General features: G+C 71.0%; 52 protein-coding genes and 2 pseudogenes (1 of these 54 cut by a window edge). 33 read left to right on the top strand and 21 right to left on the bottom strand.

Annotated elements, in window-relative coordinates:
- Positions 1-649 (top strand): annotated as a pseudogene (locus tag ABFX54_RS30800) (hypothetical protein); the annotation flags it as partial.
- A gap of 305 nt (positions 650-954) precedes the next feature.
- Here the strand turns inward: ABFX54_RS30800 and ABFX54_RS30805 are convergent.
- Positions 955-1,710 (bottom strand): CAP domain-containing protein, encoded by a 756-nt coding sequence (locus tag ABFX54_RS30805; protein ID WP_346110073.1) that lies wholly within the window; start codon positions 1,708-1,710, stop codon positions 955-957.
- Positions 1,711-2,016: 306 nt separating this feature from the next.
- On the opposite strand from ABFX54_RS30805, the gene rplM reads away from it, so the two are divergent.
- From rplM to glmM, 3 genes are read left to right on the top strand one after another with little or no spacing between them, the layout of a single operon-like run.
- Positions 2,017-2,460 carry a 50S ribosomal protein L13 gene (rplM, locus tag ABFX54_RS30810; protein ID WP_106236123.1) on the top strand — a complete coding sequence of 148 codons (444 nt, stop codon included), beginning with the start codon at positions 2,017-2,019 and terminating at the stop codon, positions 2,458-2,460.
- A gap of 26 nt (positions 2,461-2,486) precedes the next feature.
- Complete coding sequence (rpsI, locus tag ABFX54_RS30815) at positions 2,487-3,011, top strand: 30S ribosomal protein S9 (protein ID WP_346110074.1); 525 nt, start codon at positions 2,487-2,489, stop codon at positions 3,009-3,011.
- 1 nt (position 3,012) lies between these two features.
- A complete protein-coding gene (gene glmM / locus ABFX54_RS30820; RefSeq protein ID WP_346110075.1) occupies positions 3,013-4,368 on the top strand; it encodes a phosphoglucosamine mutase in 1,356 nt (451 codons plus the stop codon).
- A gap of 61 nt (positions 4,369-4,429) precedes the next feature.
- Here the strand turns inward: glmM and ABFX54_RS30825 are convergent, their stop codons facing one another.
- The 6 genes from ABFX54_RS30825 to coaA all read right to left on the bottom strand — a co-directional run bounded on the left by ABFX54_RS30825 (position 4,430) and on the right by coaA (position 9,854).
- Positions 4,430-5,146, bottom strand: a complete 717-nt coding sequence (locus tag ABFX54_RS30825) for an ABC transporter permease subunit (protein WP_346110076.1) — start codon at positions 5,144-5,146, stop codon at positions 4,430-4,432.
- Positions 5,146-6,060 carry an ABC transporter ATP-binding protein gene (locus tag ABFX54_RS30830; RefSeq protein WP_346110077.1) on the bottom strand — a complete coding sequence of 305 codons (915 nt, stop codon included), beginning with the start codon at positions 6,058-6,060 and terminating at the stop codon, positions 5,146-5,148. The genes ABFX54_RS30825 and ABFX54_RS30830 overlap by 1 nt, the downstream gene beginning before the upstream one ends.
- Positions 6,057-6,914 carry an ABC transporter permease gene (locus ABFX54_RS30835; RefSeq protein WP_346110078.1) on the bottom strand — a complete coding sequence of 286 codons (858 nt, stop codon included), beginning with the start codon at positions 6,912-6,914 and terminating at the stop codon, positions 6,057-6,059. Before ABFX54_RS30835 ends, ABFX54_RS30830 begins: the two co-directional genes overlap by 4 nt.
- Entirely contained in the window at positions 6,907-7,815 is a 909-nt protein-coding gene (locus tag ABFX54_RS30840) for an ABC transporter ATP-binding protein (protein WP_346110079.1), read from the bottom strand. The genes ABFX54_RS30835 and ABFX54_RS30840 overlap by 8 nt, the downstream gene beginning before the upstream one ends.
- 40 nt (positions 7,816-7,855) lie before the next feature.
- Positions 7,856-8,782: a DUF389 domain-containing protein gene (locus ABFX54_RS30845; RefSeq protein WP_346110080.1), complete on the bottom strand. Its 927-nt coding sequence runs from the start codon at positions 8,780-8,782 to the stop codon at positions 7,856-7,858.
- A 169-nt stretch (positions 8,783-8,951) separates the two neighbouring features.
- Positions 8,952-9,854 (bottom strand): type I pantothenate kinase, encoded by a 903-nt coding sequence (gene coaA, locus ABFX54_RS30850; protein ID WP_346110130.1) that lies wholly within the window; start codon positions 9,852-9,854, stop codon positions 8,952-8,954.
- 194 nt (positions 9,855-10,048) lie between these two features.
- Between coaA and ABFX54_RS30855 the strand changes: the two genes are divergently transcribed.
- From ABFX54_RS30855 to tsaD, 11 genes and pseudogenes are all read left to right on the top strand, one after another.
- Positions 10,049-11,455 carry an alkaline phosphatase PhoX gene (locus tag ABFX54_RS30855; RefSeq protein WP_346110081.1) on the top strand — a complete coding sequence of 469 codons (1,407 nt, stop codon included), beginning with the start codon at positions 10,049-10,051 and terminating at the stop codon, positions 11,453-11,455.
- Between the two features lie 13 nt (positions 11,456-11,468).
- A complete protein-coding gene (locus ABFX54_RS30860) occupies positions 11,469-11,819 on the top strand; it encodes a holo-ACP synthase (protein WP_346110082.1) in 351 nt (116 codons plus the stop codon).
- Positions 11,820-11,823: 4 nt separating this feature from the next.
- Complete coding sequence (locus ABFX54_RS30865) at positions 11,824-13,275, top strand: NAD(P)H-hydrate dehydratase (RefSeq protein ID WP_346110083.1); 1,452 nt, start codon at positions 11,824-11,826, stop codon at positions 13,273-13,275.
- Positions 13,276-13,400: 125 nt separating this feature from the next.
- Positions 13,401-14,534, top strand: a complete 1,134-nt coding sequence (gene alr / locus ABFX54_RS30870) for an alanine racemase (RefSeq protein ID WP_346110084.1) — start codon at positions 13,401-13,403, stop codon at positions 14,532-14,534.
- A 45-nt stretch (positions 14,535-14,579) separates the two neighbouring features.
- Positions 14,580-15,629: an alpha/beta fold hydrolase gene (locus ABFX54_RS30875; protein WP_346110085.1), complete on the top strand. Its 1,050-nt coding sequence runs from the start codon at positions 14,580-14,582 to the stop codon at positions 15,627-15,629.
- 37 nt (positions 15,630-15,666) lie between these two features.
- Positions 15,667-16,140: a tRNA (adenosine(37)-N6)-threonylcarbamoyltransferase complex ATPase subunit type 1 TsaE gene (gene tsaE / locus ABFX54_RS30880; protein ID WP_346110086.1), complete on the top strand. Its 474-nt coding sequence runs from the start codon at positions 15,667-15,669 to the stop codon at positions 16,138-16,140.
- A 168-nt stretch (positions 16,141-16,308) separates the two neighbouring features.
- Positions 16,309-17,001: a hypothetical protein gene (locus ABFX54_RS30885; protein WP_346110087.1), complete on the top strand. Its 693-nt coding sequence runs from the start codon at positions 16,309-16,311 to the stop codon at positions 16,999-17,001.
- A gap of 3 nt (positions 17,002-17,004) precedes the next feature.
- The gene (locus tag ABFX54_RS30890; RefSeq protein WP_346110088.1) at positions 17,005-17,544 is read left to right on the top strand and encodes a class F sortase; all 540 of its coding nucleotides are present in this window, start codon (positions 17,005-17,007) and stop codon (positions 17,542-17,544) included.
- A 67-nt stretch (positions 17,545-17,611) separates the two neighbouring features.
- A pseudogene (gene tsaB / locus ABFX54_RS30895) lies at positions 17,612-18,259 on the top strand (tRNA (adenosine(37)-N6)-threonylcarbamoyltransferase complex dimerization subunit type 1 TsaB).
- A gap of 11 nt (positions 18,260-18,270) precedes the next feature.
- Positions 18,271-18,702: a ribosomal protein S18-alanine N-acetyltransferase gene (rimI, locus tag ABFX54_RS30900; protein WP_346110131.1), complete on the top strand. Its 432-nt coding sequence runs from the start codon at positions 18,271-18,273 to the stop codon at positions 18,700-18,702.
- A complete protein-coding gene (tsaD, locus tag ABFX54_RS30905; protein ID WP_346110089.1) occupies positions 18,695-19,726 on the top strand; it encodes a tRNA (adenosine(37)-N6)-threonylcarbamoyltransferase complex transferase subunit TsaD in 1,032 nt (343 codons plus the stop codon). The genes rimI and tsaD overlap by 8 nt, the downstream gene beginning before the upstream one ends.
- Before the next feature lie 87 nt (positions 19,727-19,813).
- Here tsaD and ABFX54_RS30910 read toward each other — a convergent pair whose 3' ends face one another.
- Entirely contained in the window at positions 19,814-21,655 is a 1,842-nt protein-coding gene (locus ABFX54_RS30910; RefSeq protein ID WP_346110090.1) for a hypothetical protein, read from the bottom strand.
- Positions 21,656-21,848: 193 nt separating this feature from the next.
- Complete coding sequence (locus ABFX54_RS30915) at positions 21,849-23,135, bottom strand: class I SAM-dependent methyltransferase (RefSeq protein WP_428834593.1); 1,287 nt, start codon at positions 23,133-23,135, stop codon at positions 21,849-21,851.
- 281 nt (positions 23,136-23,416) lie between these two features.
- Between ABFX54_RS30915 and groES the strand changes: the two genes are divergently transcribed.
- The 4 genes from groES (at position 23,417) to ABFX54_RS30935 (ending at position 28,071) form a co-directional block, all read left to right on the top strand.
- Positions 23,417-23,728, top strand: coding sequence for a co-chaperone GroES (gene groES / locus ABFX54_RS30920; RefSeq protein ID WP_043623565.1), 312 nt, complete (start codon positions 23,417-23,419; stop codon positions 23,726-23,728).
- A 71-nt stretch (positions 23,729-23,799) separates the two neighbouring features.
- A complete protein-coding gene (gene groL, locus ABFX54_RS30925; protein ID WP_346110092.1) occupies positions 23,800-25,419 on the top strand; it encodes a chaperonin GroEL in 1,620 nt (539 codons plus the stop codon).
- 216 nt (positions 25,420-25,635) lie between these two features.
- Positions 25,636-26,349 carry a DUF7711 family protein gene (locus ABFX54_RS30930; RefSeq protein WP_346110093.1) on the top strand — a complete coding sequence of 238 codons (714 nt, stop codon included), beginning with the start codon at positions 25,636-25,638 and terminating at the stop codon, positions 26,347-26,349.
- A gap of 1,086 nt (positions 26,350-27,435) precedes the next feature.
- Positions 27,436-28,071, top strand: a complete 636-nt coding sequence (locus ABFX54_RS30935) for a sigma-70 family RNA polymerase sigma factor (RefSeq protein WP_090930520.1) — start codon at positions 27,436-27,438, stop codon at positions 28,069-28,071.
- Between the two features lie 109 nt (positions 28,072-28,180).
- Here the strand turns inward: ABFX54_RS30935 and ABFX54_RS30940 are convergent, their stop codons facing one another.
- Together ABFX54_RS30940 and ABFX54_RS30945 are read right to left on the bottom strand one after the other, a co-directional pair.
- Positions 28,181-28,558 (bottom strand): DUF5319 domain-containing protein, encoded by a 378-nt coding sequence (locus ABFX54_RS30940; protein ID WP_080043188.1) that lies wholly within the window; start codon positions 28,556-28,558, stop codon positions 28,181-28,183.
- Between the two features lie 39 nt (positions 28,559-28,597).
- Positions 28,598-29,593, bottom strand: coding sequence for a helix-turn-helix transcriptional regulator (locus ABFX54_RS30945; RefSeq protein ID WP_346110094.1), 996 nt, complete (start codon positions 29,591-29,593; stop codon positions 28,598-28,600).
- A 584-nt stretch (positions 29,594-30,177) separates the two neighbouring features.
- Here ABFX54_RS30945 and guaB point away from each other — a divergent pair.
- The 3 genes from guaB to ABFX54_RS30960 all read left to right on the top strand — a co-directional run bounded on the left by guaB (position 30,178) and on the right by ABFX54_RS30960 (position 33,121).
- Entirely contained in the window at positions 30,178-31,659 is a 1,482-nt protein-coding gene (gene guaB, locus ABFX54_RS30950; protein WP_346110095.1) for an IMP dehydrogenase, read from the top strand.
- Between the two features lie 3 nt (positions 31,660-31,662).
- Positions 31,663-32,784: a GuaB3 family IMP dehydrogenase-related protein gene (locus ABFX54_RS30955; RefSeq protein WP_346110096.1), complete on the top strand. Its 1,122-nt coding sequence runs from the start codon at positions 31,663-31,665 to the stop codon at positions 32,782-32,784.
- Between the two features lie 82 nt (positions 32,785-32,866).
- Positions 32,867-33,121 (top strand): hypothetical protein, encoded by a 255-nt coding sequence (locus tag ABFX54_RS30960; RefSeq protein ID WP_346110097.1) that lies wholly within the window; start codon positions 32,867-32,869, stop codon positions 33,119-33,121.
- A gap of 5 nt (positions 33,122-33,126) precedes the next feature.
- Here the strand turns inward: ABFX54_RS30960 and ABFX54_RS30965 are convergent, their stop codons facing one another.
- Positions 33,127-33,708 (bottom strand): dihydrofolate reductase family protein, encoded by a 582-nt coding sequence (locus tag ABFX54_RS30965; RefSeq protein ID WP_346110098.1) that lies wholly within the window; start codon positions 33,706-33,708, stop codon positions 33,127-33,129.
- Positions 33,709-33,781: 73 nt separating this feature from the next.
- On the opposite strand from ABFX54_RS30965, the gene ABFX54_RS30970 reads away from it, so the two are divergent.
- The gene (locus tag ABFX54_RS30970; RefSeq protein WP_346110099.1) at positions 33,782-34,354 is read left to right on the top strand and encodes a TetR/AcrR family transcriptional regulator; all 573 of its coding nucleotides are present in this window, start codon (positions 33,782-33,784) and stop codon (positions 34,352-34,354) included.
- Between the two features lie 9 nt (positions 34,355-34,363).
- Positions 34,364-35,140 (top strand): phosphotransferase family protein, encoded by a 777-nt coding sequence (locus ABFX54_RS30975; RefSeq protein ID WP_346110100.1) that lies wholly within the window; start codon positions 34,364-34,366, stop codon positions 35,138-35,140.
- A gap of 24 nt (positions 35,141-35,164) precedes the next feature.
- Here the strand turns inward: ABFX54_RS30975 and ABFX54_RS30980 are convergent, their stop codons facing one another.
- The 4 genes from ABFX54_RS30980 to ABFX54_RS30995 are packed head-to-tail and all read right to left on the bottom strand — an operon-like array spanning position 35,165 to position 38,947.
- Entirely contained in the window at positions 35,165-35,989 is an 825-nt protein-coding gene (locus ABFX54_RS30980) for a class II fructose-bisphosphate aldolase (RefSeq protein WP_346110101.1), read from the bottom strand.
- A gap of 10 nt (positions 35,990-35,999) precedes the next feature.
- Entirely contained in the window at positions 36,000-36,944 is a 945-nt protein-coding gene (locus ABFX54_RS30985) for a 1-phosphofructokinase family hexose kinase (protein WP_346110102.1), read from the bottom strand.
- Positions 36,945-38,078 (bottom strand): N-acetylglucosamine-6-phosphate deacetylase, encoded by a 1,134-nt coding sequence (gene nagA, locus ABFX54_RS30990; protein WP_346110103.1) that lies wholly within the window; start codon positions 38,076-38,078, stop codon positions 36,945-36,947. It abuts the gene before it with no gap.
- Complete coding sequence (locus ABFX54_RS30995; RefSeq protein WP_346110104.1) at positions 38,075-38,947, bottom strand: SIS domain-containing protein; 873 nt, start codon at positions 38,945-38,947, stop codon at positions 38,075-38,077. Before ABFX54_RS30995 ends, nagA begins: the two co-directional genes overlap by 4 nt.
- A 130-nt stretch (positions 38,948-39,077) precedes the next feature.
- Between ABFX54_RS30995 and ABFX54_RS31000 the strand changes: the two genes are divergently transcribed.
- Together ABFX54_RS31000 and ABFX54_RS31005 are read left to right on the top strand one after the other, a co-directional pair.
- Entirely contained in the window at positions 39,078-39,848 is a 771-nt protein-coding gene (locus tag ABFX54_RS31000) for a DeoR/GlpR family DNA-binding transcription regulator (protein WP_346110105.1), read from the top strand.
- Positions 39,849-39,966: 118 nt separating this feature from the next.
- Positions 39,967-41,703: a glycerol-3-phosphate dehydrogenase/oxidase gene (locus ABFX54_RS31005; protein ID WP_346110106.1), complete on the top strand. Its 1,737-nt coding sequence runs from the start codon at positions 39,967-39,969 to the stop codon at positions 41,701-41,703.
- 90 nt (positions 41,704-41,793) lie between these two features.
- Here the strand turns inward: ABFX54_RS31005 and ABFX54_RS31010 are convergent, their stop codons facing one another.
- From ABFX54_RS31010 to ABFX54_RS31020, 3 genes are all read right to left on the bottom strand, one after another.
- Positions 41,794-43,044 carry a S8 family serine peptidase gene (locus tag ABFX54_RS31010; protein ID WP_346110107.1) on the bottom strand — a complete coding sequence of 417 codons (1,251 nt, stop codon included), beginning with the start codon at positions 43,042-43,044 and terminating at the stop codon, positions 41,794-41,796.
- A gap of 156 nt (positions 43,045-43,200) precedes the next feature.
- Positions 43,201-45,324 carry a beta-propeller domain-containing protein gene (locus ABFX54_RS31015; RefSeq protein WP_346110108.1) on the bottom strand — a complete coding sequence of 708 codons (2,124 nt, stop codon included), beginning with the start codon at positions 45,322-45,324 and terminating at the stop codon, positions 43,201-43,203.
- Between the two features lie 31 nt (positions 45,325-45,355).
- Complete coding sequence (locus tag ABFX54_RS31020) at positions 45,356-47,533, bottom strand: protein kinase domain-containing protein (RefSeq protein WP_346110109.1); 2,178 nt, start codon at positions 47,531-47,533, stop codon at positions 45,356-45,358.
- Between the two features lie 124 nt (positions 47,534-47,657).
- On the opposite strand from ABFX54_RS31020, the gene ABFX54_RS31025 reads away from it, so the two are divergent.
- Genes ABFX54_RS31025 through ABFX54_RS31035 form a run of 3 tightly spaced genes read left to right on the top strand, consistent with a single transcriptional unit; the run spans position 47,658 to position 50,526 of the window.
- Positions 47,658-49,163, top strand: a complete 1,506-nt coding sequence (locus ABFX54_RS31025) for a succinic semialdehyde dehydrogenase (RefSeq protein ID WP_346110110.1) — start codon at positions 47,658-47,660, stop codon at positions 49,161-49,163.
- Between the two features lie 32 nt (positions 49,164-49,195).
- Positions 49,196-49,789, top strand: coding sequence for a TetR/AcrR family transcriptional regulator (locus tag ABFX54_RS31030; protein WP_346110111.1), 594 nt, complete (start codon positions 49,196-49,198; stop codon positions 49,787-49,789).
- Positions 49,786-50,526, top strand: a complete 741-nt coding sequence (locus ABFX54_RS31035) for an MBL fold metallo-hydrolase (protein ID WP_346110112.1) — start codon at positions 49,786-49,788, stop codon at positions 50,524-50,526. Before ABFX54_RS31030 ends, ABFX54_RS31035 begins: the two co-directional genes overlap by 4 nt.
- Before the next feature lie 50 nt (positions 50,527-50,576).
- Here ABFX54_RS31035 and ABFX54_RS31040 read toward each other — a convergent pair whose 3' ends face one another.
- Positions 50,577-51,320 (bottom strand): N-acetyltransferase, encoded by a 744-nt coding sequence (locus ABFX54_RS31040; RefSeq protein ID WP_346110113.1) that lies wholly within the window; start codon positions 51,318-51,320, stop codon positions 50,577-50,579.
- 107 nt (positions 51,321-51,427) lie between these two features.
- On the opposite strand from ABFX54_RS31040, the gene ABFX54_RS31045 reads away from it, so the two are divergent.
- Both ABFX54_RS31045 and ABFX54_RS31050 read left to right on the top strand, forming a co-directional pair.
- A complete protein-coding gene (locus tag ABFX54_RS31045; RefSeq protein WP_346110114.1) occupies positions 51,428-52,921 on the top strand; it encodes a DUF885 family protein in 1,494 nt (497 codons plus the stop codon).
- Between the two features lie 51 nt (positions 52,922-52,972).
- Positions 52,973-53,884, top strand: coding sequence for an SDR family NAD(P)-dependent oxidoreductase (locus tag ABFX54_RS31050; RefSeq protein WP_346110115.1), 912 nt, complete (start codon positions 52,973-52,975; stop codon positions 53,882-53,884).
- Positions 53,885-53,899: 15 nt separating this feature from the next.
- Here the strand turns inward: ABFX54_RS31050 and ABFX54_RS31055 are convergent, their stop codons facing one another.
- Entirely contained in the window at positions 53,900-54,820 is a 921-nt protein-coding gene (locus ABFX54_RS31055) for a DUF2207 domain-containing protein (protein ID WP_346110116.1), read from the bottom strand.
- Positions 54,821-54,938: 118 nt separating this feature from the next.
- Between ABFX54_RS31055 and guaA the strand changes: the two genes are divergently transcribed.
- Both guaA and ABFX54_RS31065 read left to right on the top strand, forming a co-directional pair.
- Positions 54,939-56,486 (top strand): glutamine-hydrolyzing GMP synthase, encoded by a 1,548-nt coding sequence (gene guaA / locus ABFX54_RS31060; protein ID WP_346110117.1) that lies wholly within the window; start codon positions 54,939-54,941, stop codon positions 56,484-56,486.
- Positions 56,487-56,687: 201 nt separating this feature from the next.
- Positions 56,688-56,719: the 5' portion of a PP2C family protein-serine/threonine phosphatase gene (locus tag ABFX54_RS31065; RefSeq protein ID WP_346110118.1), read on the top strand. It continues 1,147 nt past the right edge of the window; only the first 32 of its 1,179 coding nucleotides appear in the window; its start codon is at positions 56,688-56,690; its stop codon lies off the right edge, out of view.

A 56,719-nucleotide genomic window follows, 5' to 3' on the forward strand; every position in this document is an offset into this window, starting at 1 on the left:
GGCACCCCCTGGCCCCGCAGGCCCCGCCGGGCCGGGGGTTGACGCCGACCGCGCGGCTGTCGCCCCCGAGCGGGTCGCCGCCGCCGAACGCGCCGCCTCCGGCCCGGCGTCCACCGGAACGGCCCCCGCCGGGAGGGCCGCCACCTGGCTGGTCTCCGCCCGGCCGGTCGTCTCCCGGACGGCCGCCCCCTGCGGGACCGCCGCCGAAGAAGCCGCCCGCGGGGTCGCCTCCGCCGGGGCCGCCAGGACTGCCGGGGCCGCCAGGACTGCCGGGGCCTCCCGCACCGTGCGAGCCGCCGGAGGGACCGCCACGTGCGCGCCTGCCACGGCTGGGAAGGCCTTCGGACGGGCCGCCGCCACCCCCGAGGCCTCCGCCGAGGCCTCCGCCGGGGCCGCCAGAGGCGCCAACAGGACCGCCGGGACCGCCGGGACCGCCGCCAAGGCCACCGCCAAGACCACCGCCAAGGCCACCACCGGCGCCGCCGCCTCCGGGACCGCCGCCCCCCGGGCCGCCGATCATGAAGGCGCCACTCGTGGGCCCGCCACCGCTGGAACCGCCGTTGAAGTCACCGATGAGGCCGCCGTTCGCGGGTCCACCACCGTTGGGACCGCCGTTCGCGGGCGCGCCATGGGCGCCGCCGTTGCGTGATCCGCCGTTCAGGGGTCCGCTGTCGAAGGGGTCGCTGTTCAGGGGCCTGCCACCCGAAGCTCCGCCAGCCGCGTGCGCGCCGCTCGCGGGCGCGCCGCCTCGGGGCGCGCCTCCCATCCCGTAGGGGGCGCCACCGGCGGGGCCGGGGCCGAAAGGGGCGAAGGGGGCATCGCCCGTGCCGTTCTCGCGTTCCCTATCGCCGTTGGAAACCATGCGGCGACACTACCGTGATGTTTGTCATCAGATGCCGCTGAACAGATCCTGGCCTCAAGGCGGGGAGGAATCGAACCCCCGCCGGGGCGATGTCATTGGGTGCCGAAGTCCTGGGTCCACCAGGGGCCGCCGGGGCCCGACGCGACGCCCACGCCGATGGCCCGCAGGCGGCAGTCGAGAATGTTCTTGCGGTGGTCGGGGCTGTCCAGCCAGCCGCGTACGGCCTCGTCGGCGGTGCCGTAGCCGGCGCCGATGTTCTCGGCGGCGCCCCAGCGGTATCCGGCGCGCTCCATCCGGTCCCACGGCGAGGCGCCGTCGGGGGAGTTGTGCGAGAGCTGCCCCGTGCGGGCCATCTCCAGCGAGTGCGCCCGCGCGGAGCGGGTGAGCCCGCCGTCCACCCTCAGCGGCGCGCAACCGCGCCTGGACCTGGCCGAGTTCGTCAGGGAGACCACGCGCGAGGCGACGCCCGCCAGCACCTGGACGCCGCCGTCCTCGCCGCCGAGCACCCGCGTACGGTCCTCCGAGGCGAAGCCCGGGATCTGGTCCTTCGACGACCTGGTCGGCCGGGGCGTCGGGGCGCCGCTGGGCAGTTTCCTGGTCGTGACGCCCCTGGGGATGCTTTCGAGCTGCTGCGCCTTCCTCGCCGCCGTCGGCGCGGGGTTGGCGGTCGCGGCCGCGGGCGGCGCGGTCTCGTCGAGGTAGACGTGGCGGGCCGGGTCGGGGTCGGTGGTCAGCCGGCCGATCAGTACGCCGGTGAAGAGCACGGCCATGAGGCAGGCCAGCACACCCAGGTGACTCCGGCGCCGATGGCCGCGCTGGGTTTGCCGGGTGCGAGAGTTCTGCCACATACCGCCGCCAACGATAGGGATGTCTGGTCCTGGGAAAGAAGGGGTCCCAGGGAAACGAAATCGAACCGTTCTGCGGTCAGGTAGACTCGCACAGGGTTACCGGTCTTTTGACCTGCGCGCCTCAGGGCGGGTAGCTTAGGTTCGTTGTGTGCATAGGTCCAGCGCGACCAATGCGCGGCGCGTCCGGCGTCATCTCCCGTGTTGCGGAGACGGAAGGTCCGGGCCGTCGTGTGCCCGCACCGACCGACCAATGTAGCTGTCACATCCGACAGCGCCGAAGACGCGAGCATAAAGAAGGCTACGACCGTGCGCACGTACTCACCGAAGCCCGCCGACGTCCAGCGTCAGTGGTACGTCATCGACGCGACCGATGTCGTGCTGGGCCGGCTGGCCAGCCACGTCGCGACCCTGCTCCGCGGCAAGCACAAGCCGATCTTCGCGAATCATGTCGACACCGGTGACTTCGTCATCGTCATCAACGCCGACAAGATCGCGCTGAGCGGCAACAAGCGTGAGCAGAAGAAGGCGTACCGCCACTCGGGCTACCCGGGCGGTCTGCGTTCCGTCAGCTATGGCGAGCTCATGGACAAGCGGCCCGACAAGGCAGTGGAGAAGGCCGTCAAGGGCATGCTGCCGAAGAACTCCCTCGGCCGGAAGATGGCCAAGAAGCTGAAGGTCTACGCGGGTTCTGAGCACCCGCACCAGGCCCAGCAGCCGGTGCCGTTCGAGATCACCCAGATCGCCCAGTAGTAGTTCGAAAGAGTTAGAGGAGAACCGTGGCTGAGCCCACTGGTGTCGAGACGGTCGTAGAGACGGCCGAGGTGGAGGACTTCTCCGGCGAGGAGTTCCCGTCCGAGTACACCACCGAATCCACCGCCAGCGCTGACGCGCCCGTGCGCAAGCCCGTCACGACGGGCAACTCGTACGGCACCGGCCGCCGCAAGGAGGCGATCGCCCGCGTGCGCATCGTCCCCGGCACCGGCAAGTGGACGATCAACGGTCGTTCGCTGGACGCCTACTTCCCGAACAAGGTCCACCAGCAGATCGTCAACGAGCCCTTCGTGGTGCTCGGCGCCGAAGAGGCGTTCGACGTCATCGCGCGCATCGACGGCGGCGGCGTGACCGGCCAGGCCGGCGCGCTGCGCATGGGCCTGTCCCGCGCCCTGGCGATCCTGGACGTCGAGGTCAACCGCCCGCCGCTGAAGAAGGCCGGCTTCCTCACCCGTGACGCCCGCGCCACGGAGCGGAAGAAGTACGGCCTCAAGAAGGCCCGCAAGGCTCCGCAGTACAGCAAGCGCTAAGTTGGCGCGCCTTTTCGGCACCGACGGGGTACGTGGGGTCGCGGGCCGCGACCTCACGGCGGAGCTCGCCATGGACTTGTCCGTGGCGGCCGCTCACGTCCTCGGCGATGCAGGCGCGTTCTCCGCCACCGGATCCGGTAAACACCGGCCGGTGGCGGTCGTGGGCCGGGACCCGCGTGCCTCGGGAGAGTTTCTCGAGGCCGCCGTGGTCGCCGGCCTCGCGGCGTCTGGTGTGGATGTGCTGCGCCTCGGCGTGCTGCCCACCCCGGCCGTCGCCCACCTCACCGCCGCGCTCGGCGCCGATCTCGGCGTCATGCTGTCGGCGTCGCACAACCCGGCGCCCGACAACGGCATCAAGTTCCTGGCGCGCGGCGGCTTCAAGCTGTCCGACGCGGTCGAGGACGAGATCGAGCGGCGGCTGGGCGAGGAGTGGAGTTTCCCCGTCGGCTCCGGCGTCGGGCGCGTGCGTGACGCGTACGGTGAGGCCGACCGCTACATCTCCCACGTGCTGACCACGATGACCGCGGCCCTCGACGGCCTGAACGTCGTGGTCGACTGCGCTCACGGGGCCGCCCACATGGTGGCGCCCGAGGCTTTGGTGCGCGCGGGAGCGCGGGTCGAGGCCATCGGCGCCAGGCCCGACGGGCTCAACATCAACGACGGCCACGGCTCGACCCACCTGGACAAGCTCCGTCAGGTGGTCATCTCGCGCGGGGCCGACCTCGGCGTGGCCTACGACGGCGACGCCGACCGCTGCCTCGCGGTCGACCACACCGGCGCCGTCGTCGACGGCGACCACATCATGGCCGTCCTGGCCGCCGCCATGCACGGCGAGGGCCTGCTGGCCAAGGACACCGTGGTCGCGACCGTGATGTCCAACCTGGGCTTCAAGCTGGCGATGCGCGATGCGGGGATCACCGTGGTGGAGACCTCGGTGGGTGACCGCTACGTGCTGGAGCGGATGAAGTCCGACGGCTTCAACCTGGGCGGCGAGCAGTCGGGGCACGTCATCATGCTCGACCACGCCACCACCGGTGACGGCCTGCTCACCTCCCTGCACCTGCTGGGCGTGGTGGCCAAGTCGGGCGTGCCGCTGAAGGAACTGGCCTCGGTGATGACGCCGCTGCCGCAGATCCTGATCAACGTCAAGGACGTCGACCGGGGCAAGGCCGCGGTGCCCGAGCTCGTCGCGGCCGTCGCGGAGGCGGAGGCGGAGCTGGGCGAGGCCGGCCGGGTGCTGATCAGGCCGAGCGGGACCGAGCCGATGATCAGGGTCATGGTCGAGGCCGCGTCGGAGGAGCACGCCACGCGGGTGGCGGGCCGCCTGGCCGACGTGGTCCGTACGGCCTGCGTCTGACGAACGACCGTCCATCGGGCGCCTCGGCGCGCCCGATGGACGATCATTCAGAGCGGGAGGCTCACTCGTCGCCGGTCAGGGAGAACGCGCGCAGCCGCTGCCCGGCCCACAGGACCGCGCCGACGGTGACGATGATCAGCGCCGGGATGGCGAAGCTCAGCGAGACGTCCGCCTGGAAGAACGGCGAGTCGGAGAGCTGCGCCGCGATCGACTGCCCCCAGTGCTGGATCGACCAGGTACGCGCGCCGGCCAGCAGGTTGCCCACCAGGCTCTCCCAGACCAGCGCGTAGATGATGCCGATCGTGACCGCGTGCCGGGTGACCACGCCGAGCAGCAGGAAGACGGCGGCGTACGCGATGCCGGCCACAAGTGAGCCCAGGGCGAACCCGGGCGCGATGCCGTCCTCGTTGCCGACCAGGATCCAGGCCGCCACGTACGTCGGCACCGCCGCGAACACGGCCAGCAGCGACGCGGCGACCAGGAACTTCGTCCGCGCGATGACCGGGCGGGAGATCGGCTTGGACATCAGGTGGATGATCGTGCCGTCGTCGATCTCCGGCGCGATGACGCCCGTGCCCGCGATGAGGCCCAGCAGCGGCAGCATGGTACCGATCGCGAAGTTCTTCATCAGCAGCACGGTCGTGGCCTGGTCGTCGGCGCTGAACAGGCGCAGCAGCACAGCCAGGCCGATCAGGGCCGCCGGCAGCAGCAGGAGCAGGATGATCCGCCGCCGGCCCAGCAGGGCGCGGTAGGTGATGCCCGCTACGACGGTGTTCATCAGCTGCTCCTGTTGATCAGATAGGAGAAGACGCTCTCCAGGTCCTCGTCCGCCGGGGAGACCTGGTGCAGGCGCACGCCCTCGGCCTTGGCGACCTGGGGCAGCAGGCGGGCGAAGCGGCGGAACTCGGTGGCCTGGACCTCCAGCCCGTCGGGGCGCAGCGTGATGCCGCCGGTCGAGTCGTCGCGGACCAGGGCCGCGGCCAGCCGCCTGTCGTCGCTGGAGCGGATCATGAACAGGTGGGGCCGGTCGGTCATCAGCCGCCGGATCTCGCGGAAGTTGCCCGACGCCGCGTGCCGGCCCGCGACCAGCACCTCGATGTGCTGGGCGACCCGCTCGACCTCCTCCAGGATGTGGGAGCTGAACAGGATCGTCTTGCCGCCCGTGCCCATCGTGCGGATCAGGTCCATGAGGTGCAGGCGCTGGCGCGGGTCCATGCCGTTGAACGGCTCGTCGAGCAGGAGCACATCCGGGTCGTGGACGAGGGCGGCGGCGACCTTGACGCGCTGGCGCATGCCCTTGGAGTACGTCTCCACGCGCCGGTCCTTCGGCTCCTCCATCTCGACCGTGGCCAGGGCCTTGCGGGCGGCCTCGATCGGGTCGGGCAGGTTGTGCAGGCGGGCGGCCGAGAGGACGAACTGCCAGCCGGTCAGGAAGCCGTACACGCCCTCTCTTTCAGGAACTAGGCCGATGTTTCGGTAAATGTGGTGGTTCTTCCAGACCCTGGTGCCGTCCAGCGTGACCGAGCCGCCCGACGGGGCCAGGAAGCCGGCCATCATGTGCAGGAGCGTCGACTTGCCCGCGCCGTTCGGCCCGAGCAGCCCCGTGACGCCGGGTCCGATGGTCATCGTGACGTCGTTGACCGCCACGACGTTGCCGTACCAGCGGGAAACCTGCGAGAGCTCGATCTTCATCGCGCGGCCGCCTTCCTGTAGCGCAGCGCCAGGGCGAGCAGGCCGACGGCGATCAGCACCACGAGGAGCAACGCCGAGGCGGGCCCGTTGGGGTAGTCGCCCTCGATGGAGTGCGGCGGGGTGCCGAACAGCCAGCTCTGGACGGAGTCGACCAGCCAGAACGGGTTCGCCAGCCAGGCCCACTTGGCCGTCTCCACGTTGCCGGTCTCGGCGAAGGTGGCGTAGATCACCGGCACCGACGCCGACGACAGCAGGTAGACCGTGATCACCGAGGCCACGCCGAGCCCGCGCCGCGGCGTGAACGAGGCCAGGGCCAGCCCGAACGCCGACAGCAGCAGGGCCAGCACGAGCGCCATCAGCATCGCGCCCAGGTATTCGCCGGTGGCCGGCGGGCCGGGCATGTCGACCACCAGCTCGCCCACGTAGGCCAGCGTGAGCGGCGCCGCGATCAGCGCGAACACCGCCACGGTCATCGCCGCGACCTTCGCGCCGACGTACTCGGTGATCGAGACCGGCCGCGACAGGTAGAGCGGCAGCACGCGGTAGCGCAGGTCGGGCGCGACGACCGCGGGGGCCTGCGCGGCCAGGAAGATCGCCACCACGGCCTGCATGACGACCGCGAAGCCGCTGTAGGGGATGCCGCGCTGCTGGGCCAGGGCCATGATCGCGATGCTCACGATCGCGGGGATGAACATGATGCCGACCAGCGCGAACGGCACGATCTTGCTGCGCGCGGGACGGCCGAGACCGAAGACGCCGCGCAGGCTGTGCACGGTCAGCGCCCTGGTCGAGTAGCCGCGGCCGAGCCGGGGGCCGTCGTAGTGGCGATATCCGATGTCGTAGATCTCAGACATGTGCGACCTCGTCCCTGAAGACGTCCTCGATGCGGTGGCGTCCCTGTTCGAGGCGGATGAGACACAGGCCCAGCTCGGCGGTGGCGTCGCGGATGGCGTCGTACGACTCGGGCTTGGTCACCTTGACCACCAGCAGGCGTCCCTGCCGCGAGACGGTCTGGCCACCGGCGGACAGGTGGGCGGCCAGATCGTCGAGACCCTCGTCCACCTCGACCTCGACGGTCTGCGTGACCTGTGTGAACTCCCCGATCGCGGACGAGCGCAGCAGCCGCCCCGCGTCGATGACGATCACATGGTCGCAGATGCGTTCGAGCTCGCCCAGCAGGTGGGAGGTGACCAGCACGCTGATGCCGAACTCGGTGCCGATGCGCCTGATCAGCGTCAGCATCTCGTCGCGCCCGCGCGGGTCGAGCCCGTTGGTGGGCTCGTCGAGGAAGATCAGCTTCGGGTCGTGGACGAGCGCCTGGGCCAGCTTGACCCGCTGCTTCATGCCGGTGGAGTAGGTGCCGACGGGCCGGTAACGCTCTTCGGCCAGCCCGACGTGCCGCAGCACGTCGGCGGCGCGTTCGCGGGCGGCCGTACGGGGCAGCCCGGACATCCGGGCGAAATGGACGACTAATTCGGTGGCGGAGACGTCGGGGGGCAGGCATTCGTGCTCGGGCATGTAACCGACGAGCCTGCGGATGTCGGCGCCGCGCGCGGTGACGTCGAGATCGAGCACGCGCGCGCCGCCGCCGGACGGCGGCAGCAGGCCCAGCAGGATCTTGATCAGCGTCGACTTGCCGGCGCCGTTCGCCCCGACCAGACCGGTGACCCCGGGGCCCACGGTGACCGTGAGCTGGTCGACCGCGGTGACGGCGGGGAAGCGTTTGGTCAGCCCCTCGGTGGCGAGGATGTGCATGAGCCGGACACTACCGGGGCGCTCACGCGCCGCGCCTCAGTCAGACGGATGAACGACGTCCTACTTGAGGCCAGAATTTCCGCTGGACCAGGAGGGTGAGAGTGCCCGCGATGATCATCCCGGCGAGGTTGAGCGCGAGCTGGGCGACCGAGCCCGCCACCTCGCTCCAGTCGCCCAGAGCCGAGGCGACCGCCACGTAGCCGGCCGCGGGGACCGTGGTGACCGAGATGAACACGCCGATCAGGGCAGACGACTTGCCCGCCGTGATCGACAGCACCCCCGCCGAGCCGGCCAGCAGCGCGACGATGAACGACCAGCGGTCGGGCTTGACGATGAACTGGAACTCCGCGCTGGTGTCGAGGTCGCCGGGGACGATCCAGCCCAGCCGGTACGAGACGAGCGCGCACGCGTACGTGATCGCCATCGCCACCCCGAACCCGACGACCAGCGTCCTGAGCGCGTTGACGACCAGGTGGCCGTTGCGGTGCAGCAGGCCGAAGCAGATGGCCGCGACCGCGCCGAACTCGGGCCCGAGCACCATCGCGCCGACAATGAGGATGATGGAGTCCTGCAGCACCGCGATGCCGGAGAGCTGGGTGGCGATGGCCAGGAAGGCCAGGTAGGCCCAGGTGATGCGGGAATCGGCGTAGACCTTCTGCGACAACTGCTCCCAGATCACCGCGTCGTCCGGCTCGCCCGGCGCCTCGTGGACGGCGTCGCGCGCGGCCTCCGACAGCGACAGCTCGATCTGCTCGGCCGCGATGGAGCCCTCGGTCTCCAGCCATTTCAGCCGGCCGAGCACCTCGTTGGCCGACTCTCTGGCCGCGTCGCAGAGTACGACGTCGCCCCGCGGGTCGCGGGCCGCGCCCGGCAGGACGACGATGTTGGTGACGCCGGAGCAGTCTTCCAACACCGCCGTCGCCTCGTCGGTGCGCGCGGTGGGGACGATCAGTCGCAGATGCAGCACGTGACCATTGTCGTCGATCGGACGTTGACGATGTGTTGACGCGGATACGCGAGGCTTTTTCGCATGATCGCGTTCATATGTCACGACCATGGTGAGGAGTGCTGGTTCGCGGACATCGACGACCAGGAGTGTGCGGGCAGGTTCGGGCGTTACCTGTTCGAGGAGGTCTTCATGTCTGGCGGAGGCGTACCCGCCGTACCGAGTGGTCGGCGCCCTTCTTGAGGACGAGGTCCGCGCGGCCCCTGGTGGGGGCGATGTTCTCGATCAGGTTGCGCTCGTTGATGTCGCGCCAGACGTTGACCGCGAAGGCCGTGGCCTCCTCGTGCGACATCTCCGCGATGTGCCGGAAGTACGACTTCGGGTCTTCGAAGGCCGTACGGCGCAGTTTGTGGAAGCGGTCGACGTACCAGGTGCGGATGTCCTCGACCTTGGCGTCCACGTAGATGGAGAAGTCGAAGTAGTCGTTGACCGCGAGGGACGTGGGCGGGGCCGGTTGGAGGACGTTGAGCCCCTCGATGATCAAGATGTCAGGATTTTTCACGGTCTGTTTGGCGCCGGGGACGATGTCGTACTCAAGGTGGCTGTAGACGGGTGCGTGCACCTCGGCCACGCCCGCCTTCACCTCCGCCACGAACCTGACCAGGGCCCGCCGGTCGTAGCTCTCCGGGAAGCCCTTGCGATGCATGATCTTCCTGGATTCGAGCATCGCGTTGGGGTAGAGGAAGCTGTCGGTGGTGATCAGCTCCACGCGCGGGTGCTCGGGCCAGCGGGCGAGGAGGGTGTGCAGCAGGCGGGCGGTGGTCGACTTGCCGACCGCGACGCTGCCCGCGATGCCCAGGATGTAGGGGACGCGATGCTCGGGATGGCCGAGGAACGCGCTCAGCACGCTGCTGCGCTGCTTGGACCCGGTGAAGTGCAGGTTGAGCAGCCGGGTCAGGGGGAGGTAGATGTCGGTGACCTCGGTGAGGTCGATGGGGTCGTCGAGGCCGCGTAGTTCTTCCAGCTCGTCTGCGGTGAGAGTCAAGGGCGTGTTCTTGCGGAGCTCACTCCACTGCTCCCTGCTCAGGTCCACGTAGCCGTTGTTCACCTAGGCAGCGTAGCGATGCGGGACGAACCGGATCATGGGCGGGGGGTCACCCCTCGATCCACAGCCTGTGGACGAAGACGTGGGATTACCGCGACCGCGATCGGGGAAAGAGAACTGGTCTTGCCGAAGCCGTGCTGAAACGGATCGCGGGCGGCTACTGTCCGGACGGGAGGTTATCCGTGGACCGTCGTCGCTTCATCTCCAACGTCGTCGCCGGCATCGCCGGGCCCTTCGCCGGGGTCGCCTGCGCCGGAGCCAAGGGCGGGGCCGAGCCCGTGCCCGGCTACGGCCCGCTGCGCCCCGTCAAGGACCTGCGTGACGGCAAGGTGCGGCTGCACCTGCCCGACGGCTTCAAATACCGCTCCTTCAGCGTGGCCGGCGACAAGTTCGACGACGGGTCCACCGTGCCGGGCAGGCACGACGGCATGGCGGCCTTCTCCGGCCCCAAGGGCAGCGCCGTGCTGATCCGCAACCACGAGGTCAACGGGCCCGTGGGCGCGTTCGGCGACAAGGACAAGGCGTACGACCCGATGGCCGGCGGCGGCACCTCGACGCTGCGGGTCACCCGCTACGGCGAGGTGATCGAGAGCCGGCCCTCGCTCACCGGCACCATGATGAACTGCTCGGGCGGCCCCATGGCCTGGCGCGCCTGGGTGACCTGCGAGGAGACCGTCAACGGGCCCGACGTGGGCGACGACTTCTCCGGCGGCGACAACTCCAAGCTGACCCGCAAGCACGGCTACCTCTTCGAGGTGCCGATCGGGCGCGCCGCCAGCGCCAGGCCGATCAGGGCCGCCGGGCGCTTCCCGCACGAGTCGGCCGCCTTCGACCCCTCCTCCGGCGCCATCTACCTGACCGAGGACAACTTCGGCTTCCCGTCCGGTTTCTACCGCTACCTGCCGCCCAAGCATCCGATCCTGGCGGGACGGCTGCTCGACGGCGGCCGGCTGCAGATGCTCGCCGTCAAGGGCGCGGAGCGCAAGGACCTGTCCGAGGGGCAGGAGCCCGGTGCCACGTACGCGGCCACGTGGGTGGACATCGACGACCCCGACCCCGACTTCAAGGGCAGGCCGGACAACGACGTGGCCGTCCAGGCCGTGGGCAAGCAGGGCAGGGCCAAAGGGGCGGCGATCTTCTCCCGGCTGGAGGGGGCGGTCCACCACCAGGGGACGATCTACTTCGTCTCCACCCAGGGCGGGGCCACCGCGCCGGGCGACACCGCGCCCGACGGGTTCGGCGACGGGCGAGGGCAGGTGTGGGCGTACGAGACGTGGAGCGGCCGGCTCAAGCTCGCCTACGAATCGCCCCGCGCGTCGGTGCTCGACCTGCCCGACAACGTCACCGCCAGCAGGCGCGGCACGCTGGTGCTGTGCGAGGACGGCGACGGCGACAACTACCTGCGCGGCCTCAGCAAGGCGGGGCAGATCTTCGACTTCTGCCGGCTGCAGCCGATCGCCGACGACGCGGGCGCCGAGTTCGCCGGCTCCACCTTCGGCCCCGGCGGTCACACTCTTTACGTCAACGTGCAGGCCAGGCAGGGTATGTCGATCGCGATCTGGGGTCCGTGGGAGCGCGGGCCGTTCTGAGTAGGCTGGGACGATGATCCTGGGAATCGGCGTGGACGTCGTCGACATCGCCCGCTTCGAGGCCGCGCTCGATCGTACGCCGCAGCTCAGGGACCGGCTGTTCACCGAGGTCGAGCGGCCGCTGGCGGTGCACTCCCTGGCCGCCAGGTTCGCCGCCAAGGAGGCGGTGGCCAAGGCGCTCGGCGCGCCGAAGGGGCTTGGTCATCTGGAGGCCGAGGTTCACTGTGATGAGCTGGGCAAGCCCGAGTTGCGGGTCTCGGGGAAGGTGGCCGAGGTGGCGTACGAGCTGGGGGTCAAGCGGTGGCACGTCTCACTCAGCCACGACGCGGGCGTGGCCATCGCGTACGTGATCGCCGAAGGGTGAAAACATGAAGACCGCCTACACCGCTGACCAGATCCGAGGCGCTGAGCACGCGCTCATGGCGCTGTTGCCCGAGGGGACGTTGATGCAGCGGGCCGCCACCGGGCTCGCCGCCGTCTGTGCCGACCTGCTCGGGCGGGTCTACGGGAGACGGGTCGTGCTGCTCGTCGGCAGCGGTGACAACGGCGGCGACGCGCTCTACGCGGGTGAGCGGCTGGCCAGGCGGGGCGCGTGGGTGGGCGCCGTGCTTGCCGGGTCCAAGACGCACGAGGCGGGGTTGCGGGCGCTGCTCGACGCGGGCGGGCGGGTCGTCGAGGCGCAGGAGCTCGGGCGGGCCGAGCTGATCATCGACGGTCTCGTGGGGATCGGCGCCTCAGGGGCGCTGCGGGAGCCGTACGCGCGCCTGGCCGAGGCGGCGAACGCGGCCTCCGGCCGGATCGTGGCCGTCGACGTGCCCAGCGGGGTGGACGCGAGCACCGGGCAGGTGGCGGGCGCGGCGGTCAGGGCCAAGGTGACCGTGACCATGGGGGCGTACAAGACGGGGCTGCTGGTCGATCCTGGCGCCTCCTTCGCGGGGGACGTCCGGCTGGTGGACATCGGGCTGGGCGAGCACGTGCCCGATCCCGACGTCGCCGCGCTGAGCGGCGGCGACGTGGACATCCTCATGCCCAGGCCGGGCGCTGAGTCGGACAAATACCGCAGGGGGGTGCTGGGGGTGGCGGCGGGCAGCGACCAGTTCACCGGCGCCGCCGTGCTGGCCGTGGGGGGCGCGCTGCGGGCGGGCGCCGGCATGGTGCGTTACGCCGGTCGCGAAGGGCCCGTCGCGCAGGTGCGCGCCCATTGGCCTGAGGCCGTGGTGACGCCGCTCGACGAGCCGACCATCGATCACGTCGGGCGGGTGCAGGCATGGGTGCTCGGTCCCGGGCTCGGCACCGACGACTGGGCGCACGAGCTGGCGGCCAGGGTGCTCGGCTCCGGCGTGCCCGTACTGGTCGACGCCGACGCCCTGACGCTGGTGGCGCGCGACCCCGGGCTGCTGCGCCGTGACGCGCCCGTGCTGCTCACGCCGCACGCGGGTGAGCTGGCCAGGCTGATCAGGGCCGAGCGCGACGACATCGAGGCGGCCAGGCTCGCGCACGTCCGCAGGGCCGCGGCCGAGCTGGGCGTGACCGTGCTGCTCAAGGGCTCGACCACCGTGGTGGCCGAGGACGCGCGGCCGGTACGGGTCAACGTCACCGGCACCTCCTGGCTGGCCACCGGCGGCACCGGCGACGTGCTGGCCGGCATCTCGGGCGCGCTGCTCGCCCAGGGGCTGAGCTGCTACGACGCCGCCTCGTGCGGCGCGTTCCTGCACGGCGTGGCCGGCCGGCTGGCCGCCGACGGCGCGCCCCTCGCGGCGGCCGACGTGGCCACGGCGGTTCCCGCGGCGATCCGCGCCGTGACCGGCGCGGCCTCATGACGGGAATGAGGGCCGCGACCAGCGCGGTCTCGTGACAGGGCTGAGGGCCGTGACCAGCGCCGTCTCGAAGAGGCCGGCGGTGAGAACGGCGCCCGAGCACGTGCGCGAGCTGCCACACTAGAAGGATGTACTCTCCGCCCGCCACGCCCGCCGAGGCACGGGTCGACCTGGCCGCCATCAGGCACAACGTGACCCTGATCAAGGAAGCCGCCGGCGGCGCCGAGCTCATGGCCGCGGTCAAGGCCGACTCCTACGGGCACGGCCTGGTGCCGGTCTCCGAGGCTGCGCTGCGCGCCGGGGTGAGCCGGCTCGGCACCGCGTTCATCAGGGAGGCGCTCGCCCTGCGCGAGGCCGGCGTGACCGCGCCGGTGCTGTCCTGGCTGATCACCCCGGACGAGCCGCTCGACGAGGCGCTGACCCACGACGTCGAGCTGTCGGCCTCCGACGTGCGACTGCTCGACGAGATCGCCGCCGCCGCCCGCCGCACTGGCCGCACCGCGACGCTGCACCTGGAGGCCGACACCGGCATGAGCAGGGGCGGCTCGCCACCGGCCGCCTGGCCGGCGCTGCTGGCCAGGGCGCTGGAGCTGCGCGCCGAGGGCGTCGTCGAGATCGCCGGCCTCTGGTCCCACCTCGCCTGCGCCGACATCCCCGGCCATCCGTCGATCGCCAGGCAGCTGGAGGCGTTCGAGACGGCGCTGAAGCTGGCCGAGCAGGCCGGCGCCGGCGGCTCCCACGTGATCAGGCACATCGCCAACTCGGCCGCGACGATGACGCTGCCCGAGGCCCGCTACGACATGGTCAGGAGCGGCATCGCGATGTACGGCCTGAGCCCCGTCCCCGAGCTGGGCGACTTCGGCCTCAGGCAGGCGATGACGCTCGTGGCCAGGGTCGGGCTGGCCAAGCGGGTCACTGAAGACTCCGGCGTCTCCTACGGCCACCTCTACACCACCGACCGCGAGACCACGCTCGGCGTCGTCCCGCTCGGGTACGCCGACGGCATACTCCGGCACGCGACGGGGCGGGCCGAGGTGCTGGCGGGCGGGCGCCGCAGGCCGATCGCCGGCCGGGTGTGCATGGACCAGTTCATGATCGACATGGGCGACCACCCGCTGGCGGCGGGTGACGAGGTCGTGCTGTTCGGGCCGGGCGACGACGGCGAGCCGACCGCTCAGGAGTGGGCGGATTCCCTCGGCACGATCACGCATGAGATCGTGACCAGGATCGGTGCGCGGGTGCCCAGGGTCTATCGAGGGTGACGGCGGGCACATCGCGGCTGCCATGAGCGGAGAAGGATCGGGGACATGACGACGACAACACGGCGCAGGGTGGGAATCGCCGGCGCGCTCGTCGGTGCGGCATCCGCCGGTGTCGCGGCGGCGGCGCTGGCCAAGCGTTACGCGGTCGGCCGCATCAGGCTGCGCCCCGACACCGAGGCGAGCGAGCCGTTCGGCGAGCTGCGCGGCAGGGAGCGCACCCTCGTCACCTCCGACGGCAAGGCGCTGCACATCGTGATCGACGGCCCCGACGACGCGCCGCTGACGGTCGTGTTCTGCCACGGCTACTGCCTCAACCTCGAATCCTGGCACTACCAGCGCAAGGACCTGCGGGAAAACTACCGGATCGTCCTGTGGGACCAGCGCTCCCACGGGCGCTCCCAGCGGGCCGGCGCCGACGACAGCACGATCGACCGCCTGGGCGAGGACCTCGCCGAGGTGATCGAGCAGTTCGTGCCCGGCCCGTGCGTGCTGGTCGGCCACTCCATGGGCGGCATGACGATCATGGCGCTGGCCGACCGCCACCCCGGCCTGTTCGGCGACAAGATCCGCGCGGTGTCGCTCATCTCGACCTCGGCCGGCAAGCTCGCCGAGCTCACGCTGGGCCTGCCCGCGATCCTGTCCAAGGTCGTGCACAAGGTGGCCCCCACCACCGTGTCGATGCTGGGCAAGCGGGGCGCCCTGGCCGACAGGGCCCGCCACGCGGGCAGCGACATCGCGTTCCTGATCACCCGGTTCGTCGGCTTCGGCGACTCCAAGAACGTCAGCCCGACCGTGGTCGACTTCGCCGAGTCGATGATCAGGGCGACCCCGACCGAGGTGGTCGCCGACTTCTACCCGGCGCTGATGAACCACGACAAGCTCTCCGCCCTCGACGTGCTCGATCCGGTGCCCACCGCGATCCTGGTCGGCGACCGCGACTGGCTGACCCCGCCCGACCACAGCAAGGCGATGGCCGCCGCGCTGCCCAGGGCCCAGCTCACCGAGGTGCCCGACACCTCGCACCTGATCCAGTTGGAGCGGCCGGGCGTCGTCAACGACGCGCTGCGCGACCTGCTGAAGCGGGTGGAGCTGTGACGCGCCTGATCGCGCCTGGTGCGAAGGAGGCAGAGCGGTGACACGACTGGCCACACCGGAAGACATGCGCGCCTACGGCGCCCGCCTGGCCGCCAGGCTGCGCCCGGGAGACCTGCTCGTCCTGTCCGGCCCGCTCGGCGCCGGCAAGACCACGCTCGTGCAGGGCATCGCCGAAGGGCTGAAAGTACGCGGCCCGATCACCTCGCCCACCTTCGTGATCGCCAGGGTGCATCCCTCGCTGCGCCAGGGCCCGCCACTCGTCCACGTGGACGCCTACCGGCTCGGCGGTGACCTGGAGGTCGACGATCTCGACCTGGACGCCTCGCTGGAAGACTCGGTCACCGTCGTCGAGTGGGGCGAGGGCCTGGTCGAAGGGCTGGCCGAAGACCGGCTGGAGATCCACATCGACCGCGAGGCGGGCGACGAGGCGGGCGACGAGGCCCGCATCGTGACCCTGCGCGGCGTGGGCTCCCGGTGGAGCGACACGCCGTCTGATCCGCCAGAAGAGTAAAACGACGGTCAAAGCCCGGTATGGCTGGCACCCTTGACGTACCGGGCCGATGATTTAAATCATGATCGTTGGTCAGGGATTCGCCCAGAATTTCTGGGTATCAGGAGGGGCGACATCCACAATTTTGGTGGATGCTGGGTTGTAAGACGGCAAAGTGGGGTGCGGCCGGTGCTCAGGGTCAGGCGTGTCGCGTACGCGGGAGCCATCGTCGTGGTCGGTCTGACCGGCTGCACGGCCTCGGCCGATTCCGATCCAACAGCCACACCGAGCGCCACGCCCAGCGGCACGGCCACCACCACCGTCTCACCCACGACCACCGCGACCGCCACCCCGCGCACGACCACCACCAGGCCGACCATCAACGTCCAGCTCAACCCCGACCGCGTCACCGCCGGCGAGACGTCCAGGGTGTGGATCCTGGCCAACTGCCCGGTCCCGACCGGTGGCCCCGCCCACACCGGCACGGCCACCTCCAGGGCGTTCGTCAACGGCGTCACGCTCAACCCGGTCCCGGCGGCCTCGGCCAGCCCCACCCCGACCGGCACGACCGCCGGCTCCCCGTGGGTGCGCGGCGAGGCGCAGGTCTCGGGAACGATCCGGCGCGGCAGCTACCGCGTGGACGTCAAGTGCGACGGCACCAACGACATCGGCAGGGCCACGCTCAGGGTGGCCGCGGCCGAGTCCGAGCCCGAGCCGACCCGTACGGTGCCCACCAGGGCGCCACGGGCCGGCGGCGGCGGCACGTACGCCCAGGACGCCTCGGAAGAGTCCTCCATCCCGCTCGGCCCGGCCGGCGCGCTGATCGCCCTGGCCCTGGCCGGAGGCATCGGCTTCGCGGTCAAGCGGCGCAACCGGGCCTGACCCATGGCCCGAGCAGGACGGGTGGTGCTCGCGGGCGCCGTCACGGGCCTGGTGCTGGTCATGTTCGGCAAGAACATGGAGACCGGCACGACCAAGCCCGCCGCCGCCGTCGTACCCAAGAGCATCGACATCCCCTCGATCGAGGTGGAGGCCCAGCTGATGAAGCTCGGCCTGCAGAAGAACGGCGAGGTCGAGCTGCCGCCGTACGAGAAGCCGAAGGTGGCCGGCTGGTACACCGGCAGCGCGGTGCCCGGCGAGAAGGGCCCCTCGGTGATCATCGGCCACGTCGACACCAAGACCGCCCCCGCCGTCTTCTACAAGCTCAGGCAGTTACGCAAGGGCCAGACCGTCAAGGTCGAACGCAGCGACGGCAAGGTCGTGTCGTACAAGGTGGACTCGATCGAGCAGGTGCACAAGGACAGCTTCCCCAGCGATCGGGTCTACCTGGAGGACGGGCTGAAGCTGGTCACCTGCGGCGGCAAGTTCGACTACGCCACGGGCGAATATCTCGACAACATCATCGTGTACGCCTCCCAGGTCTGAGCGCCGGACAGGCGTGAAACCGCGTACCGGCCAGGCACGGCCCCGGCGGCGGGTAGGCTAAACAGTCGTGCTGGTCCTGGCCTTTGATACCGCAACCCCCGCCGTCACCGCCGCGCTCCACGACGGGGAGCGCGTGCTCGCCGAGTCGACCACGATCGACGCCCGGCGCCACGGCGAGTTGCTCGTGCCCACCATCGAGTCCGTGCTGAGCGAGGCGGGCGCGCGGCTGCGCGAGGTGAGCGCCGTCGTGGCCGGCAGCGGGCCGGGCCCCTACACCGGGCTCCGGGTGGGGCTGATGACCGCCCAGGGCCTGTCGACCACGCTGGGCGTGCCCGCGTACGGGATCTGCACGCTCGACGCCGTCGCCTACGCCTCCGGGCTCGGTGAGCCCTTCCTGGTGGCCACCGACGCGCGGCGCAAAGAGGTGTTCTGGGCGCGTTACACCGACTGCCGCACCCGCGCCGAGGGCCCCCTCGTCGACCGGCCCGCCGACGTGCCCGTCCAGGGCCTGCCGGTCGTCGGCGCGGGCGCCGGGCTCTAGCTCGACCGGCTCGGCGACGGCGGCGACGCGCCGCCCTACCCCTACGCGGGCGCCCTGGCCGCCCTGGCCGCGCTCCGGCTCGGCGAGGGCGTGCCGCTCGACCCCCCGCGACCGATCTACCTGCGCAGACCCGACGCCGTCGTGCCTGGCGCGCCCAAGAAGGTGACGGCGTGAAACTCAGGCCGATGACCGAGGCCGACCTCCCGGCCGTGATGGCGATCGAACGCGCCACGTTCCCGCTCGACGCCTGGAGCGAGGGCATGATGCGCGGCGAGCTGGCCGACATGCCCCGCACCCGCCACTACGTGGTGGTCACCGTGGACGACGAGATCGTGGCCTACGCGGGCCTGGCCGCCGCGGCCGACCAGGCCGACGTGCAGACCATCGCCGTGCTGGAGAAACACCAGGGCATCGGTCTCGGCAGCGCGATGCTGACCGAGCTGCTGGCCGAGGCGACCCGCCGTGGCGCGCGCGAGATCTTCCTGGAAGTACGCGCCGACAATCCCCACGCGCAGGCGGTCTACCGGCATTTCGGGTTCGAGGAGATCGGCACCCGCCGCCGCTACTACGACGACGGCACCGACGCGATCATGATGAGAAGGAAGCTTGGTGACTGACACACCCCTGGTCCTGGGCATCGAGACGTCCTGCGACGAGACCGGCATCGGCATCGTGCGCGGCCACACGCTCCTGGCCAACACGATCGCCTCCAGCATGGACGAGCACGCCAGGTTCGGCGGGGTGGTGCCTGAGGTCGCCTCGCGCGCCCACCTGGAGGCCATGACGCCCACGGTGGAGGCCGCGCTGGCCGAGGCCGGGCTGAAGTTCTCCGACATCGACGCCATCGCCGTGACGGCCGGGCCCGGTCTCGCCGGGGCGCTGCTGGTCGGCGTGGCCGCGGCCAAGTCCTACGCGCTCGGCCTCGGCGTGCCCCTCTACGGCGTCAACCACCTGGCCGCCCACGTCGCGGTCGACCAGCTGGAGCACGGGCCGCTGCCCAAGCCGTGCATCGCCATGCTCGTCTCCGGCGGTCACTCGTCGCTGCTGCTCGTGCCCGACGTCGCCGACGACGTGATCTCGCTCGGCTCCACCGTGGACGACGCGGCCGGCGAGGCGTTCGACAAGGTCGCGCGGGTGCTGGGGCTGCCCTTCCCCGGCGGCCCGCACATCGACAGGGCCGCCCGCGACGGGTCGGGGGCGGCCATCGCGTTCCCGCGCGGCAAGATCGACGACGGCACGCTCGACTTCTCCTTCTCCGGGCTCAAGACGGCCGTCGCCCGGTGGGTCGAGGCCCGCGAGGCGTCCGGGCAGTCCGTGCACGTGCCTGACGTGGCCGCCTCGTTCCAGGAGGCCGTAGTCGACGTGCTGACCCGTAAGGCGTTGCAGGCGTGCCGGAAATATGACGTGCACGATCTGCTGATCGGGGGCGGGGTGGCGGCCAACTCGCGGCTGCGGGCGCTGGCCCAGGAGCGGTGCGAGGCGGCCGGCGTGCGGCTGCGGGTGCCCCGTCCCGGGCTGTGCACCGACAACGGCGCCATGGTCGCGGCGCTCGGGTCCGACCTGGTGGCGGCCGGGGTCACGCCGTCGACGCTGGAGATCCCGGCCGACTCGTCGCTGCCGATCACGACCGTGCACGTCTGACCCGACCGCCCGCCGCCCCCGCCGGCGCGGTGAGGGCGGAACGGGAGCGGGCCGCGCGGTCCTTGGGCTGAGCAGCCCCTGGGGCGCTCAGTCCTTGGGGCGGGTCGGGCGGAGGAGAGCCTCGGCCAGGGCCAGCATGGTCTCCTCCAGCGCGCCCAGCCGCTTGTTGAGGTCTTCGGTCGCGGGGTTGACGATGCCGGACACCGTGCCGGCCAGCTCGTCGTGGTCGGGGCGGGACCGTACCAGCTCGGTGAGCGTCTCGGTCGCGGCGGCGAGACGTTCGGCCTGCTCGCCCGAGTGAGTCTGGATCAGCTCGCCGACCTGCTCGGGGATGGCCAGCGTGGCGGGGAGCTGGGTCATGCGCTGGTTGACGGCCTCGATGCGGTCGTCGACCGACTCCAGGTGCGCGCCCGCCTGCTCGGCGCGGGTGGCCAGGCCGTTGAGGTGGGTGTCGAGGCCGTTGAAGCGGGTGTCGAGCCCGCCGAAGTGACCGTCGACGGCGTCGAAGCGGCTGCTCATGTGTTCCTCGGCCTCGCCGAGCCGCTCGTCGATGGCGTCGATCTGGTTGTCGAGCTTGTTGAAGCGGCCCTCGTTGCGGGTGGCGGTCTCGCTGACGTGCTGGTCGGTGGTGGCCATGCGCTCGTCGAGCGAGGCGAAGCGGGCGTCCACGCGTACGTCGAGCGCGTCGAAGCGGTCGTCGTGGCGGCCCAGGTGGCCGTCCAGGGTGCCCAGCCGCTTGTCCACGGCGCCGAGCCGGCCGTCCATGGACAGCAGCCGCTGGTCGACCCCGCCGATCCGGCCGTCGAGGCCGTCGAGCCTGGTGTCGATGTCGGCCAGGCCCTCGTCCGCCGACTCCAGCCGGCTGTCGAACCCGGTGAGCCGGGAGTCGAGCCCCTGCAGCCTGCCCTCGGCCCGGTCGAGGCGGGCGTCCACGCCGCTGAGGCGGGCCGTCAGGCGCTGCTCGCTCTCGCCGAGCTGCACCGCGAGGTGCTGGTCGGTCTCGTCGAGCCTGGTCGTCAGGCGCTGCTCGACGCCGGTCAGGCGGCCGGTGAGCTGCTCGTCGGCCTCCTTGAGCCGGCTGACCAGGCGTTCGTCGGCCTCCAGGAGCGCCGTGGCCAGGCGCTGGTCGGTCTCGTCGAGCCGGACCGCGAGGCGCTGGTCGGTCTGCTCCAGCCGGGTCGTGAGCCGCTGGTCGGCCTCGTCGAGCCGGGCGCTGACGCGCTGCTCGCTTGCCTCGACCTGACCGGTCAGCTGGTCGGTGGTGCTCCGCAATTGCTCGCTGACGTTTTCCGACAGGTCGCTCATCGCGACCTCGACCCGGTCGGTACGGGTGGTCAGATCGGACATCGACTTGTCGAGCCGGGTGAAGCGGCTGGCAGCGGCCTCCATGCTGGAGTTGAGGGTGGCCAGCTTGGCGGAGAAGTCGGACATGCCCTTGGTGATGCCGTCGGTGGTGTCGAGCACCGACTGCAGCTTGCCGAGGGCTTCGTCCACGCTCTCGCCCACGGTGCCGAGGTCGGCCCACAGGCTGGGCAACTCGGAGACGGGGGCCATCCTGGCGTCCACGTCGCCGACCCTCGCGTCCACCTCGCCCACCCTGGCGCCCACGGCGTCCACGTGGTCGCGTACGGCCTCGACGTGCTGCGCCAGGCCCTCCGCCCACATCGGCGGCTTGGCGGAGATCTCGTCCAGCCGCCCGCTCACCGACTCCAGCGTGCCGCTGAGCCCGCCCAGCTCGCGCTCGCGCACCTCGCGCAGCAGCCACTCCATGCCTTCGAGCCGCTGGCGGATCTCGTCGAGCACGGCGCCCTGCGTGCGCTGCTCGTAGACGTGGTCCTGGGCGGCACGCGCGAGCAGGTCGCGCATCCTCTTGGGTACGGCGTCATGCGCGCCCGTCTGAAGCAGGGTGGTGTGGTTGGAATGGTCCACCGAAAGCTCCTTCGCTCGCCGACGGTCTGCCGCGCAGCGGTGGGGTTGGTCCGGTTCATCTGAAAGAGCGAGAACGCGGGTGACCGCATTAAGGGGGAGAACTCCCGCCCGCCAACCTTAGCCTTTCGATCATGGTCCGTCAGGGCCGAAGTGAAAGATCGCTGTTAACGCGCGGATGACCGAGTTTGGGGGTTCAGGCAGGTGAGAGGGGTTTGCAGAGAAGAACCGATGGTTTGTCGAGAATGCGGGTCAAGATGACGACGGCCGAGTTTCCGCCTTTGAGGCGCAGGTCGGCGCGGAGGCGTTCGATGTCGACCGCGGAGCCCCGCTTTTTGATGGTGACATTGCCGATTTGTCGCTCGCGGAGTAGCGCACGGAGTTTTTTCAGAGAGAACGGGAGAATGTCCTCTATTTCGTATCGGGTGGCCCACGGGGTGTCCACCGGGTCGTCCGCGGTGATGTAGGCGATCAGCGGGTCGAGCAGCCTGCCGCCGACCAGCTCGGCCACCTCGGCGACGAGATGGGCGCGGACGGCGGCGCCGTCCGGCTCGTACACGTACCGGCCGGCGGGGCCGACCGGGGCGGGCGTCGCGGTGGCGCCGGCGGCCGTGAGGGAGTGGCCGCCGGGCAGCAGCGTGGCGCGCCGGCCGGCGGCCCGGCCGGTCCAGCGTCCGCCCCGCCCCCCGCCCTGGCCGGTCCAGATCGTGGCCTCCTTGACCTCCCCCTTGTACGAGACCCACTCCGTCTGCGCGCCCTCGGGGATGAACTCGTACGGGATGCCGGGCGCGACCTTGACGCAGGCCAGGCCCGCGCGGGAGATCAGGTCGAGCACCACGGGCCAGGGCGGGGAGTAGGCCATGGGGTCGAAGGTCCTGCCCCTGCCGGTCCGCCTGGCCGGATCGGCGAACAGCACGTCGTACTCCTCCGGCCTGATCCGCGCCGCGTCGCCCGCGCGTACCGTCACCCGGTCGTCCACGCCGAGCGCGCGGGCGTTGGCCGCGGCCACGGCGACGGTCAGCGGGTCGGTGTCGACGGCGGTCACGGCGCAGCCGGCGCGGGCCAGCGCGAGCAGGTCGCCGCCGATGCCGCAACAGGCGTCCACGACGTGGAGCGCCTTCCCGGCCGCCGGTTCGGTCGGTGGTGCGGCCGCCGATTCAGCCTCCGGGCCGGTCGGCGCTTCGCATGTGCGTCGGGTCATCGTTTGCAGGCGGCGGGCGCGGTGTTCGGCGACCTCCGCCCTGGTGGACTGCTCCAGGCCGTGCGGCGTGAAATACATCACCGCCGCGTCCTCGCCGAACTTGGCCTTCGCCCGTTCCCTGAGCCCCGCCTGGGTGAGCGCGGCGGAGGTGAGGGCGGCGTCGTACGTCCTGCGCAGCGTGGTGGCGGCGGCGACCGGGTCGGCGCCGGCGAGCTCACCGGCCCGCGCCAGGGCCTCCTGGCCGCGCGGGGTCAGCAGCTCGGTGAAGGCGTCGAGGTCCACGTCGTCCGACGTTAGCGCCACGGCGTACCCGGATCGTCCCGCAGACGGGGTGAGATGGGAGTATTTGTCCACGTAGCAGCATTACGAGGCCCGGGCTTTGACGCCTGATCGCTCAGAGCAGACGCGTTCGTGTTGACTGTCAAGCCCCTCTTGCATATGTTTCGTGTTGGCACTCTCCCCTTGAGAGTGCCAACGTGCGACGAGGCAGGTCTGACACCCGCGACGGCAGGCCCCGCTGGTCGCCTCTTCTGATCATTCAAATCTGAAGGGGAGGTCCGATCGTGACGACCGCCACCAAGGTTCCCGTTAAGCCGCTCGGCGACCGCATTGTGGTTCAGCCGCTTGAGGCCGAGCAGACCACCGCTTCCGGCCTGGTCATCCCTGACACCGCCAAGGAGAAGCCGCAGGAGGGCAAGGTCCTCGCGGTGGGCCCGGGCAACTGGGACGAGGACGGCGACAAGCGGATTCCGCTCGACGTCTCCGAGGGCGACATCGTCCTCTACAGCAAGTACGGCGGCACCGAGGTCAAGTACGGCGGCGAGGAGTACCTCGTGCTCTCCGCCCGCGATGTTCTCGCGATCATCGAGAAGTAGCCGGATGTGTCGAGCCCCGGGCGCTCTTGAGGGCGGCCGGGGCTTTCGACGCTAGGAGAGGACTTTCAGTTATGGCGAAGATCCTGGAGTTCGACGAGGACGCCCGCCGCGCGCTTGAGCGCGGTGTCAACGCCCTCGCGGACGCCGTGAAGGTAACCCTCGGCCCGCGTGGCCGCAACGTCGTCATCGACAAGAAGTTCGGTGCGCCGACGATCACGAACGACGGTGTGACCATCGCTCGTGAGATCGAGCTGGAGGAGCGCTACGAGAACCTCGGCGCCCAGCTCGCCAAGGAAGTGGCCACCAAGACCAACGACATCGCGGGCGACGGCACCACCACCGCGACCGTCCTGGCCCAGGCCATGGTCCGCGAGGGCCTGCGCAACGTGGCCGCCGGCGCCTCGCCGCTGTCGCTCAAGCGCGGCATCGACAAGGCCGCCAAGGAGATCAGCGACAAGCTGCTCGCCAGCGCCCGCGAGGTCGGCGACAAGAAGGAGATCGCCAACGTCGCGACGATCTCCGCGCAGGACGCCAAGATCGGCGAGCTGATCGCCGAGGCGTTCGACAAGGTGGGCAAGGACGGTGTCCTCACCGTCGAAGAGTCCAACGCCATGGGCATGGAGCTCGAGTTCACCGAGGGCATGCAGTTCGACAAGGGCTACCTGTCGGCCTACATGGTGACCGACCCCGAGCGGATGGAAGCCGTCCTCGAAGACGCCTACATCCTGCTCACCCAGGGCAAGATCGCCTCCATCGCGGACTTCCTGCCGCTGCTGGAGAAGATCGCCCAGACCAAGAAGCCGCTGCTCGTGGTCGCCGAGGACGTCGAGGGCGAGGCCCTGGCCGTCCTGGTCACCAACAAGATCCGCGGCACCTTCACCTCCGTGGCCGTCAAGGCCCCGGGCTTCGGTGACCGCCGCAAGGCGATGCTGCAGGACATGGCCATCCTCACCGGCGGCCAGGTCGTCAGCGAGGAGGTCGGCCTCAAGCTGGAGCACGTCGGTCTCGAGGTGCTCGGCACGGCCCGCCGCGTCGTCGTCACCAAGGACGCCACGACCATCGTCGACGGCGCCGGTGACGCGCAGGCCATCGAGGACCGCGTCAAGGAGATCAAGATTGCCATCGAGCAGTCCGACTCCGACTGGGACCGCGAGAAGCTGCAGGAGCGCCTGGCCAAGCTCGCCGGCGGTGTGTGCGTGCTGCGCGTCGGCGCCGCCACCGAGGTGGAGCTGAAGGAGAAGAAGCACCGCCTCGAGGACGCGATCTCCGCGACCCGCGCCGCGATCGAGGAGGGCATCGTCTCCGGCGGTGGCTCCGCGCTCATCCACGTCTCCAAGGAGCTCGACGACCTCGGCCTGACGGGCGACGAGGCCACCGGTGTCGGCGTCGTGCGCCGCGCCCTGGTGGAGCCCGCCCGCTGGATCGCCGAGAACGCCGGTCTCGAGGGTTACGTGGTGACGCACAAGGTGGCGGAGCTGAAGGCCGGCGAGGGCTTCAACGCCGCCACCGGCGAATACGGCAACCTGCTCGACCAGGGTGTCATCGACCCGGTCAAGGTCACGCGCTCGGCCGTGCAGAACGCGGCGTCGATCGCGGGCATGCTGCTCACCACCGAGGTGCTCGTGGTGGACAAGCCCGAGGAGGAGGCCCCGGCCGCCGGCCAGGGCCACGGTCACGGCCACGGCCACTGACCTCACGTCCGACCGTTTCACGGCCCGCACCCGTCCGGGGGTGCGGGCCGTGAACGTTCGCGGGGGTTGCCCGTGCGGGGGTGCGGGCTGTGGCGCGGTTCTGGGGCGTGTCCGTCCGGCGGGTACGGGCCGTGACACGGTTTCCGAGCCGCCCGGCGGCGTGGGAGCAGGACGTACGCTGGGCGCTGACTCGACGCGGGGAGGGTGTGGGCGCGGATGCGGTACCAGCGGGCTGTGGAGCGGTTGCGGATGCTCGCGCAGGCCTGCGAGCAGACCCGGCGCGTGCCGGCGGACGAGCCGTTCCTACGGGAGGCGTACGTCTTCGGCGACCTGCTTGAGGGCGCCGACCCCATCGAGGCGATCGAGGTCGCCTTCGTCCTGAACCTGCCGCCCGAGGAGGTGTCGTGGGGCTCCCACCCGCCCGGCACGGCCTGGCTGGTGGACTTCCTGCGCCTGGACAAGGGCGGGATCGCGTACTGGTGGCGTTCCCATCGTGATCCGGTGGCCAATCATCTCATTCGTGAGCCCGTGCGGTTCTGGTCGCCGGCCGGGATCGAGCCCGGGGTCTTGGAGGCGCTGGCTGAGCGCCGCTTCGAGTCGGCCCGCGAGCAGACGGCCGCCGTCCGCCGCCCACCGGCCCAGGTGGAGGCCGAGCTGAAGACGGCCCTGGACCACCTGAGATCGGTCCATGCGGCGTACTGGGACCGTCGATGGCGCCGCGAACACCGGGGGCTGGGCCGCTATCCGGAGCATCACCTGTGGGAGGCGGTGCAGGGCTATCTGGAACTCCTCGACGAGCATGCCGGACGCGCCGACCACGGCGAACGCGACGAGCACGCCGAGCATGGCGAACGTGACGAGCGCGATGGGTCCGACGGACGCTACGAGCGTGACGGGTCCGGCGGGTCCGACAAGCGCGACGAAGGCTAGGAACGCCACGAGGCCGACGACCCGCGACGTGGCCGGCGTGGATCGCAATTGGGGGTGGTGGCGCAGGCCGCGTCCGGGGTGATGGGCGTGGGTGGCGGTGGTGGAGGGGTGTTTGCGGGCTGCGGGGTTGGTGAGCGATGCCCCGATGGTGACCGCGGTGTCGGGTGTGCGTGGGCTGCGACAACGGTGAGCAGGGTGAGCAGGGCCTGGCTGGCACGGGTGACGGCTGGGTGGCGGTCTGCCATGCCATCGCCCGGAGCCCGGAGCCCGGAGCCCGGCTCGGCCCACGGCCGTCAGCAGTACTTCTGAGCGCGGCCGTTCAGCGCCCCGTAGCCCATGGCCTGCAGATCCCGCAGACTCGCACACCAGCAGTGCCGCAGCCCGACGCCCTCGCAACCTGGCCTCGGCCCGGCCCATGTCACGTCCACGGCCGCCGGCACCTCCCTGGCCCGGCAGTCCGGTGTTCCAGCAGCCCGATGTCCCCGCAGTTCAGCACTCTTGCTCCCTGCGGTTCAGCCCCGTAGGTCGGCAGGTCGGAGTTGAGCTGCCTGGCGTCCCACACACCCGCCCGAATCGCCCCGCACTCCCGGTGCCTCCCTTCCCCGGAGACGGAGTCGCCCGTTCCCCGTTGCTGTGGAGGCGGTGGCGTTCGCTGGAGTGCGAGGGTGCCGACCGTGGTGGGTGGGTGGGAGTGTGGCGGAGCCGGGTGGGAGGAGTCGGGTGGGGCGGTGGCCGGGCAGGGAGCCGGGGCGGTTGGGGGGGTTGATGGTGGGGTGGATTTGCGGAAGGGTCCGATGTTTGTGGGGGTGGGTGGGTTCGGGGGGTCGCGTTGAGTGAGGGACTTTCGCGGACTGGAGCGGCAGGATGGGGGGAATTGGGGGAAAAGGTGGAAAGTTGGAGTAAACCGAGCACGGGCGATAAGCGTCGGCGGCATGACAAATGTCGTGCATTCCGGGTTATCGGATGAAATATTATGTCAGTATTAAGGCTTAGTGTGGTCAGTTGATTACTGACAGTTATCGTCGCTTCAATGTGACCAATCCGTAGCCGTTCGCTATGACGACAGGCCGGATCAGTGCGGGCATCATGCCTATCGTGAGCGAGGGAAGCGTCGCCGACGCCAAAATTGGGGTAAGGCTCGCGTCGAGACTTCCGGCACGGACGGATGACTCCGACCTTAGGGAACTGACGAGCCTCGCCGTGCAGGGGGATCGCAGTGCGATCGAATCTCTGCTCGGTGAGTTGCGTCCGATGGTGGTGCGGTATTGCCGCGCCAGGCTGGGCCGGGTTTCAGGGCAATATCACATTGCCGATGACGTGGCCCAGGAGGTGTGCATCGCGGTGTTGTCCGCGCTGCCGCGATACCGCGACATGGGGCGGCCATTCGCGTCGTTCGTGTTCGGGATCGCCTCGCACAAGGTGGCCGACGCGCTGCGGAGTTCGGTGCGCTCGGCGGTGCCGACCCAGGATCTGCCCGACGGGCCCGACGACGGGCCTGGACCTGAGGAGACGGTGGTCCGCTACATCGAGGTGGAGCACGCCAGGCGGTTACTGGCCAGGCTTCCCGACAATCAGCGCGAGTTGCTGCTGCTGCGGGTGGTGTCGGGGTTGTCGGCCGAGGAGACCGGTAATGTACTCGGTATGTCACCGGGTGCGGTCCGCGTCGCCCAGCATCGGGCGCTGGCCAGGTTGAGGCAGATGGCCGAGCTGGAGTCGGCTTGACGCCTGAGGACGAGACCGACGCGCTGCTCGACGCGCTCGGTCGTGGACAGACGCCTGACTCAGGCGATCCAGCGGCGCGGTTGCTGGCCGCGCTGCTCGAAGACGTCGGTCAGCGGCGCTCCTCCGTGTCGATGACGCCGTCGACATAGCCTCTGGCGTAGTCCCAGCTGACGTAGTCGGCGGGGTCAGGGTGAAAGGCCGGCTCGTGCACCTGTGGCTGGCCTTTCTCGATCATCTGCTTCAGGTTGCCGCGCAGCAGCTCCCAGTCGAAGAAGTGCTGCTCGCCGCATTCCGGGCAGTCGAGTACGAGCCCCAGAACCCCCTGCGGTTCGAGCAGGGAGCGGAAGACCTCGACGTCGGCGAGGTCGGTGATGGCCTCGTCGCGTTCGGCCGCCGTCAGTGGCTCGGCGTCGTCGAGTGCGCCCATCGCTGAGGAAGGGTCGTTCGGATCGTCCGCGAACGGATCGCGGGGGACGTCTTCCAGCACCTTCCCACCATATGACCGAAGCGGCCCCAGCGGTGGGCTTTACCTCAGCCATCCGCGTCTGGCGGCCTCCACGCCCGCGTGGAAGCGGGATTGAGCGCCCAACTCGGTCATGGCCTCGGCGAATCTGGCGCGTACGGTACGCACCGACACCCCGAGCTGGCGGGCGATCGAGTCGTCGCACATGCCCTGCGCGGCCAGCCGCAGCACCTGGACCATGCCCTCGCCCCGCCCGCTCCAGGGCAGGGGCAGCGCGCGGGCCCACAGCTCGTCGAACAGCGAGCTGAGCATGCCGACCACGACGGACGTGCGGACCAGGTAGAAGTTGTAGGCGTGGTCGGGCAGGTTGCCGCCCCAGTGGGCGGGCAGGCCGGCGACCTCGGTGCCGGCCGTCATGAACCAACTCGGCAGCCGGTCGAGCGTGCGTACCTTGCCACCTGTCTCGGTCAGCTCGGTGAGCTGGTCGCGTACGCCGGGGAGCACGAGGCTGGAGACCGGAATGATCGCATGAACCATGAGAAGGTTTCGTTTTTGCGCATCGATCCATGGATCCGCAAATTTCCGCGCAAAGTCGGTCATGGTGCGGTCGTCCGGAACGGCGGTCAGTAATTTCATCGGCGGCGAATGAGACTGCACGGCGATGCCCACCACGCTCTCGTACAGGACGTCGGCGCCGCTGGCCATCTCCACCGTGAAATGGCCGCTGCGGTAGTCGCGTCCGGCGTCGTAGTCGCGGATCAGGCTGCGAATGGAGCCGAGTGCCGAGTCGATCATGCGACTCTCCTCGGCCAGCCGGTCGAGGCGTTCGGCGATCACCCTGCCGAGCGCGGCCGCGGGGTGCCGGGCCAGGTATTGGCCGGACTGCTCGTCGATCACCCCCAGTTTCACGAGGTCGTCGAGCTGACGGCCGACCTTCTCGACCGGGCCGTCCATGGCCTGGGCGAGGTCGGTGCGGCTGGCCTTGTGCAGCCGCAGCACCGCCGAGTACAGCGCGGTCTGAGCCTGGTCGAGGCCCAGCGTCTCGAAGGGATCGGACACGGTTCGGGGCTCGTTGCGCATTTTATGCGGCTCCGGTGGGGGGTCACGGGCGTGCCGCGAGGATAACCCCGTATAACGCCTGTGTCCGCGTGTTGCGCCGACTCGGTAGACGCCTGGTGCAACTTCGTGCAATTGCACGTTTGCACATTGCAATGTGCCGGTGAGTAACGCATTCTTTACCTAGCGTCGGCATCCAGGAAGGGCGCGGCAGCTTCGGCCATCAGGACGCGGAGGGGGGTTCGGTGGTGTGTTGCGCTGCCGCTCCCGGATGCCGGTGGCCGGGGGATGGGACGGATCACCGACCGTCCCATCCCCCGGCACTTCGATGATGCCGGGAGTACGACGGACCGTGGGGGCCCGTTGTGCTCCCGGCATCATCCGTGTTCGGGGTCACCGCGTGCCGGCGTTCCGCACGGCGCGTCGGTGGATACGGACGCCCGTGCCGGGGTTCCGTGGGGCCGGCGATCCGGCGGATACGGATGCCCGCGGGGAGGTTGCGCGGTGAGCGGTGAGGCCGTGCGGGCTGTTTTGGAGACAGGCCCTAGACTTGGCTCATTCAGCGCAACGGCAGGAGGGGCCGCAGCATGTCCAAGTTCACCGAGACAGGTCTGACCTTCGACGACGTGCTGCTGGTGCCGGGCTATTCCGACCTGCAGCCGGGGGAGGCCGACACCCGGTCCCGGCTGTCCAGGGACATCACGCTGTCCATCCCGCTGATCTCCGCCGCGATGGACACCGTGACCGAGGCCCGCATGGCCGTCGCCATGGCCAGGCAGGGCGGCATCGGCATCCTGCACCGCAACCTCTCGGTCGAGGAGCAGGCCCAGCAGGCCGACCTGGTCAAACGGTCCGAGGCCGGCATGGTCACCAACCCGGTGACGTGCAGCCCCGACGACACGCTGGCCGACGTCGAGCGGCTCTGCGCCACGTACCGGATCTCCGGGGTGCCCGTGACCGACATGTCGGGCACGCTGGTCGGCATCGTGACCAACCGCGACATGCGCTTCGAGACCGACCACTCGCGGCCCGTGCGCGAGGTCATGACCAAGATGCCGCTGGTCACCGCCCCGGTCGGGGTGTCGCGTGACGACGCCTTCGCCCTGCTCAGGCAGAACAAGATCGAGAAGCTGCCGCTCGTCGACGGTGAGGGCAGGCTGCGCGGCCTGATCACCGTGAAGGACTTCACCAAGAGCGAGCAGTACCCGCTGTCCACCAAGGACGCCGACGGCCGGCTCATCGTCGGCGCTGCGGTGGGCGTGGGCGGCGACGCCGAGCTGCGCGCCAAGGCGCTCATCGAGGCCGGGGTCGACGTGGTGGTCGTCGACGTGGCCCACGGCCACTCCAAGGGGCTGGCCGACATGATCGCCAAGGTCAAGGCCAACAGCAAGGTGCAGGTCATCGGCGGCAACATCGCGACCAGGGCGGGCGCCCAGATGCTGGTCGACGCGGGCGCCGACGCGGTCAAGGTGGGCGTGGGCCCGGGCTCGATCTGCACCACCCGCGTGGTGGCCGGGGTCGGCGCGCCGCAGGTCACGGCCATCTACGAGGCGTCCAAGGCGTGCGCGCCCGCCGGGGTGCCGGTGATCGGCGACGGCGGCCTGCAATACTCCGGCGACATCGTCAAGGCCATCGCCGCCGGGGCCGACACGGTCATGCTGGGCTCGCTGCTGGCCGGCTGCGAGGAGTCGCCCGGCGAGCTGATCTTCATCAACGGCAAGCAGTTCAAGTCGTACCGGGGCATGGGCTCGCTCGGCGCCGTACGCAACCGCGAGCGCGGCGGCACCTCCTTCAGCAAGGACCGCTACGCGCAGGCGGACGTGGGCGGCGAGGACAAGTACATCCCCGAGGGCATCGAGGGTCAGGTCCCCTACCGCGGCCCGGTCGCGGCCGTGGCCCACCAGCTCGTGGGCGGGCTGCGCCAGGGCATGTGGTATGCGGGCTGCCGGACGATCCCGCAGATGCACACCGACTGCGAGCTCATGCCGATCACGGCGGCGGGACTCAAGGAGAGCCACCCCCACGACATCCAGATGACCGTGGAAGCTCCGAACTATCACAGAAGGTAAGTCATGACTCAGCAGGTGGAGATCGGCCGGGGGAAGACCGGGCGCCGGGCGTACTCGCTTGACGAGATCGGCCTGGTGCCCTCGCGGCGCACCCGCGACCCGGAGGAGGTCTCGATCGCCTGGCAGATCGACGCCTACCGGTTCGAGCTGCCCGTGCTCGTCGCTCCCATGGACAGCGTGGTCTCCCCGGCGACCGCCATCGAGATCGGCCGGCTCGGCGGCCTGGCCCCGCTCGACCTCGAAGGGCTCTGGACGCGCTACGAGGACCCGCTGCCGCTGCTGGAGGAGTGCTCCGCCCTCGACCAGGCGGCGGCCACCAAGCGGCTGCAGGAGATCTACGCGGCGCCGATCCAGGAAGAGCTGATCGGCCGCAGGATCGAGGAGATCCGTGCCTCCGGTGTGACCACCGCCGTGCGCCTGTCGCCGCAGCGCACGGTCCAATACCACAAGGCCGTGATCGACGCCGGCGTCGACATCTTCGTCATCCGCGGCACGACGGTCTCGGCCGAGCACGTGTCGGGGCGGGCCGAGCCGCTCAACCTCAAGCAGTTCATCTACGAGCTCGACGTGCCGGTCATCGTCGGCGGCTGCGCCACCTACACCGCCGCGCTCCACCTCATGCGCACCGGCGCGGCCGGCGTGCTGGTGGGCTTCGGCGGAGGCGCCTCGCACACGACGCGTACGGTGCTGGGCGTGGCCGTGCCGATGGCCACCGCGATCTCCGACGTCGCCGCGGCCCGGCGCGACTACATGGACGAGTCGGGCGGGCGCTACGTGCACGTCATCGCCGACGGCGGCATGGGCACCTCCGGCGACATCGCCAAGGCCATCGCCTGCGGCGCGGACGCCGTCATGGTCGGCTCGCCGCTGGCCCGCGCCGCCGAGGCGCCCGGCCACGGGTTCCACTGGGGGTCCGAGGCGCACCACCCCGACCTGCCGCGCGGGCGCCGGGTCGGCTTCGGGACGGTGGGGACGCTGGAGCAGATCCTGCACGGGCCCTCCAGCGTCGCCGACGGGTCGATGAACCTCATGGGCGCGCTCAAGCGGACCATGGCGTCCACCGGCTACTCCGACATCAAGGAGTTCCAGCGGGTCGAGGTCGTGGTCGCGCCCATCCAGCGCTGACCGGGGCCGGATAAGCCACTCCGGGCCGCTCCTCCTGGTGAGGGGCGGCCCGTTTCCGTACGGTGCCGTAGGGTTTCCTGCCATGGAATCCGTTGAGGAAAGGCTTGCCCGGCTGGAGAAGGAGGTCGCGGACCTGCGGCGTCACCTCGGCATCGGTCCCGGCTCCGTCGTCCCCGCGTCTGGCGGCCCTGAGCTGCCGCCGCGCTTCTACCAGGAACTGCGTGACGGCAAGATGATCAGGGCCATCAAGACCTACCGCGAGGCGACCGGAGCCTCGCTGGTCGTCGCCAAGCGCGCCGTGGAGTCCATGGCCCGCCGGCTCGAAGCCGGCGAGTAGGGGCCTCACCCGGCGGACGCGGGGCGGCTGTAGGTCATCAGGGCGGCGCCGTTGCTGAACGTGCGGGTGCCGGTCAGGGTGAACGTGGTCGGGGCGAAGGCGCCGTGGAAGGCCGGGATGCCCGCCCCCGCCACCACCGGGTAGCACTTGACGATCAGCTCGTCGATCTCGGGCAGGAGCTGGGCGGCCAGGTTGCCGCCGCCGCACAGGTAGATGTTCAGGCCGTCCTCCCGCTTGAGCCGGCGTACGAGACCGAGCGGGTCGTCGGGGACGAGCTCCACGGCCGGGTCGTCGATGCTCTTGATGGTGCCGGAGACGACGTACTGCCGCAGGTGCGCGTACGGGCTGGTGACTCCGGCGGCCAGCCCCGGCTCGTAGGAGCCGCGGCCCATGACGACGGTGTCGAAGCTCTTGTTGGGCGCGTCGAGGCCGACGTGGGCGCGGATGTGGGTGGGGACGGTCTCCGGGTATTCGCCGTTGAGGTAGGCCGCCATGTCGTCGGCCAGGGGATAGAAGTCGTACTCGCCCTCGGGGCCGGCGATGTAGCCGTCGATCGAGGTGGCGATGTAGTAGACGAGCTTTCGCATCCAGACCAACTCCATTTGAAGTACTATGATTGAAGTGGTTTGACCGTAGTACTACAAATGGAGTGGTGTCAAGGTGGTCAGGCAGAATGTGGCCCGGCGGGCGGCGCTGGTCGATGCCGCGATCGAGGTGCTGGCCAGGGAGGGCGCGCGCGGGCTGACGTTCAGGGCGGTGGACGCGCAGGCGCGGGTCCCCACCGGGACCGCCTCCAACTACTTCGCCAGCCGCGACGACCTGCTCACGCAGGCCGGCGGCCGGATCTACGAGCGGCTGCAGCCCGACGCGGCGACGGTGGCCGACAGCCTCAGCGGGCCGCGCGACCGCGACCGGATCGCCGTGCTGATCCAGGAGGTGGTTGACCGGGTCTCGTCGTTCAGGTCCGGCTACCTGGCCCTGCTGGAGCTGCGGCTGGAGGCCACCAGGCGGCCAGAGCTGCGCGCCGTGCTGACCGAGCACATCAGGGCCGACGTCGAGGCCAACATCCGCCACCACCTCGACTCGGGGCTGCCGGGTGACGCCGACACCGTGGTGCTGCTCTACCTGGCGATGAACTGGCTGGTGGTCGAACGGCTCACGCTGCCCGACGTGTTCGGGGAAGAGGAGATCGCCAGGCTCGTGACCAGCGCCGTCGAGCGGCTGGTGCCCTAGCATGCGGAAATGGCCGATCTTCAGCACACGCACGAGCTCGTCTACGACGGCGACCGCGTCAGCAAGCGCTACGTGGACGGCAAGCCCGGCGCCGCCGAGCGCGAGTGGCGGGCGCTGACGCTGCTGGCCGAGCACGCTCCCGGCCTGGCGCCCGAGCCGATCGCGTACGAGGACGGCGTCGTGACCATGTCGAAGATCGACGGCGCGCCGCTGCGCGGGCTGCTGGCCAGGGACGTGCACGTCGCGGCCATGGCCGCGGCCCTCACCGAGCTGCACGCCGCCGTGCCTGGCCATGTCCTGCGCGCTCTGCCCGTACGGCCCTGGCAGCGCGAGGCGCTCGTCGACTGGGTGCTGCGGCGGTGCGCGGCCTGGCAGCCGCGCGAACCGCTGGCCGACCGGGCCGTCAAGGAGGGGCAGCGGTGGCTGGAGAGCTGGTCGCCGGGCGAGTCGGGGGTCAGGCCCGCGTTCGGGGCGGGTGACGGCAACCTGGCGAACTTCCTGTGGGACGGCACCCGCGTGCGCGTCGTCGACTTCGAGGACTCAGGGCGCAGCGACGTGGCGTTCGAGCTGGCGGAGCTGGCCGAGCACGTGTCGATGTGGGTGGACGGGGAGGTGGAGATCGCGCGCAGGTTCGAGCTGAGCCCGCAGGAGGAGCGGCGGCTGCGGGAGTGCCGCAGGGCGCACGCGCTCACCTGGTTCTTCCTGCTCTCCCACGAGAGCCCACGCAACCCGCCGGGGACGTTCGAGCGGCAGGTCGAGCGGGTTCTCGCCATCCTGGAGTCGTGACGCCGGTCTGAGGTGAGGCGGGCGTCAGCCCGTCAGGACGCCCAGCAGGTGGGTGACTTCGCGGGCCACCGCGTCCCGGCCCGCTTTGAGGTATTTGCGGGAGTCGACCACCCGCTCGTCGTGGGCCAGGTAGTCGCGTACGGCGCCGGTGAACGCCTTGTTCAGGTGGGTCGCGATGTTGATCTTCTTCATGCCCTGCCGTACGGCCTCGCGCAGCACGTCGTCCGGCACCCCCGACGACCCGTGCAGCACCAGCGGCACCGGCACGGTCTTCCGCAACTCGGCGATGAGCTCCAGGTCCAGCACCGCGTCCTTGGTGGTCATGGCGTGGGAGGTGCCGACCGCCACCGCCAGCGCGTCCACGCCGGTCCTGGCCACGTAGTCGACCGCCTCGTGCGGCTTGGTCCTGGCGCCGGGCGCGTGCACGCCGTCCTTGCCCCCGACCTCGCCCAGCTCGGCCTCCACCCAGACGCCGCGCTCGTGGCACCAGGCCGCGACCTCGGCCGTGGCGGCCACGTTCGCCTCGTCGGGCAGGGCCGAGGCGTCGTACATGACCGAGCCCAGGCCCAGCCCGACCGCCTCCTCGACGAGCGCGCGGTCGGTGGCGTGGTCGAGGTGCACGGCCACCGGGACGTCGGCGCGCCTGGCCACGGCGAGGCAGGCGAGCGCGATCGGCTCCAGGGCGCCGTGGTAACGCACGCAGTTCTCGCTGATCTGGAGCACGACCGGCAGCGCGAGTGCCTCGGCGCCGGTGACGATCGCGGTGGCGTGCTCCAGTTGGATCACGTTGAACGCGCCCACCCCGCCGGGTGACTGGCTGACGATGTCGCCGATGCTGGCGAGGGGCATGGATGGCTCCTTACGTGATGATGATCTGGGGATGTATGTCGGCGTACACGTCGGGGTCGAAGTCACCGGCCACGGGCGTGGCCACAGCGGCCGCGCCGAGCGCGGCGGCGCGCCTGAGCCGGTCCGGCCAGGGATCCGCCTCGACCAGGCCCAGCGCCAGCCCGGCCACCAGCGAGTCGCCCGCTCCCGTGGGGTTGCCGCGCACGGTGTACGGCATCCGTGCCCTGAACGTACCCTCGCCGGTCACGGCCAGCAGCCCATCGGCCCCCATGGACACGACCACGGCCTGCGCGCCCTGCCCGCGCAGCGCCCGCGCGCCCTCGGCGGGGCCGCCGCCGGGCACCGCCCTGGCCAGCTCCTCCGCGTTGGGCTTGACGATGGCGGGCCGGCCCTTGGGGGAGCGGCGCAGGGGGTCGCCGTCGGCGTCCACGATGGCGGGCACGCCCTTGCCGCCCGCGACCGCGGCCAGGGTCGCGTAGGTGTCGGCGGGGACGCCGCGCGGCAGGCTGCCCGAGATGACCACGGCGTCGGCGGCGTCGAGCAGCGACTCGAAGTGCCGCAGGAACCCGGCCAGCTCGCCGTCCGTCACCTCGGGCCCAGGCTCGTTGAACAGCGCCGTCCGTGAGCCTTCATCGGCGGCTGCGGGCGGTGTCGTTCCCTGGGCGGGGGTGTCGGAGACGGTTAGGGTGGTGCGGGAGTCGCCGGCGATGGGGTGGAGCGCGGCGGGCAAGCCCGCCGCACGCAGGTCGGCCTCCACCGCCGCCCCGGTGAGCCCGCCCGCCAGCCCCGTGACCAGCACGTCGCGGCCGAGCGCCGCCAGCACCCTGGCCACGTTGACCCCCTTGCCGCCCGCCCGCCGGTGCACGGCGCTGACCCGGTTGACCCCGTCCCAGTCGACGCCGGGCACCTGGTAGGTCACGTCGAGCGCGAGGTTGAGCGTCACGGTGAGGATCATTCAGGGCTCCGTGATCCAGACGCCGTCCTTCATCACGCCGTCCACCTCCAGGGAATCCGAAAACACCACCAGGTCGGCCGCCTTGCCGACGGCGATCGAGCCGATCCGGTCGGCCAGGCCGAGCACGCGCGCGGGCGTGAGCGAGGCCACCTGGACCGCGTCGGGCAGCGACATGCCCACCTCCTGGACCCCGCGCCGGAAGGCCACGTCCATGGTGAGCGTGGAGCCGGCGATCGAGCCGCCCTCGGCCAGGCGCGCCACGCCGTCGCGCACGTGCACCCGCATCGAGCCCAGTGCGTAGTCGCCGTCGCCGAGGCCGGTGGCCGACATCGCGTCCGTGACCAGCACGGTCCTGCCGGGCCCGGCCACCTCGTACGCCAGCCGCAGCATGGCCGCATGGACGTGCACCCCGTCGTTGACCAGCTCGACCGTCACCCGCTCGTCGTCGAGCAGCGCCGCCACGGGCCCGGGCGCGCGGTGGCCGAGCGGCGGCATCGCGTTGTACAGGTGAGTGGCGACGGTGGCGCCGGCCTCGATGCCCTCGATCGTTTTGTCGTAGTCGGCGTCGCTGTGGCCGATGGCGGCGAGGACGCCCTCGGCCACGGCCATTCTGATCGTGTCGAGCGCGCCGGGCAGCTCGGGCGCGATGGTCAGCATGCGGATGTGGCCGCGCCCGGCCTTGACCAGCCCGGCCAGCTCCTGCGGCGACGGCTCGCGCAGCAGCGCGGGATCGTGCGCCCCGCAGCGCGCCCTGGAGATGTAGGGGCCCTCCAGATGGATGCCGGCCAGCAACCCGTCCTCGCACAGCTCGGCCAGCGACGCCACCGCCCTGGTCAGGCCCTCGATCGAGTCGGTGACCAGGCTGCCCACGGTGGTGGTGGTGCCGTGGCGGCGGTGCAGCGCCACGGCGTCACGCGCCTTGTCCTGCTCGCCGGTGGGGAAAGAGCCGCCCGCGCCTCCGTGGTTGTGCAGGTCGACGAAGCCGGGCACGACGTGCCGCCCGCCCACGCTGAGGCCCGAACCCGGGGCGGATCCGTGGCCGACATGCGTGATGCGGCCGTCTTCTATGGTCAGCCACCCCTCGTGCACTCCCTCGGGGGTCACGATCCTGGCGTCGGCAAGAGTAAGGCTCATGGAGAAAGGATCACAGATCGCGTGAGGTGCATGGGCTCGTCGGGGTCGAGCCCGCGCGCGAAGGCCCGCGCCACGGCCACCCGCTGGGCGCGGATCAGCTCGGCCATCGGGTCGAGCGCGCTCTCGAAGAACGTCGCGCCGGTGGCCTCGACCTGCGCCCGCAGCCCCTCCGGGGCGGCGCCGAGCATCCACGTCACGCGACCGGGCGCGGCGATGCTGATCGGGCCGTGCCGGTATTCCATCGCCGGGTACGCCTCCGTCCACGAACGGGACGCCTCGCGCATCTTCAGCGCGGCCTCCTGGGCCAGGCCCACCGACCAGCCGGTGCCGAGGAAGCTGAACTGCTCGGCGTCGACCAGCTCGGCGGGCAGCGGCGCGGCCACCGCCTCCTCGGCGTCGGCGACCGCCCGCGTCAGGTCCTCGCCCAGGCCGGCGCGGAGCATGGCGAGCTGCGTGGTGGCGAACCTGGTCTGCACGACCGAGCGCTCGTCGGCGTAGTCGAGCACCACGACCTCGTCGGCGGCCGACATGATCGGCGTGCCGGGGTCGGCCGTGATGGCCGTGGACCTGGTGGAGGTCTCGGCCAGCAGGTCGAGGACCTCGGTCGTGGTGCCGGAGCGCGACAGGGCCAGGACGCGGTCGTAGCGGCGGCCGGTGGGGAACTCCGAGGCGGCGAACGCGTCGGTCTCGCCGTGCCCGGCCCGCTCGCGCAGCACCGCGTACGCCATCGCGACGAACCACGACGTGCCGCAGCCGACTACCGCGACCCGCTCACCCGGCCGCGGGAGCGCGTCGGCGGGAGCGCCGGCGACGGCGCGGCGCCAGCACGACGGCTGGGACGCGATCTCGGCCTCGGTGTGGCTGGTCACCGCTTACCTCCGCAAGGTTGATTGTTTCTGCTTTTTTTATATCAGGACAGAGCAGAAATGAACACCGATAGCCCTGGCATCCCGGCTTGTGCCACGCTTGCTCCTGACCTCATCCCTCAGGGAGGCCTACGTGTCCCGCTACGACCGCTGGAACGCCATCCTCGAACTGCTGGCGCAGGAGGGAAGGCTGTCGGTGGAGGAGGCCGCTCAGGCGCTCGACGTCTCCACGGCGACGATCAGGCGGGACTTCGACCAGCTCGCCCAGCAGCAGATGCTCATGCGCACGCGCGGCGGCGCCGTCGCGCAGAGCGTGAGCTACGACCTGCCGCTGCGCTACAAGACGGCCAGGCACGCCGACGAGAAGCACCGCATCGCCGCCGCGGCGGCCGAGCTGGTCACGCCGGGGGCGGTGATCGGGCTCAACGGCGGCACGACCACCTCCGAGCTGGCCCGCGTCCTCGCCACCCGGTCCACCCTGGAGAGCGGCTTCACGATCGTCACGAACGCGCTCAACATCGCCGCCGAGCTCACCGTCCGGCAGCACGTCAAGATCGTGGTCACCGGCGGGGTGGCCAGGCAGCAGTCCTACGAGCTCATCGGGCCGCTGGCCGGCGGCGTGCTGGAGCAGGTGACGCTCGACGTGGCCTTCCTGGGCGTGGACGCGCTCGACGTCTCGCTGGGCGCCTCGGCCCACCACGAGGGCGAGGCCAGCGTCAACAACCTGCTGATCAGCCGGGCCGCCCAGGTCGTGGTGGTGGCCGACTCCTCCAAGGTGGGCAAGCGGGCCTTCTCCCGGATCTGCCCGATCGCCAGGATCGACACGCTCGTCACCGACGCCCAGCTGTCCGACACGCTGGCGAACGAGCTGGCCGACGCCGGGGTGAAGGTGATCAGAGCCTGAGCAGCTCCCTTGGAGGCGTCCCGTTACGCCAGGGGCTGATCGGCCCCCGCGTTACTGGTCCGGCTTCGGGCGGGTAGGTACTGGGACGCAAGGCGACAATGCCGTGTCAGGGGGAGTTATGACGTCGGGAAGAAGCGCGGCCCGGCTCGGGCCCGCCGAGCGGGCCGAGGCGCTGGAGCGCATGACGGCCGAGGAGCTCGACGTGGTCGTGGTCGGCGGCGGCGTCGTGGGCGCGGGCATCGCGCTCGACGCGGCCACCCGCGGTCTCGACGTGGGCCTGGTCGAGGCCCGTGACTTCGCCTCCGGCACGTCCTCGCGCTCGTCCAAGCTCATCCACGGCGGCCTGCGCTACCTGGAGCAGCTCAACTTCGAGCTCGTCCGCGAGGCGCTCCAGGAGCGGGCGCTGCTGCTCCAGCGCATCGCGCCCCACCTGGTCAGGCCGGTGCCGTTCCTGTTCCCGCTGACCCACTACGCCTGGGAGCGCCCCTACGTGGGCGCGGGCGTGGCGCTCTACGACACGCTCGGCGTCGCGACCGGCGTGACCAGGGGCGTGCCAGGCCACCGCCACCTGTCCAGGTCGCGGGCGCTGCGGCTGTCGCCCGCGCTGAAGAAGTCCGCCTTCACCGGCGCCATCCAATACTGGGACGCCCAGGTCGACGACGCCCGCTACGTGATGACCATCCTGCGCACGGCGGTCACCTACGGCGCGCACGTCATGCCGAGGGCGCAGGTCGTGGGGTTCCTGCGCGAGGGCGAGCGGGTCACCGGCGTGCGCGTGCGCGACCTGGAGTCCGGCGAGGAGTTCGAGGTGCGGGCCAGGCAGGTCGTCAACGCCACCGGGGTGTGGACCGACGACATCCAGGAGCTGGTCGGCGGGCGCGGCCAGATCCACGTCCGCGCCTCCAAGGGCATCCACCTCGTCGTGCCGCGCGACCGCATCCACTCGCTGACCGGCATCATCCTGCGCACGGAGAAGTCCGTGCTCTTCGTGATCCCGTGGGGCCGCCACTGGATCGTCGGCACCACCGACACGGAGTGGACGCTCGACAGGAGCCACCCCGCCGCCTCCCGCACCGACATCGACTACCTGCTCGACCACGTCAACGCCGTGCTGTCGGTGCCGCTCAGCCGCGACGACGTCGAGGGCGTCTACGCGGGGCTGCGGCCGCTGCTGTCGGGCGAGTCCGACGAGACCTCGAAACTGTCGAGGGAGCACGTGGTGGCCCATCCCGTGCCAGGGCTGGTGATGATCGCCGGCGGCAAATACACGACCTACCGGGTGATGGCCAAGGACGCGGTCGACGCCGTGGCCCACGGCCTAGACCAGCGGGTGCCGCGGTCGTGCACCGACCGCATCCCGCTCGTGGGCGCCGAGGGCTACCAGGCGCTGTGGAACTCCAGGCATCGCATCGCCCACGAATCCGGGCTGCACGTGGCCAGGATCGAGCACCTGCTCCAGCGCTACGGCTCGCTGATCGACGAGCTGCTGAGCCTGATCGACGACGATCCGTCGCTGGGCCGGCCGCTGTCAGGGGCCGACGACTACCTGCGGGCCGAGATCGTCTACGCCGCCACCCACGAGGGCGCCCGCCACCTCAACGACGTGCTGACCCGCCGCACGCGCATCTCCATCGAGACCTTCCACCGCGGGGTGGCGGTGGCCCAGGAGGCCGCCGAGCTGCTGGCCGGGCCGCTCGGCTGGGACGGCGAGCAGGTCAAGAGAGAGGTCGAGTACTACACGAAGCGGGTCGAGGCCGAGCGGCGCTCGCAGGAGCAGGACTCCGACCACGAGGCCGACGCGATCCGGCTGGGCGCGCCGGAGATCGTCCCCGTCGTCGCACCGGAGCCGATGTGACCTGATCCGGCCTCCGCTTCCCGGGGAGGGGCGGCCCGCGGCGCTGCGGGGTCCGCGGACCGCCCATTCCAGGATGGTTCTCCGGTCAGCTCACGACGGGGGGTAGCGCGTCGCGTCGTGCACGTCGAGCAGCGGCTCCTTGACGCCGTCGCCCGAGTCGTCGGTCCAGTTGCTGTTTCCGGTCGAGATCAGCGCGCTGCGCACCGCCAGCGATCCCGCCCGGTTGGTCGGCTTGCTGGCGCCCGAGGTGAGCAGGCCGGCCGCGCCCGCCACGTGCGGGCTGGCCATCGAGGTGCCGCTGATCGTGGCGTAGCCGCCACGCATGTAGGTCGAGTAGATGCAGGTGCCGGGTGCGGTGATCTCCACGGTCGAGCCGAAGTTCGAGTAGAACGCCGACGTGTCGTCCAGGTCGGTCTCGCTGCGGCAGGACAGCGTGCTGCCTCCGGCTCCGCCGGCCAGGCCGTCGTTGTCGGTCAGCGCCGAGACGGTGACCACGTCGGGGTGGTTGGCCGGGAAGAAGCCCGAGGTGTTGGCGTGGCTGTTGCCCGCGGCCACCACGACGACGATGCCGGCGTTGACCGCGTTCGTGATCGCCGTGCTGATCGCGCTGCTCGAACAGCCGCTGCAGCCCAGGCTCAGGTTGATCACCTCGATGGTGGACGCGCGCGCCACCACCCAGTTGAGGCCCGCGGCGATGCCGGACAGGGTGCCCGAGCCGGCCGCGTTGAGCACCTTGACGCCGTGGATGCGGGCGCCGGGCGCGACGCCCACCGGGCCGATGGTGTTGTCGAGGGCGCCGACCGTGCCCGCGACATGCGAGCCGTGGCCGTTGTCGTCCACGCCCGAGTTGTTGACGCAGACGCCGGTCTGGCAGTTGGCCCGCGCGACCACGTTCAGGTCGGGGTGGGTGTTGTCGACGCCGGTGTCCACGACGGCCACGTCGACGTCGATGCGGACGTCGTCGACGCCGTCGATGTCCAGGTTGGGGTTGCTCGGGCCGAAGATGCGGCGCACACCGGTGGGCACGGTCTGGACGAACGCCTTGACCTCGGCGTCGGGCTCCACGCTGAGCACGTTCGGGTTCTGCTTGAGCTTCTCGGCGGCCGCCGCGCTCAGGCGGGCGGTGTAGCCCTTGAACGCGTGCTCGTACACGCCGACGAGCTCGCCGCCGGCCTGTGACACCTGGTCGGACGCGACGCCGCGGGGGGCGCGCATCGCGGGGTTGAGCTGGACGATGTACGTGCCGTCCGGAGCCGCTGTGGCGGCAGAGACCGGGAGCGGCGCGGCGAGTAACGCCAGCGCGCTGACGAGCGATGCGAGCAGGGGGGTGCGTGTTCGCATGGCAGCGTGGGCCCCTTTCTGGGGTCGTGAACCGCGAGTCCGCCCTGACGCGGACCCCTGGTCCGACATGACTGTGTTAGTAAAGCTTTCATCAGATGTCGGGATATGTCCATAAAAAAGGTGCCGATTCGCTACGAATCGGCACCCATTGATTGCTTAACGGAGCGGGATCCAGGATTGTGCGGCGAGCGTGGTCATGTCGTTGACCTGAACGCCCTCGTACGAAAGCGTCCAGAGCGAGGCGCCGATGATCAGTGAGCGCTGGATCCCCGGCTGGTAGGCGTAACCGCCCTTCTGACGCTGCGTCGGATGCTTGATCATGCCGACTTTCCGCACGCCCGAGTCCTCGATCTTGAGCACGAGCGCGCCCGACTCTTCCATTTGCGTCAGCGGGATCACCGACAGGCCGGTCTTGGGCCAGTACAGGAACGCGTGCGGGTTCCACTCGGCCCCCGAGCCCGAGTCCTTCTGGAACAGCTGCGACAGGAGGCGCGGGCCGGCCGGGTCGCTGACGTCGAACAGCGAGACTTGCGTGCCGAGCGTCCTGCCCTTCTCGCTGGCCTCCTGGCCGATGCCGATCAGCCGGCCCTCGGCGCCGGGATGAAGGTAAGCCGAGTAGCCCGTGATCTTCAGCTCGCCGGTCACCTTGGGCGCCGCCGGGTCGCGCAGGTCCAGCGTGTAGAGCGGATCCACCTGGCGGAACGTGACGCAGTAGCCGACCGGGCCGATGAACCTGACCGAGTAGATGCGCTCGCCCTTGCCCAGGCCGCCGACCTCGCCGACCTTGGCCATGGTGTCCGACTTGAGCACGTAGACGGCGCTGGAGCTGGACTTGCCGTCGCCGGGGTCGCGGGTGGTGGCGATGCGGAGGTGGCCGTCGTACTCGGAGAGCGCGTACTGGTTCAGCAGGCGGCCCGGCACCTTGCCCGAGGCCACGTAGACGGGCGCGCCGGAGGCGGTGATGTCGAACCGGTGCACCTCGGTCTCCTCGGGCGGCGCCGTGGGTGTCGGCACCGGCTCGGTGGACGCGGCGGCGCTGGGCTCGTCCGGGGCGGGCCCCGAGGTACTGGGCGCGGGGTTGCTGGGCGCGGGGTTGCTGGGCGTGGCGGTGCTGGGTTGCGGGGAGACGGGGACGCTGGGGTCGGTCGGGGTGGGCTCCTCGGCCGGGGCGACGGGGGAGTCCGCCGGGGTGGTGGCCGGTGCCGAGGCCGTCGCGGACGGGGTCGTGGCGGGGGAAGGGGGATCCTCGATCGGCATCGGGCGTACCGGGAACCACCAGCGCGGGTTGCTGGCCACGTACAGGCTCTGCCCGGTGCCGTAGACGATGTCGCCGTCGGCGGCCAGCACGATCGCGTCCGCGACCGCCGCCGTGACGCCCTGAGCCAGGTCGATGGTGTGCACGGTCAGCATCGAGGTGCCGGTGTACTCGGCCGGATGGCTGACCCGCTCGCACGGGACGGTGCTCTTGGTGACGGCGCCGGACGCGTCCGTGATCTCGATCTTCGGCAGCCAGGCGTCAGCGGGCGCCTGCCGGATCGCGGCCTGGTTCGCCTTGAGGCGCTCGGTCTCGGTGGCCTCGCCCTTGGGCTCGGGGAAGGTGACGTCGGGCTGGCTGCGGGTGACGAGCCGCACGGTGGAGCCGACCATCCTGGCGTCCACGTACGAGCCCTGCGGCTTGATCGTGCTCAGCACCTTGGGCTCGCCCGACAGGTCGACGACCACGTAGCGGGTGTCGCTGGGCGGCCCCATGGGCCTGGCCGTCTTGTACATGATGTCGCCGCCGCGCATGAGCACCAGCGCGCGGTCCCCGGAGACCAGCAGGTCGGACGGGATGCCGGGGCCGTCGTGCTCGGTCAGCTTGAGCGACGAGGTGATCTTCCTGGTGGCCGTGTCGATGATCCGCAGGGTGCCGTCGGTGACCGTGATGACCCGGTTGCCGTCGGTCTTGACCAGGTCGGGCTCGTCCACGCCGGCTTCGTGCACGTTCGTGGTGGAGTGGTCGGGCGCCGACTTCCCCTGGGGCACGCTCTCCCTGGCGTCCCTGGCGGTGGCCATCATGGGCATGGCGCCGCCGAACCCGTACGGGCTGACGTTCTTGACGGCCTGCTCGCGCAGGCCGGCCAGCAGGTCGTCACAGCTGCTGTAGGCCACCAGACGGACGGCGCCGAGGTCCGCCCGCACGGGCGGCGGGTTCCTGGTCCCTCCCGTCGAGGAGGTGCAGGCGGCCGTGACCGCCGCGAGCGCCGCGGCGGTGACGGCCGTGCGGATCATCGTCTTCATGCCCTCATCACGGCTGCGCGGCCGGGATGGTTCAGGAGCCCTCGCTCAGGTTGAAGGTGAACGCGGGGCTGAAGTTGAGCTTGTCGGGAACTGCGAGCATCTTGCGGATCAGCTTGCCGTTGAAGTCGACGACCTGGATCTCGTCGTCGGTCGCGTTGTCCTGCTCCCAGCAGAACAGGTGCTCTTCGTCGTAGAAGCCGAGGACCTTGTCGCAGTCGGAGACGAACTTCTGCAGGCGTTCGCCGGTGGCGGTGTCCCAGACGCAGTGGTCGCCGTCGCCGCCGCCGGGGCAGTTGGTGACGAACGCCTTGCCGGAGGGCGAGAAGATGTCCTGGGTGCCGGCGGACAGCGTGCCGATGCCCTTCAGGGTGCGGGTGGCCTTGCCCTCGGTGTCGAAGAAGCGCAGGTCGAGGTTCTTCTCGTCGCCGGTGACGTTGACCGTGCCCTTGTCGTCGCCGTCGAAGCCGAAGGCGGTCTGCCGGATGGAGGTGTCGGAGACGTTGACCACGTCGGCGGTCTCGCTCGACACCTCGATGACGACGAAGCCCAGGTAGAGCCAGTCGTCGCCGCTCTTCTTCTCGATGTTCAGCAAGATCCTGGAGCCGTCTTTCGACCAGGCCCTGATGCTGCTGATCAGCGGCTCCTTGACGGTCTTGACCGTGGTGCGCCGGTTGTTGCGCCGGTCGGTGATGACGATGAAGTCGTAGTCGTCGGAGCTGTAGCTCCGGCCCCTGGACGCCAGCAGGTTGCCGTCGGGGGAGACCATCGACTCCCAGTTCTCCTCGTATTTCTTGAACGTTCCGCGCAACGATCCTCTGGCGTAGTCGATCCAGTCGTCGCCCTTCTGGATCTCGTACGAGGTCAGCACGATGGCGTCGCCGGGGTTCTCGTAGAGGGAGATCGACCCCCCGGGCAGGGTCCGTCTGGTGCCGGTGCGCGGCACCCCCACCTGCGTGGCCGAGGGGCTCGGCGCCCGGGTCGTGCTCCTCGTCCTGGACGGGGAGGCCGACGTGGTGGGGCCGGCCAGCGAGGCCTTGTCGATCCGGATGACCACGAACACGCCGGCGAGCAGCAGCAGCGCGACGGCCACCGTGATGCCGGCGACCAGCGGGCCCCTGCTCTTGCGCGGCGGCTGGGGGTAGCCGCCCTGCTGGGCGCCGTACGTCGGCACCTGCTGGTGGCGGCCGGAGACCGTCGGCGAGGGGGGACCGTAGGGAACACCGGACGGGGGACCGTAGGAAGCCCCGGACGGGGGGCCGTACGGGGGTCCTGAGGGCGGCCCCTGATGGCCGTACGAGGCGCCGGAGGGCACCCCCTGGTGGCTGTGGGGGCCGCCGGACGGCGGGCCCTGGTAGCTGTGCGGCCCGTTCGAGGGCGGCCCCTGGGGGCCGCTGGAGGGCGGGAAGTGGGCCTCGGCCGCGCCCTGCGCCAGCATGCCGTTGTTGGCCGCCGGCTGGTGCAGCAGCCGCATGATGACCTGCTCGGCCGTGGGCCGCTGCGCCGGGTCCTTGGCCAGGCAGGCGACCACGACGTCACGCAGCGGGCCCTCCTCCAGCGCGCCCAGGTCGGGCTGCTGGTTGAGCACCCGGTTGATCACCGCGGGCATGGTGTCGCTGCCGAACGGCGCCCGCCCCGAGGCGGCGAAGACCATCGCGCTGCCCCACGAGAACATGTCCGCGGCCGGCCCGACGGTGCTTCCCATGATCTGCTCGGGCGGCATGTACGACGGCGTGCCCACGACCGTGCCGCTGATCGTGGCGGTGGCGTTGAGCGCCCGCGCGATGCCGAAGTCGATCACCCGCGGCCCGTCGGTGCCGATGATCACGTTGGCCGGCTTGAAGTCGCGGTGCACGATGCCGGCCTGGTGGATGGCCGCCAGGGCGGTGGCCGTGCCGATGGCCAGCCGGTGCAGGACGGAGCCGGTGCGCGGCCCCTCCTCCTGCACGACCCGGTGTAAGGAGGGACCCTCGATGAACTCGCTGACGATGTACGGCCGGTCCTGCTCCACCCCGGTGCCGAGCACGGCGGCGGTGCAGAACGGCGCCACCTGCTGGGCCACCTGGACCTCGCGCAGGAACCTCTCCACGCTCACCTGGTCGCCGGACAGGTCGGGCCGCAGCCACTTGACCGCCACGTTGGCGCCAGAATGATCTTTGGCGAGGTAGACGACGCCTTGACCGCCCTCGCCGAGCCGGCCGAGAAGCTCCATGCCCCCGAGCCGCTGTGGATCTCCGGATCGGAGCGGAGCGAAGGATGCCATGTAGGGATTCTGGCCCCCGCGCGGGCTTCCGCAAAAACTACCCGTGGGTAGGGCCACCGAATATCCTTCTGCCATGAAGGTGACGTCCACTGGTAGGACAAGGCCCATCATCGCCCCATTTACCGGCGAAACCCTCGCTGAGCTGCCCATTTCGGATGCCGAGGACGTACGGGCGGCGTACGAGCGAGCCAGGACCGCCCAGCTCGACTGGGCCGCCAGATCGGCCGCGGAAAGGGCGAGGCCGTTCCTGCTCCTGCACGACGCGATCCTCGACCGCAGGGACGAGATCCTCGACATCGTCCAGAACGAGACCGGCAAGGCCCGCAAGCACGCCTTCGAGGAGGTGCTCGACGTCGCGGGCTGCAGCCTCTACTACGCCCGCCGCGCGCCCCGCCTGCTCGCCCCGCGCGGACGCAAGGGCGTCTTCCCCGCCGCCACCCGCGTGACGGAGCTGCGCCGGCCCAAGGGCGTGGTCGCGCTGATCACCCCGTGGAACTACCCGCTCGCGCTGGGCGTCACCGACGCGCTGCCCGCGCTGCTCGCCGGCAACGCGATCGTGCACAAGCCGGACACCCAGACCGCCCTGTCCACGCTCTGGACGATCGACCTGCTGGCCGAGCTGGGCCTGCCGCGCGAGATCTGGCAGGTCGTGCTCGGCGAGCCGGCCGAGATCGGCGACGCGCTGCTCGCCCACGCCGACTACGTGGGCTTCACCGGCTCCACCCGGGGCGGCAGGAAGATCGCCGAGGAGGCGGCCAAGCGGCTCATCGGCTGCTCGCTGGAGCTCGGCGGCAAGAACCCGATGCTGGTGCTGGAGGACGCCGACCTCGACGTGGCCGTCCAGGGCGCGCTGCGTGCCTGCTTCACCAACGCCGGCCAGCTCTGCCTGTCGATCGAGCGCCTCTACGTGCACGAGTCCGTCTTCGACGCGTTCGCCGAGCGCTTCGCCGCCCAGGCCGCGGCGCTCAAGCTGGGCGCCGGCCACGACTGGTCGGCGCAGATGGGCTCGCTGACCTCGCGCCGCCAGCTCGACGCGGTCGCCGCGCACGTGGACGACGCCGTGGCCAAGGGCGCGAAGGTGCTGACCGGCGGCCGGGCCAGGCCCGACCTCGGCCCGCTGTTCTACGAGCCGACCGTGCTCACCGGCGTGCACGACGGCATGGATCTGTGCCGGGGCGAGACGTTCGGCCCCGTGGTGGCGCTCTACCCCTTCGCCACCGACGACGAGGCGGTCGAGCTGGCCAACGACACCGCCTACGGGCTGAACGCGTCCATCTGGAGCTCCGACCTGCCGCGCGCCCGCCGCCTGGCCGCCCGGATCAAGGCCGGCACGGTCAACATCAACGAGGGGTACGCCTCCGCGTACGCCTCCTACGACGTCCCCATGGGCGGGATGAAGGCGTCGGGGCTCGGGCGCAGGCACGGCGCCGAGGGGCTGCTGCGCTACACCGAGGTCCAGGCCGTGGCCTCGCAGGCGGGCTGGCTGGGGTTCGAGCCGCCGTCAGGGATGCCGTACGAGAAGTGGGCCGGCCTGCTGGCGGGCACGCTCAAGGTGATGCGCCGGCTCAGGCTCAAGTGAGCCCCGGCGGAGCGGCTATCTACGCTGTAAACGTGAACGAACAGGGGACGGCCGCGCGCATCGTCGCCGTGGCCGAGCGCATCCTGCGCGACGAAGGGGCCGACGCGGTCAGCATGCGGCGCGTCGGGCAGGCCGTGGGCGTCACCGCCATGGCCATCTACCGGCACTACCCCAGCAGGGAGGCGCTGCTGCGCGCCGTCGCCGACCGCGGCGCCCGCGCCCTGGCGGAGCGGTGGATCAGGCACGCGCCCACAGGCGGGCTGGAGGAGCGCGTCTCGGCGGCGCTCGACGGCTTCCTCGACTTCGCGCTCGGCGACCCGCACCTGTACCGGTTCCTGATCCTGGACGCGTGGGCGGGGGCGCGGCGCTTCCCCGAGGACTTCCGCGACGGGCAGGGGCCGCCGTTCAGCGTCCTCACGGGGCTGGTGGAAGAGGGCATGCGGACGGGTCTCCTGCGCGAGGACGACCCGCTGGAGGTCGCGATGACGGTCACCTCGTCGGTGCAGGGGCTGGTGCAGCAGTACCTGAGCGGCCGCATCGGCATGGACGAGGCCGACTTCCGCGCACTCTGCCACCGGTCCACGTGGCGGGTCGTCAACGGGCTGCGAGCGAAAGCGGAGGCATGATGGAGATTCGATACGCCGGGGGGCCCACGGCCGTGCTGGAGCTCGGCGGGGTGCGGCTGCTGACCGACCCCACGTTCGACGGGCCCGGCGAATACCCGATCGGCGCTCGCGCGCTCACGAAGACGCGGGGGCCCGCGTTCGGGGCGGACGAGGTGGAGCCGGTGGACGCGGTGCTGCTCTCGCACGACCAGCATCCGGACAACCTCGACCGGGCCGGCCGGGCCTATCTGTCCACCGTGCCGCTGGTCCTGTCGACCGGCTCGGCCGTCGCCCGGGTCGGCGAGCCCGTACGGGCCCTGCCCAACTGGACGTCCGTGGACGTCGGCCCCGTACGAGTGACCGGAGTGCCGGCGCAGCACGGGCCCGACGGGACCGAGCATCTGGTGGGGGAGGTGACCGGGTTCGTGCTCTCCGGCGACGGGCTGCCGACCGTGTACGTGAGCGGCGACAACGCCTCGCTCGACGTCGTGCGGGCCGTGGCGGAGCGCGTCGGTGAGGTGGACGTGGCGCTGCTGTTCATGGGCGGGGCCAGGACGCCGCTGGTGGACGGTTACCTGACGCTGACGAGCGAGGACGGGGTGAGCGCCGCGCGCCTCCTCGGCGCCCGTCACGTCGTGCCGCTGCACTTCGAGCACTGGGCGCACTTCACGCAGGGCAGGGAGAGCGTCATGAAGGCGTTCGCGTCGTTCGGGGACGGGCTGCGGTTGCTCGCGCCCGGCGAGCGTGTGGAGGTGTGAGGGCGGCCCGTGTGAGGGTGGACCGGGATCCGGCCGGTCGGCTCGGGAGGTCAGCTCAGGGGGTGGGTGACCCAGACGTTGGGCTCCACGTAGACGGCGTGGTCGTGCTCCGGGTCGCAGTGGACGGGGTTGAGCGCGCCCGGCACCTCGACCGGTCCCGGCCGGTCGAACGGCAGGCCGGTCCAGCCGCGCCACTCCGCCAGCGTGCCAGGCACGACCATCGAGCGCGGCGCCACCTTGACGATCCGGCCGCCGGCCCGCACGTGCACGCGCAGCCAGGGATCGAAGGGCAGGCCGTCGGGGCGGGTCCTGAAGGCGTACTCGGCCATGGGGGTGTGGGGTTCGAGATGCTTGCGGTTGGGGCGTACCGGTGCGACCAGCGCGCTGTGGCCCAGGCGGGCGGCGTGCTCGCGCATCGCGGCCACCATGAGGGCGGACAGGCCGTGGCCGAGCAGGTCGCGGCGGACGGTGATCTCCAGAGCCGAGATCGCGTCGGGGCGCAGGCCGTGCTCACGGGCCCGCCGGCCGGAGCGGATGACGCCGTCCCAGCCGTCGTCGGGCAGCGCGTCCGCGCCGGCCACGTACGGGATCATGCAGGCCCGCGCCACCAGCCGGCCGGGCTCGGCGGAGTCGTCGGCCACCAGCACGTGGTCCTGGTAGACCGTCGTGACGAGGCCGTAGAACAGGTCCGCGAACGGGTCGTTCAGCACGAACTCGTGCCATGTGTGGTCCATGTCCCACAACGCCGACGCGAACTGCGGGCGTTCTCCGAGCGTCGTGATCCGCAAGGCCATGGCATGATCTTGACATTCGGGGGGAGGCCGCGCACGCCCTTTGTTCGCGCTAAAGCGCGAAATATCAGTACTTAGTGGTGAAGGCGGCGTGCGCTAGCGTCGGCGGCATGACAGAACTTGACGCCAGGCTGCGTGCCGTCGCCGACCTGATCGTCGCCGAGGCGCGCGAGGGCGGCGGCAGGCACGAATACGACGGCCAGATCCAGGACCTGTCGCCCGAGGGCGTACGCACCGGGCTGGCGCGGCTCGGCGAGGGGCGCGCGCCGGACGACGAGCACGACGCCAGGCACCTGCGCGTGTTCGAGGAGAGTCTGCGCACCCAGTTCGCCGAGCTGGAGCTGCACCGCAAGAACCCGCTGATCCACCTGTCCAACCTCGACCTGGCCGGCTACGACCGCGACTACGGCTCGGCCGAGGATCGCGCGGCGGCCAAGGCGGCCCACCTCGCGCTCTGGCCCGAGGCCGTGGACCAGGCGGTCGCCTCCCTCGACCAGATGCCCGCCCCCGTCGCGAAGTCCCTGATCGGGGCGGCGAGGGGGCTGGCGGCGGGCATCGACGACGAGGCCGCGCTCAAGGCGCACGCCCGGCTGGTCGCCCACATCGAGCGGGCCGCCACCGAGGGCGACCCCGACGCGGCGCTCGGCGGCCAGGCGCTGGCCCGGCTGATGGGCACCGGCGAAGGGCTGCCGGTCGATCTCGGCAGGCTGGCCGAGCGCGCCGACGCGGAGCGGGACCGGCTGACGGCGCTGCTCACCGAGTCCTGCGCCAAGCTGGGGCAGGGCGGCAGGCCGCCCCTCGACGTCGTACGCGAGCTGGTCAAGGACCACCCCGACGCCGACGGCGTGATCGAGGCCGCGCGGATCGGCACGGAGCAGGCCATCGCGTTCACCCGCGAGAAGGACCTCGTGCCCTACCACGACGGCGAATGCCTGGTCGGGCTGGCGCCGGAGTCGCGCCGCTGGGCGATGGCCATGATGGCGTGGAACTCGCCCGGCGAGCCCGAGGGCCCGTCCTGGTACTACATCACGCCGCCCGAGCCGTCCTGGCCCGAGCAGGACCAGGCCGAGTGGCTGGAGGTCTTCAGCAGCACCACGCTGCCGGCGATCAACGTGCACGAGGTCGCCCCCGGGCACTTCTCGCACGCCAGGGCGCTGCGGCGGGCGCCGTCCGAGGTGCGCAGGCTGCTGCAGTCGATGGCGTTCATCGAGGGCTGGGCGCACTACGCCGAGGAACTGTGCGTCGAGGAGGGCTTCGCGCCGGACGACCCCCGTTTCGAGATCGGCGTGTGGGTGGAGGCGCTCATCCGGGTCACCCGGCTGGCCTGCGCGATCGGCGTGCACACCGGTCAGATGACGGTCGAGGACGGCGCCAGGCGCTTCGAGTCCGACACGCATCTCGCCGGTCCCGCGGCGCTGTCGGAGGCCAGGCGGGCCTCGTTCGACCCGACGTACGGGCGCTACACCTGGGGCAAGCTGATGATCATGGACCTGCGGGAGCGGGCGAAGACCGAGTGGGGCGCCGGGTTCAGCCTCCAGCGCTTCCACAAGGCGCTGTTCGATCTCGGCTCACCGCCCCTGGGCCTGATCGACGCGATCCTGTAGCGTCACTCGAACTGATCGGGGAAGCGCCGTCCGGCACGAGGAGGTCTGTCCGTGCGCGAGCTCTCCGGCAAGGTGGCGGTGGTGACGGGTGCGGCCAGCGGCATCGGGCGGGCGCTGGCCCTGCGGTTCGCGGCCGAGGGCATGACGCTGATGCTCGCCGACGTGGACCACGGTGGCCTCGCGGAGACGGCCGCGATGGCGGCGGACGTCGAGGTTCGTCCGGATCCGGCCGGGGATGCCGGGGCGCGCTCGGGGGCGGCCGGGGATGCCGAGGTGCGCTCGGGGGCGGCCGGGAGCGTCGAGGTGCTCACGCAGATCACCGACGTGTCCGACTCCTGGGCCGTCCGGCACCTGGCCAACCGGTGTTTCGGGGAGCTGGGCGCCGTGCACGTGCTGTGCAACAACGCCGGCGTCTTCCAGGGCGGCCACCTGTGGACGCGCGAGGAGAAGGACCTCGACTGGCTGCTCGGCGTGAACCTGTGGGGCGTGCTGCACGGCATCGACGCGTTCGTGCCGCGCATGATCGAGCAGGACGCCGAGGGCCACATCGTCAACACCGTCTCGGTGGCCGGGCTGTTCGTCGCGCCGGGGTCGGGCGCTTACTCGGTGAGCAAGTTCGCCGCCCTGGCCGCCTCCCTGGCGCTCGCCCAGGATCTTTCCGCCACCGGATCCAGGCTGCGGGTGAGCGCGCTCTGCCCGGGAGCGGTGGACACGCGCATCGGCGAGTCCGACAGGAGCCGGCCGCCGGGCCTGGTCACCACGCCGACGCCGGACGAGGTGGAGTCACGCGAGCGGATCGGCCGGGCGGCCGGGCGCGGCCTGGACCCGGCCGAGGTGGCCGACCTGGTCGTGACGGGCATCCGCGAGGAACGGTTCCTGCTGCTGACGGACCAGAAGTACGCCGCCCGCCTGCGCCTGCAGACCGAGACCCTGCTCACCGGCGACCTCCCCGACCTCAGATGAGGCGCGTCCCGTTCTTCACCGGTGGCGGTCGTGGGCCAGTACCCGTACGACGGTCCCCTTCCGCGCCTTGACCAGCAGCCGGACGGAGTCGCCCGGCAGCACGTCCTCATAGAGCCCCTGTTCCACGTGGAACGCCGTGGCCTTGGGCGAGCTGCCGTCGTGCAGGGCGATGTAGTGATCGTCGGCGTCCACCCACCGCTTGACCACGTACCCGGTGACCTCCTGCCGCCCCTGCACGGGAGGCAGCAGCTCGGCGGGCTCGATCTGACCGCCCCGCCATCCGCTCCCGGTGAAGATCCACTCCTGCCGGTGGCCGGCCGAGCCCGCCTTGGCGGCCTCCCGCCCGCGTTCGGTCAGCAGGAACCCCCGCCCGCCCATGAGCAGCCCGATCCCCGCCACCAGGGACACCATGGTCGCGATCATCCCCGGCCAGGACAGGCCGGCCGCCGCGATGGTGGCGTACCAGGGGACGACCAGCGCCGCCGCCAGCAGCAGCGGCACGATCACGCTCGGCCAGCGCCGCCGCGCCAGGCCCAGGTCGATGGCGCTGCGCCGGACGAGGGGCAGGAAGTGGCCCTCCAGGTCGGGCCCTTCCGGGATCAGGTCGATCACGGGGGCCTCGGCCGCGCCCGCCAGCCGGGCACGCACTCGTTCGACCGCCCATCTCTCGTACGGGCGCAGCGGCTCGTCCAAGGGCCCCTCGACACTCAGCCGATCGCCCTCGATCGCCGCCCAGCCGCGCCCGGCGAGCTCGTACAGGGCCGAATGGAACACGTCCTGGGGCCGCATCCCGCGTAAGAGCTCGGCCACGGGGGCGGGCGCCGGCTCCCGCTCGGCCGCCCGCCGCCGGTCCTCGCCCCGGGCGGACACCTTGAGGGCGGCGGCCAGCGTGGCCACCCACAGCGCCCATGCCGCCGCCGGCCAGACAAGATCCATTGTTCTGTGTTAGCACGTCGGCCCGAGCCAGGCCAGGTGTATCCCGAGCCAGGCCAGGTGCAAGACGCGGGGCCGATACACTGTGGTCACCGCATTTCGCCTTTGGGGGGTTCTCACGGTGTCTGAATTCGACACAGTGCTGGTGGTCGACTTCGGCGCTCAATACGCGCAGCTCATCGCCAGGCGGGTGCGCGAGTGCCACGTCTACTCGGAGATCGTGCCCTCGACCATCACGGCCGAGGAGATCATGGCCAAGAAGCCGAAGGCGATCATCCTGTCCGGCGGCCCTTCGTCGGTCTACGCCGAGGGCGCGCCGCCGGTGCCGCACGGGCTGTTCGCCACGGGCGTGCCCACGTTCGGCATCTGCTACGGCTTCCAGGCCATGGCCCAGGCGCTGGGCGGCGAGGTGGCCCGCACCGGCGTGGCCGAATACGGCGGCACCCCGCTGCAGGTGCTCGACGAGGGCGTCATCTTCGCCGGCCTGCCCACGAGCCAGACGGTCTGGATGTCCCACGGCGACAGCGTGGCCGCGGCCCCCGAGGGCTTCGCGGTGACCGCCTCGACCGGGCAGACCCCGGTCGCCGCCTTCGAGAGCGTCGAGCGCGGCCTCTACGGCGTGCAGTTCCATCCGGAGGTGCTGCACACCGAGCACGGGCAGGCGGTGCTCAAACACTTCCTGGAGGCGGCCGGCTGCCGTCCCTCGTGGACGATGCTCAACATCGTCGAAGACTCCGTCGAGGCCGTGCGCCGCCAGGTCGGCGACGGCCGCGCGATCTGCGCGCTGTCCGGCGGGGTCGACTCCGCGGTGGCCGCCGCGATCGTTCAGCGCGCCATCGGCGACCGGCTGACCTGCGTCTTCGTCGACCACGGCCTGCTGCGCAAGGGCGAGGCCGAGCAGGTCGAGCGCGACTTCGTCGCCGCCACGGGCGTCAAGCTGCGCGTCGTCGACGCCTCGGAGCGCTTCCTGAAGGCCCTGGAGGGCGTCTCCGACCCGGAGGAGAAGCGCAAGATCATCGGCCGCGAGTTCATCCGCGTCTTCGAGGACGAGCAGCGCGCCATCATGGCCGACGGCCCGGTCGACTTCCTGGTCCAGGGCACCCTCTACCCCGACGTGGTCGAGTCGGGCGGCGGCACCGGCACCGCCAACATCAAGTCACACCACAACGTCGGCGGCCTGCCTGAGGACCTCCAGTTCACCCTGGTCGAGCCGCTGCGGGCGCTGTTCAAGGACGAGGTCAGGCGGGCCGGCGAAGAGCTCGGCCTGCCGTCCGCCATGGTCTGGCGCCAGCCGTTCCCCGGTCCCGGCCTCGGCATCCGCATCGTCGGCGAGGTCACCCGCGACCGGCTGGCCCTGCTGCGCGAGGCCGACGCCATCGCCCGCGAAGAGCTGTCCAGGGCCGGCCTCGACCGGTCGATCTGGCAGTGCCCGGTGGTGCTGCTGGCCGACGTCCGGTCCGTGGGGGTTCAGGGCGACGGCCGTACGTACGGGCATCCGGTGGTGCTGCGGCCGGTCACGTCCGAGGACGCCATGACCGCCGACTGGGCACGGGTTCCCTACGACGTGCTGTCGCGGATCTCCACCCGGATCACCAACGAGGTGCGCGAGGTCAATCGGGTGGTGCTCGACGTGACCAGCAAGCCGCCGGGCACCATCGAGTGGGAGTGACCGCGTTCCTGGAGTGAGACGGGGGCCGGGGGCGGATCCCCGCTTCGGGTACGGCATGAATACAAGGGAGATCACTGGGAAGTGGGGCTACCCCTGGGCCAATGCGGACCGTGATTGGCGACCGGGACGCCCGAGGTCTCGACGGATCGTGACGGATCGGGGTGCTTGAGCGCGCGGTCCGGAGGGGGGTGACAGGCCCGCATGGCTCATGCGAGCGAAGACGGCAGGCAGCC

The sequence above is a fragment of the Nonomuraea maheshkhaliensis genome (assembly GCF_039529435.1).
Classification (GTDB): Bacteria; Actinomycetota; Actinomycetes; order Streptosporangiales; family Streptosporangiaceae; genus Nonomuraea; species Nonomuraea maheshkhaliensis.

Excerpts from the sequence above, each read along its gene's own strand:
- ABFX54_RS30805 (WP_346110073.1), bottom strand. The coding sequence starts at position 1,710 with ATGTGGCAGAACTCTCGCACCCGGCAAACCCAGCGCGGCCATCGGCGC.
- ABFX54_RS30825 (WP_346110076.1), bottom strand. The coding sequence starts at position 5,146 with ATGAACACCGTCGTAGCGGGCATCACCTACCGCGCCCTGCTGGGCCGG.
- ABFX54_RS30830 (WP_346110077.1), bottom strand. The coding sequence starts at position 6,060 with ATGAAGATCGAGCTCTCGCAGGTTTCCCGCTGGTACGGCAACGTCGTG.
- ABFX54_RS30835 (WP_346110078.1), bottom strand. The coding sequence starts at position 6,914 with ATGTCTGAGATCTACGACATCGGATATCGCCACTACGACGGCCCCCGG.
- ABFX54_RS30840 (WP_346110079.1), bottom strand. The coding sequence starts at position 7,815 with ATGCACATCCTCGCCACCGAGGGGCTGACCAAACGCTTCCCCGCCGTC.
- ABFX54_RS30860 (WP_346110082.1), top strand. The coding sequence starts at position 11,469 with ATGATCCTGGGAATCGGCGTGGACGTCGTCGACATCGCCCGCTTCGAG.
- ABFX54_RS30865 (WP_346110083.1), top strand. The coding sequence starts at position 11,824 with ATGAAGACCGCCTACACCGCTGACCAGATCCGAGGCGCTGAGCACGCG.
- alr (WP_346110084.1), top strand. The coding sequence starts at position 13,401 with ATGTACTCTCCGCCCGCCACGCCCGCCGAGGCACGGGTCGACCTGGCC.
- ABFX54_RS30875 (WP_346110085.1), top strand. The coding sequence starts at position 14,580 with ATGACGACGACAACACGGCGCAGGGTGGGAATCGCCGGCGCGCTCGTC.
- ABFX54_RS30890 (WP_346110088.1), top strand. The coding sequence starts at position 17,005 with ATGGCCCGAGCAGGACGGGTGGTGCTCGCGGGCGCCGTCACGGGCCTG.
- rimI (WP_346110131.1), top strand. The coding sequence starts at position 18,271 with ATGACCGAGGCCGACCTCCCGGCCGTGATGGCGATCGAACGCGCCACG.
- groL (WP_346110092.1), top strand. The coding sequence starts at position 23,800 with ATGGCGAAGATCCTGGAGTTCGACGAGGACGCCCGCCGCGCGCTTGAG.
- ABFX54_RS30930 (WP_346110093.1), top strand. The coding sequence starts at position 25,636 with ATGCGGTACCAGCGGGCTGTGGAGCGGTTGCGGATGCTCGCGCAGGCC.
- ABFX54_RS30935 (WP_090930520.1), top strand. The coding sequence starts at position 27,436 with ATGCCTATCGTGAGCGAGGGAAGCGTCGCCGACGCCAAAATTGGGGTA.
- guaB (WP_346110095.1), top strand. The coding sequence starts at position 30,178 with ATGTCCAAGTTCACCGAGACAGGTCTGACCTTCGACGACGTGCTGCTG.
- ABFX54_RS30955 (WP_346110096.1), top strand. The coding sequence starts at position 31,663 with ATGACTCAGCAGGTGGAGATCGGCCGGGGGAAGACCGGGCGCCGGGCG.
- ABFX54_RS30960 (WP_346110097.1), top strand. The coding sequence starts at position 32,867 with ATGGAATCCGTTGAGGAAAGGCTTGCCCGGCTGGAGAAGGAGGTCGCG.
- ABFX54_RS30965 (WP_346110098.1), bottom strand. The coding sequence starts at position 33,708 with ATGCGAAAGCTCGTCTACTACATCGCCACCTCGATCGACGGCTACATC.
- ABFX54_RS30975 (WP_346110100.1), top strand. The coding sequence starts at position 34,364 with ATGGCCGATCTTCAGCACACGCACGAGCTCGTCTACGACGGCGACCGC.
- ABFX54_RS30980 (WP_346110101.1), bottom strand. The coding sequence starts at position 35,989 with ATGCCCCTCGCCAGCATCGGCGACATCGTCAGCCAGTCACCCGGCGGG.
- ABFX54_RS30985 (WP_346110102.1), bottom strand. The coding sequence starts at position 36,944 with ATGATCCTCACCGTGACGCTCAACCTCGCGCTCGACGTGACCTACCAG.
- nagA (WP_346110103.1), bottom strand. The coding sequence starts at position 38,078 with ATGAGCCTTACTCTTGCCGACGCCAGGATCGTGACCCCCGAGGGAGTG.
- ABFX54_RS31005 (WP_346110106.1), top strand. The coding sequence starts at position 39,967 with ATGACGTCGGGAAGAAGCGCGGCCCGGCTCGGGCCCGCCGAGCGGGCC.
- ABFX54_RS31010 (WP_346110107.1), bottom strand. The coding sequence starts at position 43,044 with ATGCGAACACGCACCCCCCTGCTCGCATCGCTCGTCAGCGCGCTGGCG.
- ABFX54_RS31015 (WP_346110108.1), bottom strand. The coding sequence starts at position 45,324 with ATGAAGACGATGATCCGCACGGCCGTCACCGCCGCGGCGCTCGCGGCG.
- ABFX54_RS31020 (WP_346110109.1), bottom strand. The coding sequence starts at position 47,533 with ATGGAGCTTCTCGGCCGGCTCGGCGAGGGCGGTCAAGGCGTCGTCTAC.
- ABFX54_RS31025 (WP_346110110.1), top strand. The coding sequence starts at position 47,658 with ATGAAGGTGACGTCCACTGGTAGGACAAGGCCCATCATCGCCCCATTT.
- ABFX54_RS31035 (WP_346110112.1), top strand. The coding sequence starts at position 49,786 with ATGATGGAGATTCGATACGCCGGGGGGCCCACGGCCGTGCTGGAGCTC.
- ABFX54_RS31040 (WP_346110113.1), bottom strand. The coding sequence starts at position 51,320 with ATGGCCTTGCGGATCACGACGCTCGGAGAACGCCCGCAGTTCGCGTCG.
- ABFX54_RS31045 (WP_346110114.1), top strand. The coding sequence starts at position 51,428 with ATGACAGAACTTGACGCCAGGCTGCGTGCCGTCGCCGACCTGATCGTC.
- ABFX54_RS31055 (WP_346110116.1), bottom strand. The coding sequence starts at position 54,820 with ATGGATCTTGTCTGGCCGGCGGCGGCATGGGCGCTGTGGGTGGCCACG.